Below are 57,671 nucleotides of genomic sequence, written 5' to 3'. Positions count from 1 at the left end.
ACAAAAACCTCTCAATTTATACTTTTAAACAAAGAAAATAACCACTTTACAACGATTTCGGCTACATTAATTTTGTTAATCAATTATGGCAATAAAAGTGAAATTCCTAAAAAATTATTACTAAAAACATTATAAAAAAATCCCAATTAAAGGCACAAAATCACCAAATAACCCCCTGATTTCTTTGTGTAAAAACGACGCACAGCCAGTTATTTTTAACATCAAAAAGGCATTTTATCATCGAATATTCGCCAATATTTATTGCAGAATTTTAAATATTAGGCCGTGCTTACGCAGTTTACAGTTTTCAGTCGCAGATTGCAGTCTCAGTTTTCAGTCTTAGTTTACAAAGCAATCTTGTCATCTCGAGGAACGAGGGATCTCCGTAAGCAGCTCTACAAAGATTGCGTAAACCTTTGTTAAGTTTTAAACCAGGGGTTTAAGGAACTTTTTTGAAAGCCAAATTTTAAAGTTGGTATGCGCATTTTTATCATCATAAATGACAAAGTTGTAACCTAATTTAATTTTTTTCTTCAAACATAGCCCGTGGTTTCAACCATGGGAACACAATACGAGGCGTGATAATATTGCACCCCGTGGTTGAAACCACGGGCTATGTCTGACAAGGTTACAAGTAAAAAAACTTTGTCAAAGTTTAAGAACAAGTACCTTACACGACTGGTTTTAAACTATGTGTAAATTTCTGTGGTTAGACGCACTGCCGTGTGTCTCTACGATAAAGCATCATTCATAGATTTGTCGTTGTTAGACCCGACAGGTTTTAAAAACCTGTCGGGTCTGGTCTATCTTGAACAAAAAAAAGGACGCACAAGCGTGCGTCCCTATATTAAAACCTTTGAACCTTTGTTCCTTTGAGCCTCGAAACCTAAGCTATCCCCCATTTCGAGAACAGAACAAAAGTACTCACCATACCCATCAAAAGTAAAGCGAAATACCAATAACGGTTTTTCCAAGGCGATAATTCGACAGATTCGATTTTGATTTCGGTGTAATGATAATTAGGATAAAACTTAGCAACTACCAACATACATATTGTAGTAAAAATAAATAACAACGCCAGCATATGCAAATAATGCAGCTTGATATCTAGTATATAATTAAAGACAATGTAACTAAAAATGAAGAATATCATTCCGATTTTAGCGGCTTGTGGGGGTACTTTTTTAGAGACAAAACCAACGAGAATAATCGTAAAAATAGGCACGCAAAACATTCCGCCCAATTGTTGCAAATAGGTATAAAATCCTGCTTTGCTAAACATGATAAATGGCGCGGAAAACATGGCCAAAGCCGAAACAATGATTTCGAATTTACGTCCTGTGTAAACCAAATGTTTCTCGGTAATTTCTTTATTTCTTTTCTCTAACCACGGTTTGTAAAGATTAAGCACAAACAAGGTACTACTACTATTTAAACCGGCATTAAAAGTACTAATTGCAGCGCCCAGAACAACAGCAGCTGTAAGACCAATCATAATACCCGGTAAAGTATCTTTTACAACTAGAGGAAAAACCTCAGCGGTATTTTCGAGATTACTATACAAATGTACCCCAACTAATCCCGGAATATTTATAATAAACGGACATAACAATTTTCCTAAACAAGCCAACCCCATCCCTTTCTGGCTGTGCGATAAACTCTTTGCCGAAAGTGCCTGCTGAACAATAAACTGTTCCATTCCCCAATAATACAGGTTCATGATAAACATTCCTGTAAAAATAGTACTTAACGGAATTTCGTCTTTTGGCCCCCCAATAGCGTTTAGATGTTCTGTATGCTGAGACAGCAGGATATGAAATCCTTTAAACCAGTCGCCATTGCCCAGAAATTTAAATCCGAAGTACGGAAAAGCAATCCCGATGGTCAATAAGCCGATACTTAAAATGGTATCACTTATCGATATCGCCCTTAATCCGCCTAAAACCGAATAAGCACAACCTGTTAGCCCTATCACCCAAACCATAATCCAGATGTTTTGCCAATAAGTTAATTGCAAAGGCAATAAAAAATTGAACATTCCGGTAAGAGCGACTGCCCCGCCATATAAAACGGCTGGTAAAAGATTCACGACGTAACTGCACAAAAAGACAATTGAAACTAATCTTTTAGTCGAATTGTCGTAACGTTTTCCCAGATAATCCGGAATTGTCATAGCACCGGTACGAAAATAAATAGGCAAAAAGAATTCCGCCACAAGCAACATCGCCAACACAGAACTTACGCCCCATGCCATAACGCTCATATTGTTGGTGTATATCGATTCGTTTTCGCCTATAAATTGATTTGCACTAATATTACTTAATAATAATGCTCCTCCTACTATAAAAAAGTTGTTGTTATGATCTGCAAAAAAAAGTCCATTTGTAGTTTGGACCTTTTTTTTACGTGTTTTTAAAGCTGAAAATAAGGCGATAAAACCTGTAATAAGCAAAAAACTAATAATAGACATTACACTCATAAACTACAGCGAATTTCTGTCGACCAAAATTGTTGGAATAATCTCCTGAATCTTTTTACGATGAAGGACAAAGTTGGCTGCTTTTTTTCCCATTTCAGAGAAATCTGTAGAGAATGTGGTCACGCCATCAAAGATGATCTCTTTTACGATATCATCATTGTGCGAAATAAAACCAATGTCTGTACCTATTTTAAGTCCTTTGATTTTGGAGTCTTTAAGCATTTCCCAAAGCTCGAGATTGTGAATTGTAAAATATACTTTCCCTTTTTCAAGAGACCCTGATACATACTCTTCTTTTATAACTCCTTTAATATCATGATCCTTCATGAATCTTTTAAAGGAATTTAAAATTTCGTCAGGTTCAGCAGATGAGGGTTTAAAGAAGAAAATAATCTCATCGTATTTTTTAATTTTATCTTTAAGCTGCACAAAAGCATTGTAAGACGAATCTCCAAACTCTTGTGCAACATAATTATAATCTTCATCTGTTTCTATAAAACGGTCTACCAATAAAACTCTGTTGGTAGGCAATTGCTTTAAAACAGCCGGTGTTTTTTTACTCGGAATTGGAGCAATAACAAACATTCCGTATTTTCCTTTTATATTCTGAACAATACTTTCGAACGTATCAAAATTATTGTGATGAAAAAAGATATCCAGCTGAATATTCTTTCCAAGACCTTTTCTGAAGTTCTCATAAAACGTTTCCTGAAAAATATCAAATGCAAATATTAGCAATGCCACTTTTAGTTCTTGCTTTACATCATTGGTCGCAACAAAATAACCCAATCGGTTTTTTGATTCGATAATTCCTCTGTGCACAAGTTCTTTATACGCTTTTGCAATGGTTTCTCTTGCAAAACCCAATTCGCTGATAAAAGTATTTACAGACGGAAGCAAATCTCCTTTTGTAACCACTTTTTCATCGATGGCATTAATTATTCCCTGAACCAATTGTTCATGTTTAGAGAAGGAATTTATAGATTCAAGATTTTTTATCTGCTGAATAATTTGCTTCATAAAACGTTTTAATAGGTATTTATTTAGAAATGATAGTACAAATATATACTAATGTTTGAGATTTAGGTCTTTGTAATTTTTAAAACAACGCTCGTATTAGTAGAATTCACATTCGGGTTGATACCAACCTGCATTAAAAAATCGCCTGAATATGTGGCGGTTTCTACCACTGGCTTTTTATCTGGATACACGTTGATTTCCTCTACTTTGTAGTTTTGTCCTGCTTGTAATCCTTTTAATTTAATTGGTAAATGCGTTCCTGCTTCGTAACGGGAATTAACCGAATAACTAAAAACTACTGCTTCGTTACCGTTTTTGTTTACAAACATTACAGATGCAGCATCATTACCCCAAGGATTTTGCAAACGATATTGGTCTCCCTGCCAGATTGTATTACTCAATGCATTATAATTTTTGATGGATTGTTGAGCAAAAGCCAAATCTTTTTCGTTTAGATCTTTTACTACAATATCAAAACCTAATCTTCCCATCATGGCAACATCTGTACGGTATTTTATAGGTTGTTTCCCCCAATCTGTTACGTGCGCTGCGATTGTCAATGCAGGGTAAAAATACGAGTATTCCCATTGCATATACACTCTTTCTAAAGGATCTGTATTATCACTTGGCCAGAATTCTGTAAAATATTTTAGGGCAGCATAATCTACTCTACCTCCACCACCTGAGCAAAGCATCATTGGTACTTTAGGGTATTTTACACGAATACGTTCCAGAACTTTATACAATCCTGTTACATAATCCGTATAAAAATTAGATTGTTTGTCTTTTAAATTGCTTGAATAGGCATTGTAAATTACTGCATTACAATCCCATTTGATATACGCCAATTCCGGATTTTCTGTAAAAAGATTGTCTACCACTCCATAAACAAAATCCTGAACTTTAGGGTTTGATAAATCTAAAACCAATTGGTTACGGAAATAATGTTCTGCTCTTCCCGGTTGTTTGATGATCCATTCCGGGTGTTTTTTGTATAAATCACTCGCCGGGTTTACCATTTCTGGCTCAATCCAGATTCCGAATTTTACCTGATTGTCTTTGGCTGTTTTTACCAAAGTTCCAATTCCGTTTGGTAATTTCTTTTTGTTTATGTCCCAGTCTCCAAGAGCTGCGTCATCATTGTTACGAGGGAAATTGTTTCCAAACCATCCGTCGTCTAATAAAAACATATCAACGCCTAATTTTTTACTATCTGCGATAAGTACTTTTAGTTTATCTTCATCAAAATTAAAATAAGTCGCTTCCCAGTTATTTAGCAATGTCAAACGGCTTCCTTTTCCGTCTAATATTTTATAAATTCTTGACCAGTCGTGCAAATTACGGCTGGCAGTTCCTTTTCCTTTAGAAGATAAAGTGTACCAAAATTTAGGCGTTGTAAAAACAGTGTTTTTTGCCAATGAATACGCTGCCGCTGCATTATTAATACCCGAAATAACACGAAGATTATTCAACGGATCTAATTCTAAATCTGTACGGAAATTTCCTGACCATTCTAAACCTGCAAATAAAACTTTTCCTTCGTCTTCTGTAGCAGGTTTGTCCAGAGAAACCATAAATACAGATGGTTGAAACAAGTTGGCACGTGAACCTAATTTTGTATCCAAAACCTTAATTCCGTGCGTCAGTTTGGTTTCTTCAGGCTGCATTTCTTTTGCCCAGTCACCATGATATTGATTCAGGTAAAAGTTCTTGTATCCTTTAAGGTATAAATTAGCCGAAGCATATTTGTTTAAAGTAATATTTCCTTTTTCTGCGTGTTTAATAGTTGTCCATTGCTCGATAACATCAGTATCATAATACGACTGAATAAACAAATGAACCTCGATTGGGTAAACATTATCCTTAAGTGTAATTTCTGTTTGAGAAACTCCTGTGCTTACCGTTGTTGTTTTATGGTCTACATATAATAAATCTAGTGAAGTATTTCCGTCAGCGTGCGTTACTGCAATTGCTGGTTCCAGTAAGTTTTTAGAACCAGATGGCGTATAGGCTGCATTGTAAATTCCTGAATAATCTGTTCCTTGTTTGAACTGACCTTGTATTTTTACATAATCAAAATCATTGGCTAATTTTTCTCCTAAGTAAATAGTGTTTACTTCTTTTCCAGGAGTAACTTGCAAAACAAGCGCATTACTTTTTGTTTTTACTGAGATAATTTGTTGCGCCGAAACCGGGCTGCAATAACTCGCCAGCATAAAAAATGCGATCCCAAAAGATTGCCTTAAATTGGTAATGTGTTTTTTCATTTTTATTATATTTTATTTCTATTTCTTTTCTTGTGTAATTCCTGCCCAGACATCTGTTCTAAAAGAAGATGCCGGTAATCCCGATACATTCGTTAAATTTCCGTCAGGATTATCAGCCCAATTGTAGCGAACGGCTACCGGATTTGGAACTTCGTGAGAATATACCTCGACTTTATCGTTGACTACTTTAGCCTCAGCCCAATAAAACTTTTGGTCTGATCCCGCAATGCTAAATCCTTTAAGCGTATCGTCTCTGGCTTTTATGTTTTTATTAAAATCAAAATCTATAGTAACTGTACTTCCTTTGATATCATACGATTTATACAACGGTCCCGAATAATCAATTTTGACATTATACACCTTTGCCAAAGCAATACTGGCCAAACGACCTCCTACATCTTGCTTGTTTTTTGGGTGAATGTCTTCTCCGTTCCCAATATCGGTTGTAACCGCCATTCCGGTGTTGGATAGTTTTAAAGCTTTAAATTGTGCTTCTCTCAACTCTGCCCAATCAGAATCTCCCGGTTGCTGTTTTTGTTGTTTGTAATTGGCTAATTGAACAAAGAAAAAAGGCAAATTTTTATCTTTAAATTTTTCTCTCCAATCGTTTATCAATAATGGAAATAATGTCTGGTATTGATGCGCTCTTTCAGCATTACTTTCTCCCTGATACCAGATTACTCCTTTTATTTTATAATCAATCAAAGGTGCAATCATGGCATTATATATCGCGCTTGGTCTGTTTTGGCCTTGATCCAAATACGGTTTTGCAGGCAAATCTTTGATATCTGCGCCAATATTATATTTCCAGTCTCCGGCTAATGAAATTGATTGTTTTCCTGATTGTAATGAGAAGTTTTCATCTCCATAAACTCCTCCGTTTCCTGCTCCGTCAAAAACTCGTATCGTTATAATGTTCTCTCCTTTTTTGAGAAACTTTGACGGAATTGTATAATGGCGTTCTACATTATATCCTTTGGTTTTGCCAATATAATTTCCGTTTACCCAAATCATATCGTCATCATCTGCCAAATAACTTAGGGTAAATTCTGCATTGTTTGCAGCAATAGTTACTTTTTTTCGAAACCATACTACGCCATCAAAATTGGCTAATCCTTTATTTTCAAAAAATGCCGGCAATGGCATTGTTTTCCATGATGTATCATCAAAATTGGCTGTTGCCCAAATCGCTTTTCCTGCCCCAAATCCTTTATCCGAATCTGTCAGTTTCTTTTCCCATACGGCCATATCGGCATTGTATTTTTTCAGTAAAGCCTCCTGATCAACTTCTGATTTCATCGCCTGAATTTCGGCATCAAAATCATGAATGGTCGATAACGCTCCAGAACTTGTCCAGGCTTCAATTAATGTTCCTCCCCATGAAGAATGAATCAACCCAATTGGAATATTTTTTTCTTTGTAAATCTTTCTGGCAAAAAAATAGGCCGTTGCACTAAAATCAGCTATCGTTTTTGGACTGCAAACATTCCATCCGTCGTGTTGTACTTTTAGTGTGTTTAATGGTAAAGCACTTTCTATATGTTCTGCCTGCAATAATCGTATTTGAGGATAGTTGGCGTTTACTATTTCTTCTTTATAATTGTCAATTTTTCCCCAGCCTTCCAACGGCATTTCCATATTACTTTGTCCAGAACACAACCAAACTTCACCAATTAAAATATTGTTGAGCGTTCTATTCGTTCCGTCATTTATAGTAATCGTGTACGGCCCTCCATAAACGGGAGTTTTAAAAACTACTTTCCATTTGCCATTTTCGACATTGGTTTTGTATGTTTTTTTATCCCATGAAGTGGTAATACTTACTGATTTCGCATCACTTTCTCCCCAAAACGGAACGGCACTTTTTTGTTGCAGTACCATATTATCTGTAAAGAAAGAAGGCAATGATACTGTCGCATTAACTGCATTTGACCAAAGGATTAGTAACGTCAATAGTAGCATCGTTTTCTTAAAAAACTCTTTTTTCATAAGCATTCAGTTAACGATTTACAATTTTAAATAAACGGGCATCTTTAGAACCAATACTTACATTTATACTGTTGTTTTTTACTTCGCTATTTTGAGCAGTAAAAACATCCTGCAATTTATAGCTCCCATTTTTTACGCCTAATCTTTGTAAAGGAAGTGCATAATTTTTAGGCATATTGCTGTAATTTAAAACGGCGATATACCAATTGTTCCCTATTTTTTGTTCGAAAACTTCGGTGGTTAATTTTCCTGTATTTCCTTCCAGCGGGCGAAATGCTAAACCGTTTTCTACAATTTTAAGTAGTTCTTTATTCTGCAACCATTCTTTGGCACGTTTGCTCCAGATTCCGTCTTTGCTGTAATCGTCTCCGGTAATTAAGGTTCCTGTAATTACAGACGAAATTAATCTTGCACGGTTTTCTCCTTCGGTCACATCGGCAAAAACCACGTGATCTGCATCGATATAATCGTATGAATACGTTTGCCACCAACCATAGTTTACACTATTTAAGGTATATTGTGTTTGCTCAATAGTTTTCCAGGCATCGCACGCAATACGACGAACGTGTGCGTAACGGGAAGTGGCCATATTAGGAGAAATCGCAGCATAAATTAGCATTTTTCCGTCAAGCGCATTTACTAAATGTTCCATCCCTACTCTATAAGCCTGCATTCCTGTTGTTACATTTTGATCATAAAACGAAGTAGATTCCGCGGCAGCGTGACCCAAAAAGTCAATTTTGATCATTTTAAAACCGCATTCTTTTAGTTTATTAATCACATAATCAACGCGTTTTAAAGTTCCCGGATGTGTAGGATCGATGGCACGAGCACCATCAAAATCAAAATAAGTATTTCCGGTTTTGGTCCACATTTGTCCAAAAGTATAATCACTTCCTTCCGCTTTACGATCTGGGCCATCTTTCCAGCCCCAATCTGTAAACGGTGCCCAATACGCTCCCGGTTCTAAACCTTTCTTTTTGCAATAATCAGCAAATTCTTTTAGTTTGCTGAAATCTCCTGTAAAACCACCTTTTACCATATTGTCCCAAAACGAATCAAGATCAATATAAGCGGTATTACCAACACGAAATTCCGGAACCGAATTGGCAAAGAAATCAGCTACTTTCGTAGTATTCTCAAAATTGATTTTTTCCATCAAAACTCCCCAGCTGTTCCAGCCTACCGGAGTTGGTTTGTCCCACGCAAAAACATAAGGTTTCTCTACGATACGATTGGTTTTAGCATATTGTTCCATTCCGTTTCTCCAGTCTGAGTAATAACCCACGAAGAATTTTGGAGAAGCTACTTTATCTCCTTTTACAATACCATGTGCAATACTATCGCGTGTATTTTCTTTTTCTGAATATCCTGCCCAGGCAGAAAATGAAGCTTGTTTATTTTGATTGTTTGTTTTTACGGCACTTTTCCAAATGGTATGTTCAAGCGAACCTACAATAAAACCGTTACGGGATGCATTATTGAATATAATTCCAACTTCGGCACTATTGTTATGAGAAATCGTATCTAATTTTTTAGAATTATAACTAATGAATGCATCATTATCATAAGGTACAAAAACGGTATGCAGATTTTCTATTTTATCAAAAGCAATTTTTCCTAAATCTAACGGTGCAATATAATTGGTGGTAATTTGCTGTCCGTTGCCTAAAATTTCTAATTGAGTTATAAAATAGTCCTGATTGTTATAAATGTAAAAACTTTGGATTAGAGTAGGCTTACTTTTTTCTCTATAAGTAAGTGTGTATTTTAGACCTTTTCCTAAATCATCGCTAATAGCTTCTTTTGCAAAAACTGCATCCGGATAATCGTTTGCCGCAATTGTTTTACTATTAACCAAAACCGAAGCTTTTGCTCCGCTAAAAATAGTTTTGCCAGATTGACTTACTTCAATTGTTTTTTCTTTGGCATCATAAGTTATAATACCACTTTTGCCAAAAGTCATTTTAATGCTTTTTTGGGCGAAAGCAGGCGTACAAAGTGCCACCAATAAAACGGAAAAAAACAGGTTTTTTAGTAGGAAAGGATACTGTCTCATTAAACAAATTTTAGGTTATTATACTATTCTATACTACAATGATACAAATTAAAATTAATTTACCAATATTTGAGTGTAAAATTTTTTATCATATAAGTTATATAAGTACATATTAAAGGTCTTTCGCACAATTTTATACTTTGAATAAAAGAGATTTATAAAAAGCATTTCACCATATAAGTTATATAAGTTCATATTAAAGTTGGTGCGTATAATTTTTACTTTGAATAAAAAGGATTTATAAAAAGCATTTCACCATATAAGTTATATAAGTTCATATTAAAGTTGCTTATATGATTTTTACAGTTCAAAAAACACCGAACTTATATTTACTTATATAACTTATATAGTTTAATAAACACACGCAGCGGTACTAAACTTACTTATAAGTTATAAGATAAACGCGTTTTTTACACTTATTCTGAATAATATTTTTTGAAACGATGTTTATTTGAATTTTATTTAGAATTAATATAAATAAACTTTTATATTTGCCGCTTTCTGTGCAAAAAGGTCTTTTTATTAAATTGCCTTTATTGCTTTCTAAAAAAGTGATTTTCTTATAATGAATAATAATACCAGTTTCGAATTACATCTTTTTGAATCTTTCAAAGAAGGAGACGAAACTGCCTTTACTTATTTTTACGATAAATACTTTCGCAGAATCACCGCTTTTAGCGTTCAGTTTATTTATGATAAAGATGAAGCTGAGAATCTGGCTCAGGAAGCTTTCCTGCATTTATGGCAAAACAGGGAAACTGTCGAATCAATAAACGGTATCCAGTCTTTTTTATATACGTATGCCAAATCGAAATGCCTGAACATGATTCGACATAATAAGGTAAAGGATAAATTCAAGAGTGACATATTAAACCAAAAGGAAAGAGAACTGGATATTGAAATCTTAAATTCGGTGCAGTTTGATACTTTAGAATTAACCGAACTTGAACGTTTAATTCAGGAATCGATAAGCGATCTACCGCCTAAAACCCGCGAAGTTTTTATAAAAAAACGTTTCGAAAATAAAAAAAATGCAGAAATCGCCCAAGAAATGCAAGTGACTTTAAAAGCCGTAGAAGCCCATATGACAAAGGCTTTGAAGATTTTAAAAACAAAATTGTCAGATTATCTGTTCTTAATTTTTATCCTTATTTGTAATAATTAAAAATAAAAGGTAGGGTATTTTATTTCTGAAGTGTACTTACTAAAACGAGAAGTTCAAAAACTTAAATATGACATCGGAAATCATTTATAAATACCTTTCGAACGAAGCTTCAGAACAAGAAGTTCAAATGCTTTTTGAATGGATTGATGCTTCGAAAGAAAATAAAAGGCATTTTATAACCTTAAAGAAAACCTGGGCGTTAACGGCACTTTCTGAAGATATTTCTACAGTATCAACTCCGGTAGTCTCAATTCAGCCTAAAAAGAAAGCAATTCAGTTCCTGAAATATGCCGCTGTATTTTTGGTTTTATTTGGTTTAGGAAAATTAGCTTTCGACTTTACCCAGAAAACAAAATCATCAAAAGAGATTGTTTTAGAATTAGCCGATGGCCGCTCTGAATATATTACGAAAGACAACCAAACGAAATTAGTAAACGACAAAGGCGATCTGATTGCGAAGAAATTGCCAAACCAAATCATTTATTTTGGTAAAGTTCAGGATCAGGAAGTGGTTTACAATACGCTAAAAGTTCCTTACGGAAAAAAGTTTAAACTTACACTTTCTGACGGAACGGTGGTCAATTTAAATTCAGGAACAACTTTAAAATATCCGGAGCAATTTGGCATCAACGGAAAAAGAAATGTGTACTTAGCCGGTGAAGCTTTTTTTGAAGTTGCCAAAGACAAAGAACATCCTTTTATTGTCAACGCTAATAAGGTCGATATTGAAGTTTTGGGAACCAGGTTCAACGTAAGTGCTTATCCTGAAAATCCAAGTGTAAATGGTACTTTGGTTGAAGGAAGCATTCAGATGTATGAAGCCGAAAACAAACTAAATGCTGTTTTACTTCAACCCAATCAAATGGCAACCTGGAACAATAACTCCAAAAAAATTATAACAAAAGAAGTTGACCCTAGCTTTTATTCGGCATGGACAAAAGGTGAACTTGCTTTTAAAGATACCCCATTCTCCACCATCGCTAAAATAATTCAGCGTACCTACGACGTCGAAATTATTAACGAAAATACTGTTTTGGCCAGGCAGAATTTTACGGGAACTATTAAAATTAGCGAATCCAGTGTAGAAAACATTTTAGAACTTCTAAAACGTGACACGCCATTTAATTATTCCGTTAAAGGAAATACGATAACCATTACCAATCTTCCATAACTAAATAAATATGACTTTTACGATACACGATTTAAGGAAAATTCTATTTTTCCTAGCCCTATTCATATCCTGTTTTAAAGGTTTTTCTCAGAATAAAGGCGTTACATTACAGCTCAAAAACAAACCTATCAGTCTGATTATTAAAGCTATTGAAGAACAAACCGATTTTAGGATTATTTATAACGCCCGAAAAATTGATGCGGATCAACTGGCCGATCTTAATGTTCAGAATGTAAGTTTAGAAACTGCTTTAACGCAATTATTTGCCGGCAAAAATATTTCGTTTTATATCCAGAAAAAACAGGTTTTATTAACGAACGCTGCTCCTGCTCTAACATCTAATATATCTTCTGATGAAAAAGAGCGATTCATTAGCGGAACGGTTTATAATGCCAATGACAAACAGCCACTTCCCGGCGCAACAATTCGTGTAAAAGGAACCGGAATGGGCGCTATAACTGATTTTAGCGGAAAGTTTGTTTACCAGCTAAAAGGAAACAACATTAACGATATGGTGCTTGAAGTTGGCTTTTTAGGAATGATTTCTCAAACTGTAAAAGCAGATAATAAAAAAGAATTTACTTTTTATCTTGAAGAATTTACAGACGAGTTAAATCCGGTTGTGATTACGTCTTCTTATGGTACTACAAAACTAAAAGAAGAGATTGTAGGTAGTATTTCGACTTTAAATGCAAAAGATATAGCTGTAGAACAAGCTTCAGAAAGTATCGATAAAATGATTACGGGGCAAATTGCAGGTGTTATGGTCGAAAATACTTCTGGTGTTGGCGGTCCGGTAAAAATCAATATTCGTGGACAAGGAACATTATCTTCTTTAACCGGAGCAAAAACCGGAACTTCTACGCAGCCGTTAATTATTATTGATGGTGTTGTAATGAGTGAAGAATATGCGATTGACGCTATCTCTTTTAACGGGAGTGGTGATACTTCCGAAGATTTAGCCAACCCGCTAATGAAAATTGCACCTGAAAATATTGAGACGATATCCGTTTTAAAAGATGGTGCCGCAGTGGGGATTTATGGTGCTGATGGTGCAAATGGCGTAATTTTAATTACGACCAAAAAAGGAAAAAAAGGAAAAACACAATTTGGTTTCTCTAACCAATTGGGAATTTCTTCTGCTATTAACAGAATTAAATATCTAAGTGGAGAACAATTTACTGAACTTAGAAATGATTACATGAAAAATACCACAACAGGCTATACTCCTGTCGCTTATAATGGTATAAATACAGATTGGTTCGAGGTTTTAAACAGAAGCGGAATTTATAATAAATATAATTTCAATGTTTCGGGATCAACTTCAAAATTCTCCTATCGTACGAACGTAAGCTATTTAAAAATTAATGAACCTCAACTAGGCAATGATACCAAACAATTAAACGCAGGAATTAATTTAGGATTCAATTCAGGAAAATGGAGTGCTAACTTAATGCTGAATCCAAGTTACGTACAAAAAGATGCTCCAAATATCTTTTCTAGTTTTGCTTATTTGCCAACGCTAGCAGTTTACAATGCAGATGGTTCTTATGCAGATTTGGGAGTAAGCGGTATCACAAGAGGAAATCCGCTGGCTGCTATTGAACAAAATAAAAATCAGTCGCAGACATTTGGTCTTCTTGGAAGTTTAAATTTATCGTATCAGCTTAGTAAGGCTATAAAATTTTCGACGCTTTTCGGGATGGACTATACAGATAAAGAGCAGGATCGTTATTTTTCTGCTGCAAATGAAAGTGGTCAGTTTAATGGATCTTTTACACTTAACGGAATTTTGTATCCTGCATGGGGAAGACGAATTTTAAATCAACGAAATTCGACAAAATGGAACTGGCAGGGACAAGTTTTATTTAATAAACAATTAAACGAAAATCATGAAATTGATGGTGTCGCAGGTTTTGAATTATCTGAAGATAAAACAGATTTTAATTTTAAATCCGGAGTAGGATTTGTCAATCCGTATCAAATTAATAAAATCAGTGATGCTGTCAGAGATGATAATCCTGCAACTGCTTTGGTTGATGAATCTAAAGTCGGTCAGAGTTCCAGAGGTGAAATTAGCTATAATTCGAGAGTTTCATTTCTATCTCAGGTGAATTATAACTATAAAAAACGTTATTATGTTTTAGCGAATTTAAGACGCGACGAAAGCTCTGTTTTTGGAGATGATACAAACGTTGCTCTTAATGGCGGCGCAGGTTTGAGTTGGATTACAAGCAATGAAAATTTCTTACAGTCAAATACATGGATTGATTTTCTAAAATTTAAAGTGAGTTACGGTTCTACAGGAAATTCAAGAATTGGTTCTTATAGAGCAAAAGGTTTATATAATATTACTCAAAACGACTATAACGGGTACATCGGAGCAACGACCGGTGCTGCTCCAAACGGGAATTTAAGCTGGGAAAAAAACACAAAATTTAATGTTGGTTTTGATTTTAATATTTTTAAACGAATCGAATTGACTTTAGAATATTATTATGACAACAAAACCGATTTAATTACGACAAGAGATATCCCAACAGAAACCGGATATAATTCTGTTCAGTTAAACGCGTCGAGCATGTATAATAAAGGTTTTGAATTGACTACCAGAATTAAATGGATAAAAAGTAATGCTTTTAAATGGACTACAACATTCAATATTTCTACTGTTGAAAGTAAAGTAACTGATCTAAAAGGTTTAGGAAGTGACTATGCTTTAGGAAATCTTGCCTTAGCACAAAAAATAGGCTACAGCACAACTACTTTATGGGGAATAAAATGGATTGGAGTGGATCCCGCTACAGGTAGAGATCTCGTAGAAAAAGATGGAAAAATATACGATACGAAAACGTATAATGATTCTCATACTGTTGCAGACTGGGTACCAATTGGCGATACCCAGGCAGATGCCTACGGAGGTTTTTATAACAGTTTTACATTTTATAACAATCTAACCTTATCTGTAAGAGGTGATTTTCAACTAGGAGGCGATGTCTTTGTGGGTGATGTTTATATCGACAAGTATTCTAATACTTTAAATAGAAATCTTTCTGTAAATGCGTACGATTACTGGAGAAATCCAGGTGATAATGTTTCACAGTCAGCAGTAACATCTTCACCTATTATTCCTAATTTAAGTAAGTACATATATGACGGTACTTATGTACGAATCAGCAATATTAATTTAAGTTATAATGTACCCCTAAAAAATACTTTTCTGGATGCTCTGTCTGTTTTTGCAGATGCTTCGAATGTGGCGTATTGGTATAAGGAAAAAAGTCCGAAAGGAATGAACGGAATACGAGAATACAGTTTTATATATCCTCAGGCCAGAACAATCTCGCTGGGAGTTAATGCTAAATTTTAAAGAAATGAAATATTCAAAATACATCACACTTTTTTTCCTGATATTCTCACTACAAAGCTGCAGTGATTTCTTAGAACAGGAACCCGGAACTCAAACCTCTATCGATGAGCTTTTGCAAAACAAGCAAGGAGTAGTAACTGCTTTAACCGGACTTTATACAGAGCTTGAAGCCAATGTAAAAAATGACCGTTTTGCTGTTTATGCTGATTTGCAAGGAGGAAATTTAAAATTTACCCCAACGGCTTCCGGAAGCAGCAGAGGGCAAATTTCTCCATCAGGGAATATTGAGCAGGTTTATTCTTTTGATGATCTGGCGCTTACCAGTAATTACAAATCATTTTATGACGGAAGTTATGATATCATCAATCAGGCTAACTTAATTTTAGAATATACTCCCGCCCTAACCGATGCGACTGACGAAGAAAAGAAACAAATTAAAGCAGAAGCATTGACCATAAGAGCTTATGCACATTTTCTTTTATCGCAGGTTTACAGCCAAAATTACAGTTATACCTCAGATGCTTCTCATTTAGGGATTGTTTACAACACAAAATCAATAAAAGCAGGAATAGAATATCCCGAAAGAGAAACTGTAGCCAATACGTATAATTTAATTATAACCGATCTAAAAACAGCAATTGATAATTACTCTGTTTTGGTACTTTCAGGTCCCGTTTACTCTTATTTCAACGTTAATAGTGCAAAAGCACTGCTTGCCAGAGTTTATCTGCAAAAAAATGACTGGACAAATGCTTACGAAACTGCAAATGATGTCATCATAAATTCCGGGGTTAGGTTAACAGAGAAAGAAAATTACCTTGCAGAATGGGCAAAAACAGATCTTCCGGTTTCTGAAATTTTATTAGAATTTTCGATTCCAAGAGATTCAGAAGGTATTGCCGGCAATTCTATGTCAAGTTATTTTGGATATACTTCGGCAACCAGTTACAATAAATATGTTGCTTCTGATGATTTGGTTACTCTTTATGAAAATACAGATTTAAGAAAACAACTATTTCTTACACAATCACTTCAAACATTAGTAAATGGCGTTCTTACGCCTATGAATTACAACTTTACTAAAAAATTCCAAAATAATGCCGGTTATGTAGCTTTTAGATTAAGCGAAATGTATTTAATCCGTGCCGAAGCAGCTTTGGAAACCAATAAAGCAAGTGAAGCAATGGCAGATATTAATACTATTCGTGCCCGTGCAAATGCGACCTTGCTAACCAATACAGCTAATCTTAAAGAGAATATTCTTTTAGAAAGAAGAAAAGAACTTTGTTTTGAAGGTCATTTGTTCTTTGATCTCGTGCGCAATCATAAAAATATTTCCAGAAATGACGGTTGTATTTCTACTAGCTGCAGTATGACATATCCTTCTTTAAAATTTGTTCTGCCAATACCAACATTCAACACTAATCTTAACCCTAACTTACAACAAAATGACTCGTATTAAGATATTTAGCATATTGTTTATAACCTTACTAATAACTTCTTGCTCAAAAGACGATTATAAATTAGGTTCTGAGATAGATCCTTTTGTCAGATTTAATTTTTTAACAAAGGATAACGTACCCTTAGAATATCCTGCTGTAAACGGAAGTCTGGCACCTCAATCTACTTATCTAAACAGTTCCGTAAAAACGTTGAAAATACCGGTTGCTTTAACTACCCGTTATTTAAAAAGTGCTGTAACGGTCAATTTTAGTGCTGTTTCATCAACAAATGATAATGAAAGTTTTACCGTAAATCCGGTGAATCAGTTAGTATTTGAAGGAAGTAAATTAACGGATACTGTTTTTGTTTCATTCGATAAAAGATGGGCAGCAAATCAAAGTATTTCTTTAAAATTGGAAACGGTATCTGATCCTGAAATTCATATTGGAAACCTGAATACTGAATATCCAAATGATACTTTTACCATTACCCTGGGCGAAATAAGTACAGCTTATACATTTCCTGTGGGCCAATATTTGATTAAAGGAGAAGTGGGCGAAAAAATCGATTTTAAAGTAAATTTTCCTAACGGATTTATTCCGTCTGAAATCGAAAATGCCAGTATCTTTAAATTTCTTGATGGCTTTGATTACTCGTTAACGCATGATGATTTTGGAGATAACAGAAGCTCCATCAACTATCATTTAACTCTATTAGAAGATATCCAAAATCCGGATGTGCGTTATGAAACCAAATTAACATTAACCAATACGCCCAATTATGTTGCTACAGGAAATACGGTATTGCAGATCATAAAACCTACACGATCACCCAGAGATGTTAATGCAAATCCGGCATCTAAATTTTACGATTTATCCAGTCAGTTTTACCTGACTTATGGCGAAACCTGGTTTGATAGAAGCGGTACTTGTGCGTGGCAGGCTTATAATGCCTTTACGTTTCCTGTTGTAGTAACAAAAGACAATGAAAATGCCATTTTATATAGCGATAAAGAAACGGCCAATCCTAATGATGATGTTTATCATGATGCATTCAAAATTGGATTTAATGTTGTAACAGGTACCTCAACAACCAATTCCTTTAATTTAAAAAGATGGTTTAGTAATGAAGCAGTAGCTGCAGCAAGCTCTCCAGGATTCAATATTACCTCAGCATTAGAATTTTTCCCAGAGAACGGAAACAGTAAAACTCAGGGGAAAGTATTGGTGATTCCGCAATATATTACCATTGCAGGAACCAATAAAAACAGTCATAATATCGAAATCGCCGGAGAAGGTACTTACCAAGAAATCAGTGCAGGTTTATTTGAAATTTCTTTCGAACTGAAACTTACAAACGAAGCACTTTTTGGAGGAACTGTTTCGACACAATACAGAATGTACAATAACAAAACATATCCAAAACCGGCTGCTTTAAGCATTGAATGTCCTAAGGAAGTTGCGCTTTAGATTTTAGTCGCAGTCGCAGTAACTTTGTCAAAGTTTACAACTTTGACAAAGTTTTCTGAAAAACGAACTGAAACTGAAAACTGAAACCTAAAACCTGAAACAAATCATACAAAAACAAAAGAATTGAAAAAACTAATCGTCCCTATCCTATTCCTCGTGAGTTTAACGGCCTACAAAAGCGTTGAACAGCCTGATTACATTGACATTCAGGAATTGCGAAAACTGTATTCCGGCGGAGATGCTACGAAATGGCCGGCGGCGGAATTACACAAAAATGTCGATAAATCTCAATTTCAGGATATTGGTGTGCTCCCTGCTGTTCCCTATCCTTCTTATAATCCGTATTCTAAGGAAAAAGAAAGTCTGGGTAAAATACTGTTTTTTGATCCCAGATTATCTACAAGCGGACAAATTGCATGCGCTTCCTGCCATAATCCTGAATTGGGGTGGACAGATAATTTAACGCGTTCTTTTGGCCATGATCGTCAAACCGGAAAACGTAATTCGATGACGATTCTTAACTCGGCGTATGCTACTTCTTTATTTTGGGACGGTCGTGCTTCAAGTCTTGAAGATCAGGCGCAATTCCCGATTGGAGATCCTCTCGAGATGAATGAAAAACTGACAATTGCAGTTGATAAAATTGCCAAAATAAAAGGGTATAAACCGCTTTTTGAAGCTGCTTTTGGAGACAAAAAGGTTTCATTGCAAAGAATACAATATGCAATTGCTACTTTCGAAAGATCTATTAATAGTCCAAAAAGTAAATTTGATCAGTTTGTAAGCGGAAAATCTGATGCTTATACCGATTCGCAGGTAAAAGGTCTACATTTGTTCAGAACCAAAGCGCAATGCATCAATTGTCATAATACACCTTATTTTAGCGACAATCAGTTTCATAATGACGGTCAGACTTTATTCGGAACAAAAAATGAAGATTTCGGGAGATATAATGTGACCAAAGATGTAAAAGACATTGGTAAATTCAGAACGCCAACATTGCGTGAAGTGGCCAATACAAAACCCTGGATGCATCACGGGCATTTTCCTTCTTTGCTGGATGTTGTCGAATTGTACAATTTAGGAAATCCATCGCCAGTTCAGAAAAAATATCTGGGAACTGCAAGAGATTCATTAATTCCAAAAGTAGATCCAATGCTTCGAAAATTAGATTTAAATAAAGAAGAAATCAACGATCTTTTGGCATTTATAGAAACATTAAGCACGCCAACACGAAGAATTATGGTACCGGAAATGCCAAAATAAATTACATTAAACGATTTGTAAATTGCCCCAAATTTTTCAAATCCGGAAAGCCTATTTCATAATTGAAATGGGCTTTTCTATTTTACACACATAGAAACATAGGTTTTAGATGTTTAAAAGGATATAAAAAAAAGAAACTAGTTTCTTCACACATAGTCCCGATAGCTATCGGGATTAGTTAATGTGAGTGAAACGCCTTTTATAATTTTACAAAATCTATGATCCTATGTGTTTAAAAAATTACGTATTATAATAGGAGAAACTCTTATCATAATTTACTATTCTTTCATCGAAGTATAAAATAGTCTGCTGATCGTAATACTTCTATCTTTTCTTAAATTTGTTTGAAACGAAAGGAAGCTTTTCCTTCTTGAAAAAATACCACCATGAAGTTAGCACACATTCAAATTCAATCCAACAATATAGAACAAACTGCCACTTTTTATAAAAACATTCTTGATCTTCCTATTATAGAAAAAACCAAAGACTTTGTGAGTATTCAGGCAGGTAATTCGGTTTTGGAATTCGTTGAAAATCCAGAGTTTAAATCTATCTATCATTTTGCTTTTAATATCCCGGAAAACAAATTAGACGAAGCTATCGAATGGTGTAAAAGTAAAGTAGATCTAATTTTTATTGAAGATCAAAAAGTCATTACCAATTTCGAAAACTGGAATGCCAATGCTGTTTATTTCTATGATAATAATGGCAATTTATTAGAATTCATTGCCCGACATGATCTTGATAATGCACAAACAGAAGCATTCAGTTCTAAAGCTATTCTAAATATAAGCGAAATAGGAATTGTGAATGAAAATCCTTTAGAATTAGGAAAACAACTAATTGCAGAACACGGTTTAGCATTCTTTTCTAAAAATGCCAATAGTGAACTTTTTGCTGCCGTTGGTAATGATGAAGGTTTGTTGATTATGGTTAAACCGAATAGAAACTGGTATCCTACGCAAACACCTTCTGAAAGTAATATTACCAAAGTTAAAATTGAAAATAAAGGAACTAAAATTGAATTAAAATTTTAATCCGATTCTTATTTTTCATCGCTTACAATTCCTTATTTTTATAAAAATTTAAATAAAAACAAAATGCCATTCGTTAGAATCAGCCTTCCTAAAAAGCTTTCATTAGAAACAAAAAATACTATTTCAGAATCGATTCATCAATCTTTGATAACAGAATTTAATATCCCAAAGGACGATTATTTTCATGTCATTGAAGAATTGGAACCACATCAGATAAAATATCCTGAAAGTTATCTTGGTATTTCACATTCTGAAGATATTGTTTATGTGCAAATCACGGCCGGACAAGGAAGAACATTAGAACAAAAGAAAAAATTATACCATCAAATTGCTTCGAGAATTTCAACTTCAACCGAAATTTTGATCAATAATGTGATCATTGTTTTATTAGAAAATAATGGTTTAGAGAATTGGTCTTTCGGTAATGGAGAAATTCAGGAACAAAAACATTTGAAGAAGTAATTGTAAACCCTTGGATCCTTTTTTTAAAACACATAGAACCATAGATTATGTAAAATTATAAAAGGCGTTTCACTCACATTAACTAATCCCGCTAGCTATCGGGACTATGTGTGAAGAAACTAGTTTCTTTTTTTCGCACTCTTTAAACATCTAAAACCTATGTTTCTATGTTTTTATTTTTTTTTTTGAATTACAACCAACAGTTTAATTGTAATAAATAGAAAATCCCAATTCAAACGAATGAATTGGGATTTTTTTATTTAAGTGAAATTATTAAACTTCATTTTCTGAATTCTCACGGCATTTAATATCGCTAACAAAGCCACTCCAACATCAGCAAAAACAGCTTCCCACATCGTGGCAAGTCCGCCCGCACCCAGAATTAATACAAAAGCTTTTACTACAAAAGCCAAAGTAATATTCTGCCAAACGATTTTTTTGGTTTGTTTCCCAATATTGATCGCCATTGCAATCTTGCTTGGTCTATCGTCCTGAATCACCACATCGGCAGTTTCGATCGTGGCATCGCTTCCTAAACCTCCCATTGCAATTCCTACGGTGCTTAAGGCTATTACAGGTGCATCATTTACACCATCGCCCACAAAAGCTACCGTTTCGTTTTTGGCTTTAATCTCGTTGAGTTTATTCACTTTATCTTCCGGAAGTAAATCTCCAAAAGCATTTGCGATTCCTAATTTATCAGCAACAAATTGTACCACATTTGTTTTATCACCACTCAGCATGGTTACCTTAACGCCTAATGCTTTTAGTTTGCTTACTGCTTCCTGAGCATCTTCTTTTATTTCATCGGCAATAGTCAAATATCCTGCGAATTTATTATCGTAGGCAATGGCAATCGTAGTATACACCACTGAATTTGGATCGATATCATATTGAATCTTGAATTTATCCATCAGTTTGAAATTCCCAACATGCAATTCTTTTCCGTTGATTTCGGCTTTTAAACCATGTCCGGAAATTTCTTCTACATTTTTCAATTCAATTGAAGCATCAATCTGTCCCACATGATTGTGAATGGCCGTTGCCACAGGATGCGTACTTTGGCTTTCCAGAACATTAACGAGTTTCAGAATCTCAGCTTTATCAAAACCTTCCTGAATAATAACTTCCTGAACTTTAAAAACACCTTCGGTCATGGTTCCGGTTTTATCCATCACCACATTCTGAATGGTTGAAATGCTATCCAAAAAATTACTTCCTTTAAACAGGATTCCGTTTTTACTTGCAGCGCCAATTCCGCCAAAATATCCTAACGGAATACTAATTACCAATGCACAAGGACATGAAATTACAAGGAATACCAAAGCTCTGTACAGCCAGTCACTAAAGACATAATTGTCTACAAAAAGCCATGGCAATACACAAATCGCAATTGCCAGATACACCACGATTGGCGTATAAATCTTAGCAAATTTTCTGATAAATAATTCGGCTGGAGCTTTTTTGGTCGTGGCATTTTGTACCATTTCCAAGATCTTAGAAAGCTTGCTGTCTTTATAAGCCGTTGTTACTTTTACTAAAGCAATCGTGTTTCCGTTGATCATTCCGGCCAGAACAGTTTCTCCTTTTACCTTGGTATCCGGTTTGCTTTCACCCGTTAATGCTGCGGTATTAAACGAAGCAGAATCTGATAGTAATTCGCCATCCAGACCTAATTTTTCTCCTGCTTTAAGCTGAATTACAGATCCTATCGTAACATCTGCCGCTTTTACTTTTGTAGCAACGTTATTTTCTAAAACATTTACTTCGTCAGGGCGCTGATCCAACAGGCTTTTTATATTCGATTTTGCACGGCTTACGGCCAATCCCTGAAAGTTTTCTCCAATGGTGTAAAACAGCATTACAGCAACACCTTCGGGATATTCGCCAATGGCAAAAGCACCAATTGTCGCAATACACATCAGGAAAAACTCTGAGAAAACATCACCTTTCATGATGCTTTCGTAAGCTTCTCTCAAAACCGGAAGTCCAACAGGCAAATAAGCCACGATATACCAGGCAATTCTAACATAACCCGTAAACCAGGTTTGCGGAAAATAATTATCCAGACCAATCCCAATAAGCAGTAATACCAATGAGATTATCGCCGGTAAAAATATTTTAAACAAACCGCCCTCAGCGTTGTGTTCATGATCGTGACCGTCTCCATCTCCGTGATCGTGTCCGTCATTATTAGAATGAACGGGTTCGTCATGTGAACAACAGCAGGTAGATTGTTTTGGTTTCTTTTTTGTTATTTTTTCTTCTGTATGTATATGTTCCATAAAATGAGTCTCAAATGTTATTTGTTTAAAGTTTAAACTTTGTTTAAATATGTTCTAAATTTACGGATTTTGAGCGAATTGTCTATAGGCAGCGTTTTATTTAATCTCGCAAAGTCGCAGAGCCGCAAAGTTTTTTAAGTTTCTTTGATTTTCTCTCATAAAACTTAAAAACATAATACAAGAAAAAATTTGCGGCTCTGCGACTTTGCGAGCAAATTCTACACCAGCTAAAAAACTTAGCATCTTAGTAACTCAGCAACTTAGCAACTAAAAAAAATTAGTGACTATGCTCCCCTCCGCCTTTCATTGCCGAAAGCAAATAAAAAGCGCCTTTTGTTACAATTTTTGCATTGGCAGGAATTTCATCTACAAACTTTATTTCTGTAAAACCTAAGTCTGTTGTTCCGGGAATCACTTCGATGGCTTTAAAATGAATTTCTTTTTCATGAGGCGTTTCTGTTTCACCTTTATTTTCTTCGTGTTTCTCATGTTCTTCGTGTTCGTCTTCCTGAATATAGACAAAATACTTATCTGCATTTCGAACCACAGCATCTTTTGGTACAGCAGGAACAGTCGCATTGGTAATGTTGATATTCGCCGAAACGTACATTCCCGGAATCAGTCCTTTTGCGTCATCTGATTCGATTTTGGCATGAACGGCAACGGTTTTACTTTCGTTAGAAAAAGATTTATTGATCCCGAAGATTTTTCCTTTTATCGATTTGTTCGACTGATTGGTCAATACAAAATCAATTATCTGTCCGATCGAAATAGAGCCTAAATCTTTCTCATACACATTTAAGTCTAAGTGCATTTGAGTATTATCAACAACTTCAAACAATGTTACTCCGGTTTGTGCGTAGGCTCCTTTTGCAATTTTTATATTCCCAACATAACCGCTTATTGGCGCTACAATTGGCACTAACGAAGTACTGCCTTTTGTACTCACGTGCAAGGCATCTAATTTATTTTTTGCTGCCTGTGCTCTGGCTCTTTCTGCTGCCAGTTTTGATTTTACTTCCTGAAAAACTTTCCTTGGGTTTACATTTTCATCGCTTAAGGTTTTCTGACGGTTGTATTCTAATTGCAAGTATTCGATATTGGCTGTAGCCGAATGATAATCTTCCTGCATTTCAATCACTTCCAGATTCTGAATCGTTGCCAAAACCTTTCCTTTGTTGACATAAGTACCTTCCAAAACAAAAATATCCTTCACGGTTCCTCCTATCAAAGTCGAAACTTCGGCAGAATTTTGTGGCGGAACTGTAGTATAACCGTTGGCTTTTATGACTTTGTTCAGGTTTCTGTTTTCTACAAATCCTGTTTCGATGCCGACGGTTTTGTATTGCGATTCATTTAGAGCTACTTCTGTTTGCGATTTTTCTTCTTCTTGTGGCTCTTCTGCTTTCTTTTCATTACAAGATGCGAAAGATATAACCGCAATGCACCCAAAGAAAAAGCGCGAAGCACGTAAGGAAATTAAACTTTGCGACCTTTGCGATACAACCTTAGCGTTCTTTGCGGTTAGATAATTAAATATATTTTTCATTTTAATTGTTTTTGATGGTTGGAAATTGAAACTCGATGGCACTTTGATTAAAATTATGAGTCGCCTCTGTATATTGTTTTTTAATATCAATTGCCTGATTCAAAAAACTGATGTACGCCCAATAACTCATATCGCCATTGGCATAACTTTTTTGCGCAGTAGTGATAATCTGATCTGCATATTGCAATCCTTCTTTCTGGAAATAATCTAATGCTTTTTGCTGTTTTGCATAATTGTTTTGTAACTCTTGTCTTTGCAGATTCAGCGTTAGTTTATTTTTATCTAAAGCCAATTTCGATTGCGAAATACTAATCGCCGAAGCCTGTGCTCTGGCTGTATTCACGCCTCCAAACAACGGAATTTGCAATCCGGCAGTAAATCCCTGATACAATGATTTGGTGTCGATTGTTTGCGCAAAATAACCTATTCCTATTTTCGGAATTCGCATGGCTTTATACGTATTGGCTTCTTTTTGAGAAACCGAAATTTGCTGCTGGTAATAATCGCTCATTAAGTTTTCTGCTTTCGAATTTCCTTCTTCTTTTATAATAGTATATTGTAATGCTGTTTTATCATCGGGAACAATATTTTCATCAGTCTGAACAAAAAACTGCAATTGCTTTTGGTAAATTGCCAAATCAAATTCTAATTGTGCTTTTTGCGTTTCGATCTCTTTTACTTTCGCTTTAGCACTAATAACTTCAATGTTTCCGCTTTCTCCGGTTTGAAAACGGAGTTCTGCATTCTTTAAGAATTTGGTATAAATATCATTGAGTTCCGAGTTTAATTTCTGAATCGAAACACCATACAAATATTGATAATAGGCCAAGGTTACGGCTTTTTCGATTTCATAAGAAGATAAGGCTTTACGTTTTTCGGCCAGTTTTACCAATTCCTCCTGCAATTGACGATTGGCTTTGGTGATGCTTCCCAGTGGAAAAAACTGCTGCACCGAAACGTTGTGGTCATAATCCACACTATTGAATTGTCCGCCCTGATATTGCACTTGTAGCGGTTCCGGCTGAAATGCGGTCTTTTTCAGAACGGTTTGTCTTTCTATTTCCTTATCGGCAATTTTTAAATCGATGTTGTTTGATTTGGCAAGTTCTATGGCTTTTTCAAGAGTGATTTTTTCTTGTGCCGATGATACTGTACTTATCAATAGGAACGTACCTAACCGCAAAGTTCGCAAAAGGTTTTTCGCAAAGTTCGCAAAGGTGTTTGTGTTTATATTATATTTTATACTTTTCATTTTTCTCTTGTAATTTTTGTTTCACGCAGATTTTTAAAAAATTTAAGCTGATATGCGCAGATTATTTTTTATAATATTTTAATTTAAATCTGCTTCAATCTGCATAATCTGCGTGAAACATTTTTTCCTATTTTTAAATTTCATTGCGTTCTTCGCGTAAATCCTCGCGCTCTTTGCGGTTAAACCTACTTTCCAACAGCAAATACAAAATCGGTAAAACAATCAGCGTCAATAATGTGGCTGAGAATAAACCGCCAATTACTACGGTTGCTAAAGGTTTTTGCACCTCTGCTCCTCCACTCGTTGACAATGCCATTGGTAAAAATCCTAAAGAGGCTACGGCAGCCGTCATTAAAACAGGGCGTAATCTCGTTTTGGTTCCTATTAAAACTCTTTGCAGCGGATCTGATATTCCTTCGGTTTTTAGTTGATTGAAATACGAGATCAATACGATTCCGTTTAGAACCGCGATTCCGAAGAGGGCTATAAAACCAATTCCTGCCGAAATACTAAACGGCATTCCACGCATCCAGAGCGCAAAAACACCACCGATGGCTGATAACGGAATTGCAGTAAAAATTAGTCCTGCTTGTTTGAAACTTTTAAAAGTGAAATAAAGCAATACTAATATTAATCCTAAAGCGATTGGCAAAGCGATCGAAAGTCGTTTGGTGGCTTCGATTAAATTCTCGAACTGACCGCCATAGGTCACGTAATAACCCGCAGGAAGTTTAAAGTTTTTATCCAGTTTTTGCTGAATTTCCTCTACTACACTTTTTATGTCGCGGCCGCGAACGTTTAATCCAACGGTGATTCTGCGTTTTCCGTCTTCACGAACTACTTGTACAGGGCCTTGCTCATAATCAACCGTTGCAACTTGCGAAAGTGGTACTTGCTGCCCGTTTGGTAACGGAATAAACAAATTACTCACATCGGTAATATCAGCGCGATTGCCTTCGTTCATTCTCACTACAACATCAAATCTTTTGCTTTCGTCGTAGATTTTTCCGGCGCTTTCTCCAGCAAATGATGAACGGATAATTCTATTGATATCTGAAATATTCAAACCGTATAAAGCGATTTTATTGTAATCATATTTGATGGTAATTTGAGGTAAACCCGTTACTTTATCCGCTTTTAAATCTCCAATTCCTTCGATGCTTTTTATCTTCGAAATTAACTCGGCTGCTTTGGCATCCAGAATTTCCAGATCATCACCAAAAATTTTGATGGCGATATCGCTTCGGCTTCCGGTCATTAATTCATTGAAACGCATTTGTATAGGCTGTGAAATCTCAATATTGGCTCCCGGAATGACTTCCATTTCTTCTTTCATGGCATTAGCCAGTTCTTCCCAATTGTGATATTTTCGTCCCCATTCTTTTTTGTCCTTTAGAACAATAATCAAATCGCCACTTTCAATAGGCATAGGATCTGTGGGGATTTCCCCACTTCCTATTTTGGTTACTATTGTTTTTATCTCCGGAAATTTTGCTTTTAATATTTGCTCGTATTTCGTGGTGGTTTCTACCATCTGCGTAAGTGAACTGCCGGTCATAATAGTGGCGTTTATGGCTAAATCTCCTTCTTCGATAGTCGGGATAAATTCTCCTCCCATACTATTAAAAACAATTAATCCCAAGGCAAATAGACCCAATGCAATTCCTAAAACAATCTTTTTAAATTGCAGTGCTTTTTCTAATAATGGAGTATAAAATGCCTCTAAACAAGCCATCATTCTGTCGCTGAAATTTTCTTTGTGTTCTGTCTTTTTAGATAAGAATAAAGCGCTCATCATAGGCACATAAGTCAACGAAAGGATAAATGCTCCGGCAACAGCAAAACCAACAGTCATTGCCATGGGTTTGAACATTTTACCTTCGGTTCCTACCAAAGCCAGGATAGGCAGATAAACAATCAAAATGATGATTTCTCCAAAGGCTGCACTGTTTCTGATTTTCGAAGCCGAATTGTAAACTTCAACATCCATTTCGCCTTGCGATAATTCTTTTTTCCGTTTCAATTGCTGCAAATGATGCATTGTGGCTTCGACAATAATTACAGCTCCGTCGACAATGATTCCAAAATCGATTGCTCCCAGACTCATTAGGTTTCCGCTTACACCAAAGGCATTCATTAATATAATAGCAAAAAGCATCGCTAACGGAATTACCGAGGCAACGATTAAACCCGCACGAAGATTACCAAGGAATAAGATCAGGACAAAAATCACGATCAAAGCTCCTTCTAATAAGTTTTTTGTAACAGTTCCGATCGCGTTATCGACTAGTTTTCCTCTGTCTATAAAAGCTTCGGCAACAACACCTTCGGGTAAACTTTTATTGATCTGAATCATTCTTTCTTTGATTCTGTCTACAACGGCGCTGGAGTTTTCACCTTTTAACATCAAAACCATTCCGGAAACAATTTCTCCTTTTCCGTCTTTGGTTGATGCTCCGTAACGCAGGGCAACGCCTTCACGAACTTCGGCAACATCACGGACTAAAACGGGCGAACCGTTTCGGTTTTTTACCACGACATTTCCAAGGTCTTTTGTTCCTTTTGCCATTCCGACACCGCGAATAAAATAGGCTAATTGATCCTTTTCGATATAAGCGCCTCCGGTATTTTGGTTGTTTTTTTCTAAAGCATCAAAAATTTCAGTAATTGTAACGCCTAAACTATTTAGGGTATTGGGGTTCACAGCAATTTCGTATTGTTTTAATTTCCCGCCCCAGGTACTTACATCTGCAACGCCTTTGACGCCCTGCAATTGCGGAATAATAATCCAGTCCTGAATGGTTCTAAGTTTTACTGCATCGTATTTGTTTTCGTAGCCTTTTTTGGCATATACATCATATTGGTAAATTTCTCCTAAACCTGTCGAAATAGGTGCTAATTCAGGAGTTCCTGCATAATCGGGAATATTTTCTTCGGCTTGTTTTAGGCGTTGAAATATTTGTTCCCTTGCCCAATAAATATCGACATCGTCTTCGAAAACAACGGTAACAACTGATAATCCGAAACGCGAAATACTACGGAGTTCTATAATATCCGGAACCGTTTTTACGGCTTGCTCCAGCGGATAGGTTATTAATTGCTCAACTTCCTGACTGGCCAAAGTGGGTGCTGTCGTGATAATTTGTACCTGATTATTGGTAATATCCGGCAAAGCATCCAGTGGTAAGTGTTTGAGCGAATAGCTTCCCCAAGCTATTAATATAAGGGTAAATAGTAGTATAACAAACTTATTCTTTATACTAAACTGTATAATTTTATCTAACATTTTAAGGGTATAATGACATGAGAAATTAGACAAAGTTTTGCCTATTACTTCTGTGGAAAATCCACAACTCTCTAACCCGAACTTAATCAGGCAATCATTATGCTATTTGAGGGGGTTGCCAAATACTTCCGTAGAAATTGGAAGCAGCAACTGAGGTATAATTGGGTAATGGAATTGAAATAATGGAATATGCTACAGGAAATTCAAAACTTACAGCAGTCTGATAACTTAAAACCTGAGCACCACAGCAATTACAAGCGCAAAACGGAGAACACAAATCATTGTCTTTATCATGAGTATGATTGGCTTCTGATGAAAACTGGGCCGTTTTATGAGCAGCACTATTTACTTCCATATCTGCACAGGGCATACTGGAAAGTGCCATTAAATAAATCGACAATATGATGTTTATCCATTTCACAACACAAAAGTAACATTTATTTCTATTATAAAAATCTAAATGTTTGAAAATGATATTCGTAAAAAAAAGATAAAAGTGTTTTAATTTCTTTAATTTTTGGGGATAAATTAAATTCTCCTTTTTTGGAGTTTGGGCTCGAAGGCGGCGCGAATTTCTCTGACGTTTCGGGTCTTGAATCTTCGGGAACGAATGTTGGGTTTAATCTTAGTTTTTATTTTGACATTCGATCTAAATAAAATCCTGCCTGGATGATCAATACGGGGTAATAGTAAAATCGCCTATGGGTGGCACACGGAATTCCGGTTTATTCTTTAAACGATGCGAATCTGGATAATACTTTTGCTGGCGGAAGTGTGAATCGCGAATTCAGGTATTTTAATGTGCCTATTTTAATTAAATATCAGTTTAAAAATAGAATATATCTTAAAACAGGGCCTCAGTTTGGTTTATTAGCCAAAACTTTTGATGAATTTAAACAAGAATACGGTAAAGACGATGTGATTTATAAAAAGAATATCCGCGATCAGATACGGGTTATTGATGCGGGTGTGGCACTTGGTGCGGGTTATCATATGAATGTGGGTAACGGTTTAAACGTAACAGTTCAATATTATTATGGTCTGGTTCCGGTAATGAAAGGCGACAGGCCAAATGTATACAACAGATCTTTGTATTTAACGGCTGGAATACCTATAGGTAAAGGTAAAGCGGCACAAAGAAGGGCTGAAAAAGAGGTTGTATTGAATAAGGTTGTCCTTCCGGAAGATGAAGCGCCTAAACCTAAAAAATAGTATTAAAAGTCTACAATTCGTGCCGTCAGGCACAAAATCTTGGTAGAAAATCAGATGTAGGAACAGATTTAGCGTGCCGTAGGTACACCATATCAATCGCTTTATTGCGTACCTACGGCACGCCAGCATATCATAAACTAAATTTCTACCATATGTAGCCTAACTGCACATCCAACTCTTTATTTGGATTATTAAGTATTAATAGCACTGATAAACTCTAATATTTCCTGATTGTTTAAAACAAAATCGGGACTGGTGTTTAAAATAGCATTATGAGGCATAAAAGGCATCTCTGCTACGGTTGGGTTTTGTACGACAATGGTTCCTCCTGCGGCTTTAATGGCTTTTAAACCATAAGTCCCATCGGTATTAGAACCTGACAATAAAATTCCAATTAAAGCTTCTCTGTAAATCTCTGATGCTGATTCAAACGAAACATCGATACTTGGACGGCTATAATTAATTTTCTCTGATATATCTAACGAAAGGGTATCGTTTCTTTCGAATAATAAATGATAATTAGATGGCGCGACATAGATGTATCCTGGCACAAGGGGCACTTTATCCTCGACTATTTTTACGGTAATACTTGATTTCAGGGCAATTAATTCCTCTAAAGTCTGATCATCTGTGCTTTTTCTGTGTAAAACAATTACGATGGCAAAACCATTTAATTGTGATAGATCAGGCAAAATTTGCATTAAAGCGTTTAAACTTCCTGCAGATCCGCCTATTATTACTACTTTACAGCCTGATATTATTTTATTTTCCTCCATATTTTTTCTTTATCCAACTGTTTGTATTTATTCATAGGAATAGAATATTTTATAGTTTCTTTGGTTCCAAGTGCCAGGAAACCTAAAACAGACAGACTTTCATCGAATAAATTAATGACTCTTTTTTGAAGATCATTATCAAAATAAATTAAAACATTACGGCATAAAATAAGGTCAAACTCATTAAATGAAGTATCTGAAACTAAATTATGCTGTGAGAAGACCATTTTTTCGGCCAGTTCTTCATTAAACTTGGCAATACCATAATTGGCAATATAATAATTCGAAAAATCTTCCTGTCCGCCTGCATCGCGATAGTTTTCTGAGTATTCTTTCATCATCCTTAAAGGGAAGATTCCTTTTTTGGCTGTTTCTAAAACCGTTGCATTAATGTCTGTTGCATAAATTAAGGATTTATGCAGCAAACCGGCTTCTTTTAGCATAATAGCCATCGAGTAGACTTCTTCTCCCGTAGAACATCCTGCGTGCCATAATCTAATAAAAGGTTTAGTACCTAATAAGGGTAATATTTGATTTCGAACTACGGCATAAAAGGAAGGATCACGAAACATCTCGGTAACATTGACCGTGATTTCGTCGATCATTCGTTTATAATATTCAGGATCATAACGAACCCTGGAAAGAAATTCATGAAAATGCCTAAATCCGTCAAGATGAATTAGTCTGTTTACACGTCTTTTTAGAGAAGCGCGTGAATAACTACTAAAGTCAAAACCATAATATTCATATATCTCATTAATGAGCGTTTCTAACTCAATATCCTCAATCATATTCCATTAAATTTTGCCTAAAATAAGCAGTAATTTATCTACATCTACCGGTTTAGATATATACGCATCTGCCCCAGCCTCTAAACATTTTTCTTTATCTCCTACCATCGCCTGCGCCGTTACCGCTACAACAAACGTCGATCTCCTGTTAGGCAATGCTTTTATTAACGGAATAGCATCATAACCATCCATTTCGGGCATCATCATATCGATCAGGACAGCATCGATGTGTTCATCAGTACTCAATAATTTTAATGCTTCTTCAGCACTTAAACAAGACAAGCAATCAAATGATTTCGCACGTAAAGTGTGTTCTAAAGCAAAAATATTTCTAGAGTCATCATCAATAATTAAAAGTCTTTTTTTATTCATTTCGCCCACTTTTTATTTGGTTTGTTTTTTTGTAACGAATTATTTTTTTTTAAAGTTTTTAATTTCAAAGATTAAAACTTTTTTGTTTCACGCAGATTTAAAAAGATTAAAGCAGATTTAATTTTAGATTTTTATTAAATAATCTGTGCACATCTGCTTTAATCTTTTTAAATCTGCGTGAAATTAGCATCAAATAATCTGCCTGAGTTATTTTAATCTCTGGCTAACTTTTTCTTTGTAATCTATTTATATCTTATCATACAGCCACACTCGCAATAACGAAAGCAGCTGATCAATATCGACCGGTTTGGTAATATAATCTGATGCTCCTGCTTTGATACATTTTTCTCTGTCGCCTGTCATTGCTTTGGCTGTAACGGCTATTAAAGGTAAATTTAAAAACTTAGGCATGCTACGAATTTTTTCGGCTGTTTCATAACCGTCCATATTAGGCATCATCATATCCAGTAAAACAATATCAGTATCGTCGTGTTCTTCCAGGATTTTGATGGCTTCTTTACCATCAAAAGCGGTAATAACATTCATTTTAAAAACTTCTAAGGCTTTTGTCAACGAATAAATATTACGAACATCGTCATCTACAATTAATACCTTTTTATCGTGCAGGATATTATTTAGTAAATTTAGCTTTTTATAGCTTTCTTTATTGTCTTTTCCTTCTTTTTTATCTTCGACCAAATGCAGAAATAGGGAAACTTCGTCTAACATTCTTTGGTACGAATGCGCTGTTTTTACAATAATCGAATCGGCGTATTTTTTAATTTTTACTTCTTCTTTCATCGATAAACTTTTTCCTGTAAAGACAATTACCGGCAAGTTTTCTAATCCCGGAGATTTCTTTACACCATCAAGAATTTGATAAGCGTGTTTGTCCGGAATTCCCATATCAAGAATAACACAATCTACTTCTGTCTTATTCAAGGCTTCTAATCCTTGCGAAACTTCGCTTTTTATTTCTGAATTAATATTATAAGTTTCTAAGAAATAAGCCAGCGCTTTAGCATGTTTTGGATTATCCTCGATGATTAAAACTTTTTGTGCTTCTTTATTAATGATATGCTCGATTCGTAAAAATACATCCGGAATTTTCTCGAAAGCGACCGGTTTGTCTAAGAAATCTACTGCTCCTTTTAGTAAACTTTCCTGTTTTAATTTGTGCGATGACATAATATGAACCGGAATATGTTTGGTTGCTGAGTGATTTTTTAATTCTTCTAAAACTTCCCAACCGCTTTTTATTGGTAATTCTATATCTAATAAAACACCAACCGGATTGTAAAGCAATGCAAAATTTAAAGCATAATCGCCTCGCACTGAAACAACTCCTTTATAGCCTTTTTTTCTGGTGAAGGTTAGAAGCGATTTGGCAAAATTAATATCGTCCTCTACAATCATAATTACCTTATCGCTAGGTAAAATTGAATCTCTGTCGTCTTCAATTTCGGCAGGAATAGTTTCGCTTATGTATTTTTTCTTTGGCGGCGCTTTTTCATCCGGTTCTACTTCTGTAAATTCTGTTGGCGGAATCTTCTCTACATTAATTTTATGAACAGCAGATCCAAAAACAGGCAGACATAAAGTAAACGAACTACCTTCGTTCTCCTTACTATGCAATATAATTTCTCCACGAAGCAGTTTTGCCAATTCACGGCTAATCGACAATCCTAAACCGGTTCCGCCATATTTACGTTTGGTAGAACCATCGGCTTGTTGAAACGCTTCGAAAATTAAAGGCTGTTTCTCTAACGGGATTCCGATTCCGGTATCTTTTACAATAAAGCAAATGATTTTATCATCGTCGGTATTGATTTTAATTTCTACACTAACCGTTCCTTTTTCGGTAAATTTAATCGCATTCGAAATCAGGTTTTTCAAAATTTGCTCTAAACGCATTTTGTCTGTCTTGATAACAATTGGTGCATCTTTAGAGATAATTTCAAACTTAATTCCTTTTTCTTTTGCCACCTGATTAAACAAGTTCCATAAAGTATCTGTGATTTCTTTGGTCGAAACGTCCAGGAATTCAAGCTCCATTTTACCGGCTTCAATTTTAGACAAATCAAGAATTTCATCAATCAGTCCTAACAAACTATTTCCAGAACTCTGGATTACTTTGGCAAACTCAATTTCTTCTTCGACCATGCTTTTGTTGTTATTTTCTGACAACAAACGGCTTAAAAGTAAAATCGAGTTTAAAGGTGTTCTCAATTCGTGCGACATATTCGCCAAAAACTCTGATTTATAACGAGTTGTAAGTTCTAAAGCTTCAGATTTTTTCTGAATTTCATTGTTTTTTTCTTCTAATAAAACACTTCTTTCAGACAATTCTTCGTTGGTCTGCTCTAACTCTTCCTGTTGTACACGTAACTCTTCTTCAGAAGCCTGAAGTTTCTCTGTTTGCGCTTCTAACTCGGCATTAATAGCTTCTAATTCGCTATGCTGTACCTGAAGTTCCTCAGACTGAGATTTGGTTTCTTCCAGCAATTCCATCACTCGTTTTCTGTTTTGAGTCGATTTAATGGCAATTCCTATGTTGTTTGCAACGCTTTTCAAAAATTCTAAATGCAGGTCCGAAAATCCGTAAATACTCGCCAACTCTATAGCACCTTCAACTCTCGTATCTAATAACGGAACTGCTACAATATGTGTTGGTTTTATTTGTCCCAAAGCATAATTAATCTGGATATCATCTGGAGATAAAGATTTTAATTCCAGAATTTTTCCTGAAACAATGGCCTGACCAATTAAACCTTCTCCTTTTTGAATGCGTTCACGATTTTTGCCTGGTATATAACTGTAACCTCCTGAAACAAAAAGTTCATTATCTTCTAAAATATATAAAACTCCCGCACTGCTATTGGTATATTGGCACACAAATTCGATCACATCTTTTGATAATTTCTGCATCGTTTTATCACCCAGCATTACATTATTAAGATTTGCAATTCCGGTTTGAAGCCATTCTTTTTGAGATAATAAATCGAAAGAATTTTTTAAAGAAACTCCCATACTATTTAGAGATTCTCCCACATTTCCTAAAGCATCAGCCTTGTTATCGTCTACCCTGATATCATAGTTTCCGTTCGAAATATTACTGGCAATAGAACTTATGGCTTCGATTCTTTGCGCTGTTTCGCGGTCTTTTTTCTCTAATTCATTCTGAAGTAAAGCACGCTCGTTGAAATCTTTCAAAATTCGGATCAAAAAGACAATCGAAATAACAAAAGCAATTATAAAAGCGACAATAATCAGGACAATGCTATAAGTACCGTAACGTTCTGAGTTTTCGTTGCGTACTTTTAAAAGGTTTTGTTCTGTATTTTCAACAGTTTTTATTTGTGCACGCAAATCACTCATCATATTTCGACCTTCGGCAAGATCAAATGTAGCAGAGTTTTTTCCGAGACGTTTCTTTACAATTTGATTGTTTAAGTATTTAAAAAAGTTTTCACGTTGCACTTTTAGCTCCTTTAACTGCATTTGTTGCGACGGATTATCAACCGTAAGTTCAGTTACCTTATCAAAGAAAACTTTCGATTTTGCTTCGGCATCATTGTATCGGTCTACAAATTGTTCGTCGCCCGTAATCAAATAGCCTCGCATACTGGTTTGTGCCTCAGTAATTATAGCCGAACCTTCGTTCAGGTTATAAATAACTTCCTGAGTATGGTTTACCCACGAATTACTGTCTAATAAGCTTTTTATACTAAGAAATGAAGCTGTGGAACTGATCATTAGTACCAACAATGAGACTAACGAACTGATTAACAAATTTCTTTTAAAATTACTCTTCATGTTTTTTGGTTATAATTATTGGTATTTTAAAGGGAAAATATACTTTTGTTTACTCGTATTTTAGAGGCAGGATAATAATAAAGCTTGCGCCATGTCCTACCTGACTTTTTGCTGTAATTAATCCATTGTGTTTTTCGATGATTTTTTTTGCAATTGCCAATCCAATTCCGGTTCCTTCGTAGGACTGGCGATCGTTTAGACTCTGGAAAATAATAAATATCCTGTCGAGATAAATTTCATCAAAACCAATTCCGTTATCCTTTACTGTAATTCTGCAAAATTTCCCTTCCGGGGAAGTTGGACTCTCAAACGATTTATCAGAAATGATTTCCGAAGTAATTTCGATTAAGGGATGTTGAGAGTTTCCGGAGAATTTTAAGGCATTCCCGATCAAATTCTGGAAAACTTGTCGCAACTGACTCGGGATACTATCTATCGTAGGAAGTTCATTCGATTTTATAGTGGCGTTTTTTCTTTCGATCAAATAATCAAAATCAGATAAAACTTCCTGCAGCACCACATTCAAATCTGTTACTTCGGGTTTTACCTGAGATGATAATCTCGAATACGCCAATAAATCGGTAATTAAAGTCTGCATTCTTTCTGCCGATTTTATGGTACGATTTACATAATCAACTGCTTTTGCATCATCGGCCAGATAAAGCTCTTTGATGATTTTTATAAAGATCTGAATCTTTCGTATAGGTTCATTTAAATCGTGCGAAACTACCCAGGAAAATTGTTGGAGTTCGTGATTTTTCATCTCTAATTCTTCGTTTTTCAAAACCAGTTCCCTGGTTCTTTCGGCGATCTTAATTTCGAGATTATCCTGAGCTTCTTTTCTAATGATGATTTCTTTAGAAAGAAGTTCTTTCATTCCTTTTAATTCTCTTTGCTGTTCGTATAGTTTTAAAAAGGTTTTTACTTTTAAAATCAGCAAATCACTATCAACAGGTTTGGTAATATATTCGACAGCACCGGTTTCATATCCTTTAAAAATATACTTTTTTTCGATGTTAAGCGCTGATAGAAAAATAACAGGAATGTCTTTGGTTCGTTTATTACCCGAGAGAATTTTTACAACTTCAAAACCGTCAAGTCCAGGCATCTGAACATCCATGATAATCAGGCAATAATCTGTCTTTAAAATCTTTTTCAGGGCTTCTTCACCAGACTCGGCAGTATCCACATCAATGTCATGTAGCTCTAATGTTTTCTTCAAGGCAATAATATTTGCCTTTATATCGTCAACGATTAATACCATACTGGTTGGGGAGTAAAGTTCTATGAATTAAAATTTGTTTTTAGTTTGAAAATCACTTTGAAAAATGTCATAAAAAATAGCTGATCCTATTTTAGATAACGTTAGTCAAACCTTCAAATTTATAAAAAAAAAGAAGACAGCACTTTTATTGAAAATTTAATTCGTTACATAATTCCCATGTTGAACATTAAAAATATGTAAGGCTTTTTTATTGCGATAATCTTAAATTTCTTTCGGTTAATGCATTGAATTATCATTAACTATTTTAGAGTCAGATTAATTGCTTTAAAATGACATGTTATGAAAAAGATGAAAACATTTCCAGAACAAAAACAAAACCTTCCAGGCAACGAACACCTAATGCGTCCGGAACCTGAAATTATACGAGAAAACTACACAGGAAGCGGAAAACTTTTAGGAAAAGTAGCTTTTATAACCGGTGGAGACAGTGGTATTGGCCGAAGTGTTGCCGTACATTTTGCCAGAGAAGGAGCTGATATTGCTATTGTTTACCTCAAAGAAGATAAAGATGCTAAAGATACACAAGCCTTAATTGAAAAAGAAGGCCGACAATGTTTGATTATTAGCGGAGATTTGAAGGAGGAGAAATTTTGCAAAAATGCCGTAAAAAAATGCCATACTCATTTTAAAAAAATAAATATTGTGGTGAATAATGCTGCAGTACAGTTCCCTCAAACCGAATTGGAAGATATAACCGCAGCGCAGCTTCATAAAACATTCGAAACCAATATTTATCCGTACTTTTATATTACAAAGGCTGCTCTATCATTGCTAAAAGAAGGTGATACCATAATTAATACAAGTTCAGTCACGGCGTATCGCGGCAGCGAACATCTTGCAGATTACGCCAGTACAAAAGGTGCCATCGTAAGTTTTACCAGATCATTATCTACCATGCTTGCCAAGAAAAAAATCCGTGTAAACGGAGTCGCTCCAGGCCCAATATGGACTCCGCTTATAGTAGCGAGTTTCGATACATTATCTGATTTTGGAAAAGACAATCCAATGGAACGAGCCGGTCAACCCTCAGAAGTTGCTCCCGCATACGTATTCCTGGCCGGCGAAGACAGCAGTTATATCACCGGACAATTTATACATATTAATGGCGGTGAAATGATTGGAGGATAGTTTTTTTTTAAGATGCTAAGTTGGTAAGTCTCTAAGTTACTAAGCTTTATTCTTAAATAAATTAATGCACTTAAAAAACAACTTTGCTCCCCATAGCTATTGGGATTGCGAGAGCAAAAAACTCAGCCACTTAGAGACTTAGCAACTCAGTAACTTAAAAAAATGCGCCTTTGCGCCTTCGCGAGATTAAAAAAATCAGCCACTTAGTAACTCAGTAACTTTAAAAAAAATGAACTTAATAGATATTGTTGGACTCTTCGCCGGAACCTGTGTTACAATATCAGTGATTCCGCAGATTATAAAAGTCTGGAAAACTAAAAAAGTGAAACAAATATCACTTAAAACCTTTAGCATCCTCACTTTCGGAATTTTGGTTTGGATTATTTACGGCATTTTAAAAAATGATCTGCCTATAATAATTACCAACAGCGTCTCGTTATGCCTGAATTTGATTATGGTGTATTTTATTATTTATTATGAGAAGGAGAGTTAGTACTGAATTGCTAAGTTGCTGAGTTTTTTAATCTCGCAAAGACGTAAAGGCGCAAATTTTTTTTTAAGTTTATTATAGAAATCCGCGAAAATCTGCGCTTTCGCTAAGCGAATCAGTATCATCCGCGGGCAATCTTAGCCATAAAGACACAAGCTTTTTTTTGCCACGAAGGCACTAAGGCACTAAGCTTTTTAAGTTTCATCATAAAAACCTGCGTTTTCGCGAAGCGAATCAGTATCATCCGAGGACTATCTTAAGCGCAATGCTTAACGACATCCCATAAAAAAACAGCTCGTAGAAAAGCTGTTTTTTCGTAAAGAAGTAGTATATATAATGCTTATTAGCTAGCTAATTTTTGATTGAATGGCTTATATGATAAATGATATTTTTCTTTAAAAATACGTGGCAAATAGTGTCGGCTGGCTAATCCTGCAGCATTTATAACTTCAGAAATATTCATGTGTGAAATTCTTTTAATCTCGTTAATTTGTCTTGCTGCCAGATTTACGATAGGATCAAACGTACTCATGTAATTGTAACTATGTTGGGCTATCTCCATCTCGATAATCTCTTTTAGTATCAGTTTTTTAATCAGGTTTCTAACAATTCCTTGTTGCGGAAGTGTTTTTAACTCCTGCCATTTCTGAATTACTTTTAAGCTCTCTGATCCTGTATAAATATAATTTCCCGATTCGTTCATGAATCTTTTCTTTAATTGGGTAATCATTTCAAAATTCTGATCCCCTTCTCCCCCCGTTGTTGGCATTCCGATTAAAGAGAACTGAATGTGCTTATGACTTTCAAAATACAAAACACTATTGATAACCGATGTATTGCTTAAAACTCCGGTTTGATTTTTTTTAATGCTTTTTTTCTCGCCATTAGCACCAAAACTATGGGATAAGTTTCCGTTTTCGCAATACGCAAAAAGTATCGGAGCAGATTTAAAAGCTTCTACACTTAAGGTAATATCCTCATTAAATACAAGGTCAAAATGCATATGAGACATTTTATTTTCAAAACAAACGCCGCTAATAGTTCCTTTTGCCCATTTCGATTTAATAATCAAATTGTATTCGTTATTATTGGTAATCAATTCGGCGTTAAAACTATCTTTAAGGTTATTAAAAATAGCATTAAATCCTCCTGTATTTAAGTATAGTTTTTTCATAATGTTCTGGTTTTTATAAAATGGTTCGTACTTATTTACGTACAAAACCCAACTTTGGTTTTTTATCTTATTTTGATAATTCAAATTTCAGAAATATTGTTAATCAAACCTTTATACAATTTCAATCAGATATTTCATAATTATTACAAGGGTTGTTTTTACTACTAAGACAGTTTGTTTTTTTTTGCCGCGAAGACACTAAGACACAAAGTTTTTTGAACAGGATTATTAAAATTTCACGCAAAGACGCAGAGTCGCAAAGATTTAATCTCTTTTCTTTGCGACTCTGCGTCTTTGCGCGATTATCTATTAAACATTAATTAAATTCTTTATGCCTTAGTGGTAAGAAAAAAAACTTAGAACCTTAGCAGCTTAACAACTCAGAAAATCAGAAACTTATAAAAAAACAAAAGCAGCTGCCCCGGATAAATCCGGAACAACTGCTCCCCAGCAAAATAAAAAAATACTAATCTATTTTCTTTTCTTATGTAAGTTCATTGATATCGGCGTTTTTCGAATAGTTTGCCTTTGGGATATCTTTAAAAAATTCGGCTTCTTCAAGGTCTGCTGTTGGGCCATAACCTATTAAATGTGTTCCTTTTATCTGGTCTTTTGTTTCGATTATATACAAAATAGACATATCATCAGGATCACTCATTCCTTCATAACGGTGATGCGCTACGATAAAAATTTCATTGGGCTGATAAGCATATTTCGTTTCAGAGTCCAATAAAGTTCCCGCTTCGAATAAAAAATTAGAAGTATATCCTTCGTCCTGATATTTTTTGATATAATCGGTTTCGTGTTTTTGCTCTTTTTTCATGACTTCATTGTATTAAGATTTTTTCAAATCTATTGTTAATTCAAATTTCATCATTGATTACAAATAAAATTAACTCAATAGATTTAAAAATTACCTCATTCAAAAAATCAAAAAACAAATCAATAATTAATTTACTAATTTTAACAATTCTATAAAAAGACCAACTTTAGAAATTATAACTTTTTTACCAATACTTTCTTGTTTTAACCAGAAACAAAAATGACTTTAATGAGTACTAAGAATCATGATTTTCTTGCCAAAGGAGGCGAAATGGGCGCGCTTACACGTGCTAAAGACTGGAGCAAATCTTCTATAGGTCCTGTTGAATCATGGCCGCAGAGTTTACGTACTACTTTAGGAATACTTTTGAACTCAAAGTTTCCCATGTTCTTATTTTGGGGACCGGATCATATTTGTTTTTATAATGACGCTTATCGTCCCAGCCTCGGGAATGACGGAAAACATCCTGCTATATTAGGACAAAAAGGCGCCGAATACTGGCCTGAAATCTGGGATTTTATTAAACCTCTAATCGATCAGGTTCTTACTGAGGGCGAGGCAACCTGGCACGAAGACCAACTTTTACCCATATACAGAAACGGAAAAATGGAAGACGTTTACTGGACCTTTAGTTATAGTCCAGTAAATAATGATGAGGGAAAAATAAATGGTGTTCTTGTTATTTGCGATGAAACGACCAACAAAGTCAATATTCGTAAAAATCTGGAAAACAGTAACGAACGTTATCGTAATAATATATTGCAAACTCCTAATGCCATGTGCATTTTTAGGGGAAAAGATTATGTTGTAGAAATTGCAAACGAACTGATGCTCGAAATTTGGGACCGAAAAATAGAAGAAGTCATCAACAGACCTGTTTTTGAAGCGCTGCCGGAAGTTGCCGGTCAGGGTTTAGAAGGTGTTTTACTTAACGTTTATGCTACAGGAGAACGATTTACTGCTTATGAACTTCCCGTAAAATTAACCCGAAAAGGTAAGATTGTAAACACGTTTATTAATGTCGTTTACGAAGCACTAAAAGAATCAGATGGGTCTATTTCAGGGATTGTTGCCATTGCTAATGATGTTACAATACAGGTAATTGCCAGAACGGCTGTTGAAGAAAGCGAAAAGCGATTTAGAAATACCGTAAAGCAGCTTCCACTTGGGATTGCCATTCTTAAAGGCGCTGATCTGATTGTCGAAATGGCCAATGCTACGTATCTTCAGATTATCGATAAAACAGAAGACGATATTCTGGATAAACCCGTTTTTGCTACTGTTCCCGAAACTAAGGATACAGTTTATCCGTTGCTTTCAAAAGTGTATGAAGATGGAATTTCTTATTATTCAAATGAATTGGAGGTTACTTTAAATCGTTACGGCAAACAGGAAGTTTGTTATTTTAATCTTGTTTTTCATCCTTTAAAAGAAGAAAACAATACTGTGGGTGTTATTATAGTAACCCACGAAGTTACTGAAGCCGTAAAAGCGCGTTATTTATTGACACAAAGCGAAAAAGCTTTTAGAAATTTAGTAATGGACTCTCCTATTGCAATGGCTATTTTTAGAGGGAAAGACCATATTATCGAAATGGCGAATAATACCATGATGAAAACCATCTGGCAGAAAAAGAAAAAAGAAACTATTGGAAAACCTATCATTGAGGTCTTCCCTGAATTATTAGAACAAAAATATCCGGAATTACTGGATAAGGTTATACTGAACAAGAAAATTGTTCGCGAAAACGAAGCGCTTGCTTATGTAAATGTGAAGGGAAAACTCAAGAAATTTTATCTTGATTATCAGTATACTCCGTTACTCGAAAAAGAAGGAGAAGCTTCGGGCGTTATGGTTAACGTAAATGATGTAACCTCAAAAGTAGAAGCGCGTAAAAAGGTTGAAGATGCCGAAGAACGCGCAAGATTAGCTGTTGAAATTGCCGAAATTGCTACCTGGGACGTCAATCTTATCACTCAGGATTTAATATATTCAGAAAACCTTGCTACTATTTTTGGGCATGATAAAACAGTAAAAATAACACGCCCTGAAATTCGAAATCAAATTCATCCTGACGATCAGCCTGTTTTGGAAGAAGCTTATAAAGTGGCACTTAGAACCAGTATTTACAAATATGAAGCCCGCGTTATTAAACCCGATCATTCCATAAGCTGGATAAAAGCACATGGTAAGATCTTTTTTGACGAAGATAAAAATCCTGTAAAAATGCTGGGTACCATAATGGATATTACAGACGAAAAAAACAGCCAGCAAACTTTAATCAAAAGCGAAGAAAAATTCAGACTCCTTGCCGACTCTATGCCTCAGCATATCTGGACAAGTGATGCACTGGGGAATTTGAATTATTTTAATGAATCTGTTTATACGTATTCCGGAATACCAGTTGATGAAATTGAGAAAAAAGGCTGGCTGCAGATTGTACATCCTGAAGATCGGGAAGCCAATGTAAATACCTGGATGGAAGCCATAAAAACCGGAAATAACTTTTTATTAGAGCATCGTTTTCGTCGTTATGATGGCGAATACAGGTGGCAATTAAGCAGGGCAATTGCCCAGAAAGACGAACAGGGAAAAATTCAAATGTGGGTTGGTACCAGTACTGATATTCAGGATCAAAAAGATTTTACCTCTAAACTTGAAAAAGAGGTTCAGGAACGTACGGCACAACTGGAACTTAAAAATAAGGACCTGATTAATATGAATATCGAACTGCAGTCTTTCGCTTATATCTCAAGCCATGACTTGCAGGAACCGCTACGAAAAATTCAGACTTTTGCCAGTCGATTGTCTGATTTAGATGAGCAGAATATTTCGGCGAAAGCCAAAATTTATTTAAGCCGAATTGAAGTTTCAGCCAAAAGAATGCAAACCTTAATTCAGGATCTTTTAGAATATTCAAGAACCAACTCTGCTGAAAGAATCTTTGTGAAAACGAATTTAGATGATATTGCAGAGGAAATATTAAGTGATTTCTCAGACCGAATTGAAGAAAAGAATGCTTTTGTTAATTTCCATCCTTTGGGTGAAGCCACTATTATCCCGTTTCAGTTTAGGCAATTGCTGCATAATCTGGTCGGAAATGCATTAAAATTCTCTAAAAAGAATCTTACTCCTGTAATTGAGATTAGTGCGGAAAGAATTAAAGGAAAAAGCATTAATCATGAGCTAAATTATCCTGAAAAGATCTATTATCATCTTAAAATTTCGGATAACGGAATTGGTTTTGAAGCCGAATACAAGGAGCGTATTTTTGAGGTTTTTAAACGTCTGAATACGGAAAATGAATTTGCAGGAACCGGAATTGGTCTTGCAATTGTAAAAAAGATTGTAGAAAACCACAAAGGAATTATCACGGCAAGTGGCGAAAAAGGTCAAGGCGCCACTTTTGATATTTACATTCCTGAATTATAATAGTTTCACTAAGATTTATAAACAAAGTTTTTATCGGTTGGATTGAATTTTTTCCAATCGATTTCCAGTGCGTGTTCGATAGATTTTATAATATCTTTCATCAAAACAGGCTTTGTAATGAAGTAATTAGCTCCCAAGTTACGACATCTTTCGATTATACTTGGCTCGTTTGAAGTCGAGAAAATAATTACCGGAATATCATTTTGCAGTTTAGAATTTCTAAGTTCCGTAAGAACATCAAATCCGTTTTTACCCGGCATATTCAAATCCAGAAAAACTACATGTGGTACTGGCGGCGGGTTGTAGATCGCATTCAATAATTTTTCGCCTCCAGAATATGTCTGAAGCTGTATTTTTTTTGGTAATGATTCTACTGCATCGGTAAAAATGCTCAAATCGTCTTCATCATCATCAGTATAAAATATAGTAAAATCAGTCATATGGTATTTTGTAAAATTGGGTATTTTTCTTCTTCAAAGATAACCAAATTTATAGATAAATCAATGTCTTTTAGATTATCATCCGGATAATTAGTAATTGAAATCTCATAATTTTTAAATCTAATTGTGTAAGCTCAAAAGTCATAAAATCAGCAACTTTACTATAATGAAGTTTTAAATTAAAAAATATCATAGTACTCAGTTAATGAGAACTTTAATCAAAAAATCATTTAATAAATTATAAAAAATAAAGTCATGGGAGATCATAAAGACCTTACGAACGAATTTGCTGTAGATAAAATAAAAGATCTTGCAGAAAACATTAAAACATGTATGTTTTGTACTTATAATGAATACAGACTACAATCGCGACCAATGTCTGTGCAAAAAATTGATGATTTAGGCCAGCTTTGGTTTTTATCAGACCGAAACAGCAGCCACAATGCAGAGATTAGCCTTAACCCTCAGGTTGAGTTATTTTTCTCTGAACCACATGATAAATTTCTAACCTTACACGGAACCGCAAGTATCTCGTACGACAGGGAAACGATAAAAGAATTATGGGATCCTATTGTAAAAATATGGATGCCGGAAGGCGAAGATGACCCAAATTTAAGCGTCATAAAAGTAGTTCCCGAAGATGGTTATTACTGGAATAACAAAAACGGAAAAATGGTCGCAATTGCTAAAATGGCCACTGCTTTTGTAACAGGAAAAACAATGGATGACGGAATTGAAGGTAACTTGAAATTGTAGTTTTATAAGGATAATTTAACCGCTAAGAGCACTAAGATTTACGCAAAGCCCGCTAGGAATTATTTCTTTGCGGGCTTTTTTTGGGCCGCAAAGTTAGCAACAAGTTAAAAATAAACCACAGATTAAAATGATTATATAGATTTTAAAAATCCTTTTAATCTTTTTAATCTGTGGCTAAAAAACTTTGCGGACTTTTGCGTAAATCCTTGCGCTCATTGCGGTTAAACCTTAAAAACCTTATTCCAACATATGTTTTAACTCTAAAGCATTCAAAATCCCTGCTTCGCTTGCAGTGTTATTAAAATACACAAATGCTGACTTTGAAACAATTACATCTTTTATATAAAGTAATTCTTCAGGTGAATAACTCGAGTAAAACATCTTGGGTGTTCCGTGAAGCCTTATGAAAATCAGGGTCGAATCTGTAAAAATAGTATTGGGTAATTGCGGATGGCTTACACTGCAAAAGATAATATTGTTATCCTTGAAGGCATTCCAGACTTCCTGATTCCACCAACTTTCGTGGCGAAATTCGATGACGTTTTTAAACTTTAAATCTAAACTTCCTATGATTTGGTGCAATCTGTCAGCGCTAAAATGATAACTAGGCGGAAACTGGAATAAAATACAGCCTAATTTGTCTTTCAGGCCTGCCTGGCATATCATATAAAATTGATTTATTAGATATTCACAATCCACAAATTTCTTAATATGGGTGATTTCTTTTGGTGCTTTTACAGAAAAAACAAAATGTTCCGGCGTTTTATTGTACCAATTCTCAAATATTTTTACCGTTGGAAACCTATAAAAGCTTCCATTGAACTCATAGGTGCTAAAATACTGGCAATAAAAGGAAAACCATCTCGAAACTGACAGGTTGTCAGGATAGAAAATTCCCTTCCAGAAGCGATTATTAAAGCTTGAACAACCTATTAAAACCTGTTTTTTCATATGTGTAGTTTTTGACAATTGGTACAAAAGAAACTTCTTCGCTTTCCCTTCCCTGTTTGCTTTTTATGAATGGGAAGATTACATCGCTTACATTCTTTTTTGGTGTAAGCCAGCCAATGTTTTTTTAGTTCATAATTTTTCTTCCAGTTGAGAAATTCAAAACTATAAATCGAACATTCGTTGATGATATTTTTTAAATCTTTTGACGGAATTTTCCCCACCACAGATTCGGGGTGAATTTTACATAGGTACAAAACTTCGTTCTTGATAATGTTCCCTACTCCTGAAAAAATGTTCTGATCGAGAATTGCATCGCAAATCATTTCGTCCGGTTTTTTATCCAGACTTTGTTTTGCTTTTTTCGGATCCCATTTTTTATTCATTACATCCTCCCTCCAATCGTAATATTGATTAATATCACCTTCTAGAATTTTGACAGAGCAAGTATAAAAGTTGAGTTCTCCGTTTGAAAAAATCATGCTTAATCTTGGTTTGGTTTCTTTGCGTTCGTTTATTCGATACGTTCCAAACATGAGCAAATGAATTTTTACCGTAAAATCATCAAAACAAATTAAAAAGTGTTTCCCCCAGGTTTTAAAATCCAGAATGGTTTTGCCCTCGAGGCGTTCAATATCAATCGCACTATTTCCAGAGACTTCATTTATTTTTTGTCCTGAAAATTGCTGCACTTCTTCTTTTAAAATCATTATCGACGGACCTTCTGGCATAATCTTTAATTTTTAAATTATAAACTAAAAAAAGTGCAACCCGAAAGCTGCACTTTTTAAAATTTTCTCTTTAAAATTAATCTGCTTCTGCAGCTTCAAGATTTACAGCATTTACTGCAACCTCTGTTAATTTTTTATCGGCTCCTTTTTCTTCGTCTAATGTCAGCTCCAGAATACTGGCTGCTTCGGTTAAACCTAGAGTCTCGGCAAATTGACGTAAAGTACCGTAAGTGGCAATTTCGTAATGCTCTATTTTTTGCGCTGCTGCGATAATACCTGCATCACGTACAACTCCAACTTCAGTTTCTTCAATAATCCCTTTTCCTTCTTCGATTAAGCCTGCCATTGCATCGCATTTTTTTGCCGAAGCTTTTTGACCAATTAGTTTAAAAACCTGCTCTAATCTACTTACATGTTCTTCGGTTTCGGTCAAGTGGCTGTTTAAAGCCTCTATTAAGTCCGCTGACGTCGCATTTTTTGTCATGGTAGGTATTGCCTTAGTTAAAGCTTTTTCGGCCCAGTAAATGTCTTTTAATCCGTCTTCGAATAATTCAGTCAATCCGGATGCTGCATCTGATTTTGCTTTTGTCACTCCTTTTTTTGCTTCTGGTTTAGAAGCCGTCTCTTTTTTACTATCTGTACTTTTCATGGTAATAATTTTTGTTAATTAATATTTGATAAAATTAGTATCTTGATTATCAGTCAGGTTATATGATTTTTTATTAAAGTTGTATTCTAAACACCTGCATATTATACAACGAGATTTTAGAATTCTGTAAGATATTTTTTTGGTTTGAGAGATAGATTTGTAACTGGACAATTTTAAAAAAACACATTATAATGGAAACACATATAGACCATACGTATCAGGAAGCCGAACTTTATTTTCAACAAAAATATCAAAGAGGACATTTAGATATCGACACTGCAATTTTGATTGATAATGCAATTGATCAACTTCTTAAAAAAGATAATATCACTAGAAACGAAAATATCCCTAACGAAGAGCAGGTTGTTAATGAAGATGATTATATCAGTAATAATCCGGATAAGGAATTCGAAATCATTGATGCCGAGGATCTTGACGAAGAAGAGCATATCGAAGACGAAGATCACTTTGATGATGACGATTTAGAAAGAAACGATAATTAATGATTTGAAAATCTGAAAAGCGAAATACAAAAGACTATTACTGGGTAATGGTCTTTTTTTTTGCCTAAAACTCAAACCTCAACATAACCATCTGTTAATTATACAATTACACGTTATAATTCTATAATGCAATTGTTTCTCTTCCTGATTAGATTTGTATATAGTAATATTAAAAACGAAATGTCATGAATACTACAGATCAAAAAAACAGCATGATAAAAGGGAATAGAGTTCCCGGAAATCAGAATCCAAATACAGCCGATAGAAATAATCTTACAAACGAAGAATTATACTATATTGACGATATGAAAGAAAGCGATACTGATAATCGCGAAATAGCCGAGCGTGGTTACACCGTTAGAAACGGTCATAATCCTGACACTCCTAATCCGGATGAACTTACAGATGATGAAGACGATCTAACCGATGATTTTCATAGCGAAAATGACCTCAACTCTAACACAGATGATTTGTATGAAGAAGAACTGGATCAAAACGGGAACAATATCGACGACGTAAACGACGAATTAGACAATCCGTCTGATGCTTCACTGGAAAGAGAAGAAGAAGATTTCAATGAAACCGAAGATGTTCTCGAAGATATCGATGACGAAGAAGAGGAAGAGGAAAGTGAATACATCGAAGATGATGTTCAGGAAGAAGAAAATGTAGAATATCCTGATAATGACCCAAGAAAATTCTAAAGAAAGGAACAAAGGTTCAAAGTTTAAAAAAAGTAACAAAGGTTCAGAGTTGCAGGTTCAGAGTTTAATTACTTTGTCGTTTGCATTCTTTGAACCTTGTCACTTTATATCGATGAACCTAAAAAACCTTTGTTCCTTTGCAACTTTGTCCCTCAAAAAAAAAACCTCTGTCCCTTTGAACCTTTGCAACTTTGAACCTTAAAAGAAACTAATCTCCAATAATTTCCAAAACCGGAATATCATCCATTTTTTCCAGGCGTTCGGCTAGTCCTGCCCTTGCCTCTTTTAGTTCTTCTTCGGCTTTGATGAGCTCTTCAAGCAATTTCTCTTTTCCTATGGTGACTTTATCAATTTTACGCATGATTTCGTAGATTTCGCCTTCGGCTTCCATTACTTTCAATCTTTTGTAATACGTCAGACTTTCGGTCATGTGCGCCAATGCAATCATCGCGGTCAAAAACGGATGATTATTGGTTACATTCACATCTTTTATTTTTCCATGCTCGAGTTCCACTTTCAACGCAAAAGCAAATTCTTCCATATTAAAAGCCTCGTATTTGCTTTTTGGATCTAAATAAGCCTTAATCGACTCCACATTGTTCATCGTAGACAAATCGACGTCTGTTTCTTTTTGATCATTTAAATCGTTAAAAACAACATTTCCTATTGCTCTTGCTTCGGCAACTGTGGGATCATTGTCAGGATTTTCGAAATCGCGTGTCGACCAATCCCAATTTTCAGGATGTACAGGTTTTATATATTTTTCACAGAAATCTGTCACATCGTTTTTTAAGCTTACCATCTCATCTTCTCTTTTGATGTAGACATCCTGGTAAGCACCGCTTTTAGTTCCCATAATTCTTTTTTTTATGTTTTTTTTGAAAATGCAAACGACACATTTACCGAGATATATGTGTCGTTTTTTAATTGTTATTTATTTGCTGACTAAATACTTTTTCTTCCGCTAATTAGAGATATAACGAATAAGACTAAAAATATGAAGAATAAAACTTTAGCGATACTTGCAGCTCCGGCGGCAATTCCACCAAAACCAAATATTCCGGCTATAATAGCAAGAATGACAAAAATGACTGTATAACGTAACATAAGCTTGTGATTTTAGTTAATAATGATTTTGTTTGTTACTCAAATTTCATACTTTTTAAAGAGATGTATTAACTCTGAAAAATATTTTCTTAGCCCTATCAAACCTGATTTACAATAAATTAATCTGATAGTTTTGTATTAATTCTGAAAAAGCAATTTCGCTATGCGAAAAGTGCTCTCTGTTGCTTCGACATTTTTTGGCCCTTTCAAAATATTGTTCAATCGAACCGTCTTCGTAAGTCGAAACCAGCAAAGGGTGAACATAATAATTCTTGCATACATTTCTCGTATTTCCCAAAGCTTCAGCCGTTGTGTCAAAAGCGGTCAGGATATTCTTTTTGATTTCTTTTTCCTCGCTTGTCGTTCCAATTTCCATTAAGGTTTCAAAAAACACGATTGATGCGGCCCAGGTTCTAAAATCTTTGGCACTAAAATATTCTCCTGAAATTTCATGCAAATATTCATTGACCATATGACTGTCCAAAACCTTTCTTTCGCCGTTTTTATCATAATACTTAAAAACTTCCCAACCCGGAATTTCCTCACAGCGCCTTACCAGTTTTATCAATTTTTTATTACGGGTTGTAATTGTATGCTGTACCCCTTTTTTTCCTGTAAATTCAAACCGAAGCGAATTTTTATTGATGTTGATGTGGCGTTTTCTTAAAGTCGAAAGTCCGTACGATTTATTGTCTTTGGCGTATTTTTCATTTCCAATTCTAATATGTGTTTCTTCCATTAACCTGATCACCAGGGCGACCACTTTTTCTTTCGACCATTCTTTCTTTTCCAGATCCTCATCGACTTGTTTTCGAATCAAAGGCAATTTGCTTCCAAATTCGGCTATTTTATAAAACTTGGTTTGGTTGCGAATCAAATTCCATTTTGGGTGATAGCGGTATTGTTTTCGGTTTTTAACATCCAGACCCACCGCTTGCAAATGTCCGTTTGGCAAATCCGAAATCTGAACGTTTACCCATGCCGGCGGAAGCACCAGACTGCTAAAACGTTTCAATTCGCTTTTTTGCTTAATGCAACGACCATTTTTTTTATAAATAAAACCATCCTCTCCTTCGCATCGCTCTATGGGCAGCCTTTGATTATTGATGTAAACTAAATCTAATTTTTCGATCACCAAATGCGGTGTTTTGATCAATTGATTCATTAGTTTTTCGGTTTTTGCAGCTGCATTCATGGTCGTTTCGTTTTTTATATTAGCCACTCCCGATGATTATCGGGATAAGGATGTAAAAAGATTTATTTCCGATATATCATGTTTATCTATCCTCTGTGGCTTTATTATTTTTAATGCTTTTAATTATTTCTTAATGCCTTAACGAGATTCTTTTTATTCATATAAGAACGTCCCGGAATTCCAACTTTTATGGCCTGTTGGTACAATTCGGCTTTTGACCATTCATCATAAGGTTTTGCCCTTCCTCCTTTTTCACATGCATCTGGCGTATTAGCAATTCGAGCTGCCTTTTCTTTGCTATAGCCTATTTCTAAAAGAGCTTGGTATTGTTTTTCGTTTTGAATTCTTGCATCTGGCATGACTGAAAAATTTAAAGATTAATGATTTAGAAATATCTTATATCAAAATTCTTCAAAAAGCAGGAATTCTCTGTTATATAATTCTTCGATTTATTTTCATAATTAACTCTATGAGAGATCGATTATAATAAAAACCATTATATTTTTCAGGAGCTGTTTCCTGCTGTCCGCTGTATTTTTTATGGTGAACCCCACCATAAAAACGATGCCGCTCCCATCAGGGCTAGATACGTTTTCATAAGAAAATTATTAAAAAAAATAAAGATTTTTACTACATTTTCAATTCTTAAATCTTCACATTAAGAATTATTAATTTAACCCTTATGGTATGGTGGCATTATTGGAAAACAATAAACGTTTAAAATAGCAAGCTACTTTATCTACAGGATTTTTATTCAGTAAAATGTTAAGATATGAGTACAAACACCCTTTCGAAAGAAGCCGAAACCAGGATAATGAATTTCTTTAACACCACCATTGATCCAAATGAAATGAAAAAAGCACTAAGGCAGGCCAATTACATACTGGCCTTAGGAATTATCAGAAAAGACGAAACCCTTCAACGGGAAATCATCAAATTAGAAAACAGTTTTTATTGCTCAACGAATTAGCCGAAATTTTAAATCCTTATTTAGATGTAGAGTAACGTTTATAATTAGATTTTAATAACAACAAAAAAGCCTTGATTTTAAAGAATCGAGGCTTTTTTTATTTAAGAATACTTTTTAGAACCATCATAATTAATAAATCTAAAATTATAATCTTCACTTAAAATTCTTCCTCCAAGTTGGATAAAAGTTCCAAATTGACCTCTCCAATCTTCAAAATCATTTTCATTAATTGTATCCCATCGAATTATTCCGCAAAAATCAGGCTGATCGGCTTGTGATACTATCACAAGTCCAAATTCGTTTCCTAGAGAAACCTTCATTCCTGTTATGAATTCTATATTCGGCATCTTTATTTAATTATTTTTAAATCTTAATATATAAAACAACACCTTAAAATTTTAGGTTCAAGCAAAACGCGCCAAAAGATTAATTAATCCTAAAATGTGATGTTCAAACATTATAAAGATTTCTTAATTTTTGCAATTAATTGTTTTTTAATCAAGTCAAATTCAAAATCTCTCTCTGATGTATAAAGGTATAATATTAATCTGGCATTGCTATCTACAAGACTGCTAATATCTGGAAAACTAGTATTAATGAACTGAGTACTTTGCGAACTATAACCATTATACGATCTGTCTATAAATAATTCTTTAGACTTTAAAGTCCAGTCATCAATATTAATCAGATCTATTTCATTTTGATAATCGGCTAAGGCTTTATTTATAATTTTATCAATTTTACCTTTCTCCTTTTTAAAATCTATATTAATCATTCCTGGCTATTTTGGTTATTAAATATTTAGTTTTTTATAAATATATAATATTGAACAAAACTTTTGATAAAATCTCTATAAATTCATTGCCATTAGGCTTTCGCCCTTTCAGGGCTAAAACAACAATTGTCTCTCACTCATAGTGCTTCGCACCATGCTATTGCTAAAGCTCTTTCAGAGCAACAGGTTTTCAATACCTATGTTTGGAAACAATTTGAATTATAAATCTATTGTAGGATTAAGTTTAAATATGTAAAAAATTTTAAGGACGAGACAATGAGGAAGTTGCTTAAAAGCTCAAAAAGGACTGAAGGCCCAAAAGAAGCAGCGTAGTGCAACGCACTGCGAACTGCGTTAAGCGGGATTATCGCCCTGAAAGGGCAAAAGCAAATCTATTGTACATTTATCAAAAAACTGTTTACTTTATTACACAAATAATATAATGAGCTTTTACTTTGCTAATAAGCTTTCGCCTTTTCAGGGCTTAAAAACAAAAATTATATTGGTCATAGTGCTTCGCACCATACTAGTTCCATAGCTCTTTCAGAGCGGGTTCATGAGAATTTCTAATCAACGAATCTGATAAATGAATGCTTCGGAAAACTGTTTTTTATTAAATCCTCTCTATAAAGGCTCTTATATTCTTTTAACTGTTCAGAGGAATTCAATGCAATAAAAGTTAAACATAACAATAAATTTCTTCTCATTTTTATTCTATAAATTAAAAACAAACTTAATCGCATTTTACCTTTTTATAATCTCCCGTTTTATCGTCATATTCCATACAAGTTTGTTTTATTAAAACCATCTTATCGTTTACTACTTTATATTCTGCAGTATTAACGATTCTACCTGCACAACACTGGTTATGCTCAGCAATTCTTTTGGTTTTACTATCAAATTGCAACGAGGTACCACTAAAACTACTTTGGAAATATTTACCAGTCTTTGGATTATACAAAAAATATAATCTTGAAGTATTAGGCCCTGCATAACTCGATTCGAAAACAGAGAAATCTTCAATACCATCAAAATTATAATCTCCGATATTTATATTTTTCAGTCCCCAAAGCTCGCATTTTAAATCAATTTGCTGAATCAGCTTATCTGTCTTTTTCTCCAGAATTTTAACTCCTGTTACTTTCGTAAATCCTCCTTTAGGTCTTGAAATAATCAGTTTAAAGTATTTCCCTTCTAGAGAAACCGGTTGCAAAATTTCTACATTTTCCCATTCTGCTGCATCGCCATATTCAATTTCAAATGTTTTTGACAAAGTTATTTTAAGTTCTTTCTTTGTATTTAAGTCTGTCCATGTTCCCTCTACTTTCTTGCTTTTCAGATTAAAATTTTCAAAAGTCATTTTAGAAGTATTCTTACCTGTTTTATCTTTTTCATAAAAAGTCAGGACTTTATTTTTTAGAGTTCCGCTTATCTCTATAGGAGTATCATAATTAGAATACGCATAAATGGCATTTCCTGAACTATCTGAATCAATATCAGTTAGCAATTCTATAGGATACTTATCTATGAATCCTGTATAAGTTGTTTGTGCCGCTAATTGAATTGAAGCTAAAAAAAGTAATGCTATTAAAATTTTCTGCTGCATTGTAGAGTTGAGATCGATTATATGTTTGTTGTTGTTTTTAAAATTAAAGTACTCTTTAAATTTAATGCTTTTTATTCTACGTTATTTCAAGATCCAATATCATCAATAGAATCTTCTAAAACAGCTTGTGATTTAATTAATTTCAAACCAAATCTTATCATAAATATTATGGCTATAGCGAGAAAAAAAAACTATTACAGCGAAAGCTAATAGATAATTCAAATCTTTATTCGTCGATGCTTTTATATAGTTTATCACTGCTTGCAACAAAGTTCCATATGTCGCAATGAATAATATTCCTCCAATAAAAATAACCAACAGACCTATAATCTTTTTTTAGTACTATCATGAAACCGAAGTGTTATCTATTTTATCAATTATCCATTTTTCATTTACTTTTTTGATATAAATCCTCACGCCAATTCCGCAATGTCTGCCACAAGAAAAACCACCGTCTAAGACTCCAAATTTTCTCTTTTTGTCAAATTGGATTCCTGTAAAATAAACTGCACCCGAAAAAACAAAATCATACTTTTTTCTCCAAAATTCATGTCTGTCTTTTGGAAACTCAGAAATGTCTCTCAGTTCAAATTTCCCTTTAAGTGGGATATTTTTAAAATCTATAGTGTATATAGAATCTCCTTCTATTTTTGGATAAAAAACTTCCGTAACTTTAAAATGCTCTTCTAAATATTCTTTTAAATCCTTATTATTACTTTTTATTTTAGGATTGAATGCTACAATTAATTTTGAAGTATCTTTTTCGATTACTTCTTGATTATGCTCCCACTTAGCCATTCTTTGTTTTTGCTCTTCCATACCCATTGTTGAATCAACTCTTATACGATGACCATTTTCATCATAAGTAAGTAATCCATAAATAGGAAGCGGATTAAGTACCGTTCTGTAATCAATACAAATAGAATCAATCAAATCTGGAAAAATTTCCGTCATTACATTTTTTTCAAATTCCAGATCGCTAATCTTTTTTTGACAACTTATAAATAGAAATATCATAATAAGTAAAGGCACTTGCAATGGTTTTATCATAATCCTTAATAAGTAATGGTTCAAAAAGCGATTTTCTTGTGCTAATATAATACTATTTGTATTACATATTAATCTTTCATAAATCCAAATCCTGTAACATTATCCAAAAATACTGTAAGACATTCTTCACACAATCTGAATAATTTTACATCATAACATTTAAACTTATAAATCATGAAAAAAATATTATTAGCCGGAAAAGTAATTTTAGGAGCAGGATTATTAATCGTTTCCCTGAATTCTTGTAAAAACGAAACAAAACAAGAAGATCCAAAAGAAGTTGCTGAAGATAGTAACGAAGCCAAATTTGACTCAATTGATGATAAAAAAGATGATTCGGAATTTTTAGTAGATATCGCAGAAGTGAATCTTGCTGAAATCGAAATCGGAAAACTGGCTCAAACTAAAAGTACCAATCCTGAGGTTAAGAAATTTGGAAAAATGCTTGTTGATGAGCATACCAAATCGGCTTCTGAAGTAAGTGCTTTGGCTAAAGCTAAAAACTTCACCTTACCTACTTCGCTTACCGAAGATGGTCAGGAGGAATATAAAAAACTGAATGAAAAATCTGGTCTTGACTTTGATAAAAAGTTCGTTGATATGATGATCGATGGACACGAAAAAGCGATTGATAAGTTGCAAAAAGCAACTAAAGATGCAAAAGATGAAGATGTTAAGCTTTGGGCATCAAATAATATAGCACCGCTTACGGCTCATTTGGAGCACGCGAAATTGCTAAAACAAGGACTAGATAAAAAATAATTTAATTGGTTATTATTTATTTTAAAAACCCCTCAAGAGTTGAATTGCTTGAGGGGTTTTTCTTTTTTTTCAGGGACAAAGGTTCAGAGGTGCAAAGGGACAAAGGTTTTAATAACCATGTAGAATGAATTAAAATCCATCCCTACAATATGTTTCGTTCCTCCGGAACTGCTAGATAATTTTCAACACAACGCATTCAACCTTTTTCCCTTTGAACCTTTGCACCTATGAACCTATTGCGCCAGCAATAATTTTTCCTTTATAAAAAACACCTTCTCTTTTAGGTAAACGCGCTACAGCTTCGGCGGAACAGCTTGCTTTTACTAAGATAAAATTGGCTTCGTTATCTACTGCTGGCCAAACACGGGTTCCGGAATCGTTAAGCGGTAATATTTCATCTTTTGTTGCGATGTGTAAAGCTCTGCTTAGATTATATTCATCCGTCCAGCCATACAATTGTGCACATAATTTTGCTTTTTCGAGCATATCGCAAGTCCCGAAAGGCTGCCAGTGATCGACAATACTATCGGTTCCTGTCATTAATTTTACACCATATTTTTTTAAAGTTGGAATTGGCATTATCGTTTTCCCAATCGGAATTCCTGAC

47 protein-coding genes (1 of these 47 cut by a window edge) are annotated in these 57,671 nt (G+C 34.7%); 17 read left to right on the top strand and 30 right to left on the bottom strand.

Features of this window, described 5'->3' with window-relative positions; translation table 11 throughout:
• Positions 1 to 886: 886 nt before the first annotated feature.
• The 5 genes from IRZ78_RS11390 to IRZ78_RS11370 all read right to left on the bottom strand — a co-directional run bounded on the left by IRZ78_RS11390 (position 887) and on the right by IRZ78_RS11370 (position 9,814).
• Positions 887 to 2,479 carry a solute:sodium symporter family transporter gene (locus IRZ78_RS11390; RefSeq protein ID WP_194616661.1) on the bottom strand — a complete coding sequence of 531 codons (1,593 nt, stop codon included), beginning with the start codon at positions 2,477 to 2,479 and terminating at the stop codon, positions 887 to 889.
• Positions 2,480 to 2,482: 3 nt separating this feature from the next.
• Positions 2,483 to 3,499, bottom strand: a complete 1,017-nt coding sequence (locus IRZ78_RS11385; protein ID WP_194616660.1) for a GntR family transcriptional regulator — start codon at positions 3,497 to 3,499, stop codon at positions 2,483 to 2,485.
• Positions 3,500 to 3,561: 62 nt separating this feature from the next.
• Positions 3,562 to 5,766 (bottom strand): alpha-galactosidase, encoded by a 2,205-nt coding sequence (locus IRZ78_RS11380; protein WP_194616659.1) that lies wholly within the window; start codon positions 5,764 to 5,766, stop codon positions 3,562 to 3,564.
• Between the two features lie 18 nt (positions 5,767 to 5,784).
• Entirely contained in the window at positions 5,785 to 7,755 is a 1,971-nt protein-coding gene (locus tag IRZ78_RS11375; protein WP_194616658.1) for a sialate O-acetylesterase, read from the bottom strand.
• Positions 7,756 to 7,765: 10 nt separating this feature from the next.
• Positions 7,766 to 9,814 carry an alpha-galactosidase gene (locus IRZ78_RS11370; RefSeq protein ID WP_194616657.1) on the bottom strand — a complete coding sequence of 683 codons (2,049 nt, stop codon included), beginning with the start codon at positions 9,812 to 9,814 and terminating at the stop codon, positions 7,766 to 7,768.
• A 565-nt stretch (positions 9,815 to 10,379) separates the two neighbouring features.
• Between IRZ78_RS11370 and IRZ78_RS11365 the strand changes: the two genes are divergently transcribed.
• From IRZ78_RS11365 to IRZ78_RS11330, 8 genes are all read left to right on the top strand, one after another.
• On the top strand, positions 10,380 to 10,979 hold the full coding sequence (locus IRZ78_RS11365) for an RNA polymerase sigma-70 factor (protein WP_194616656.1): 600 nt from the start codon (positions 10,380 to 10,382) through the stop codon (positions 10,977 to 10,979).
• Between the two features lie 67 nt (positions 10,980 to 11,046).
• Complete coding sequence (locus IRZ78_RS11360; RefSeq protein ID WP_194616655.1) at positions 11,047 to 12,150, top strand: FecR domain-containing protein; 1,104 nt, start codon at positions 11,047 to 11,049, stop codon at positions 12,148 to 12,150.
• Positions 12,151 to 12,160: 10 nt separating this feature from the next.
• A complete protein-coding gene (locus tag IRZ78_RS11355; protein WP_194616654.1) occupies positions 12,161 to 15,520 on the top strand; it encodes a SusC/RagA family TonB-linked outer membrane protein in 3,360 nt (1,119 codons plus the stop codon).
• 4 nt (positions 15,521 to 15,524) lie between these two features.
• A complete protein-coding gene (locus tag IRZ78_RS11350) occupies positions 15,525 to 16,982 on the top strand; it encodes a RagB/SusD family nutrient uptake outer membrane protein (RefSeq protein ID WP_228520439.1) in 1,458 nt (485 codons plus the stop codon).
• The gene (locus IRZ78_RS11345) at positions 16,969 to 18,432 is read left to right on the top strand and encodes a hypothetical protein (RefSeq protein ID WP_194616652.1); all 1,464 of its coding nucleotides are present in this window, start codon (positions 16,969 to 16,971) and stop codon (positions 18,430 to 18,432) included. The genes IRZ78_RS11350 and IRZ78_RS11345 overlap by 14 nt, the downstream gene beginning before the upstream one ends.
• A gap of 123 nt (positions 18,433 to 18,555) precedes the next feature.
• Positions 18,556 to 19,698 (top strand): cytochrome c peroxidase, encoded by a 1,143-nt coding sequence (locus tag IRZ78_RS11340; protein ID WP_194616651.1) that lies wholly within the window; start codon positions 18,556 to 18,558, stop codon positions 19,696 to 19,698.
• 386 nt (positions 19,699 to 20,084) lie between these two features.
• Positions 20,085 to 20,735 (top strand): VOC family protein, encoded by a 651-nt coding sequence (locus tag IRZ78_RS11335; protein WP_194616650.1) that lies wholly within the window; start codon positions 20,085 to 20,087, stop codon positions 20,733 to 20,735.
• 63 nt (positions 20,736 to 20,798) lie between these two features.
• Complete coding sequence (locus IRZ78_RS11330; protein WP_194616649.1) at positions 20,799 to 21,197, top strand: tautomerase family protein; 399 nt, start codon at positions 20,799 to 20,801, stop codon at positions 21,195 to 21,197.
• Positions 21,198 to 21,457: 260 nt separating this feature from the next.
• Here the strand turns inward: IRZ78_RS11330 and IRZ78_RS11325 are convergent, their stop codons facing one another.
• The 5 genes from IRZ78_RS11325 to IRZ78_RS11305 all read right to left on the bottom strand — a co-directional run bounded on the left by IRZ78_RS11325 (position 21,458) and on the right by IRZ78_RS11305 (position 29,990).
• Complete coding sequence (locus IRZ78_RS11325) at positions 21,458 to 23,482, bottom strand: heavy metal translocating P-type ATPase (protein ID WP_194616648.1); 2,025 nt, start codon at positions 23,480 to 23,482, stop codon at positions 21,458 to 21,460.
• A 277-nt stretch (positions 23,483 to 23,759) separates the two neighbouring features.
• The gene (locus tag IRZ78_RS11320; protein WP_194616647.1) at positions 23,760 to 25,031 is read right to left on the bottom strand and encodes an efflux RND transporter periplasmic adaptor subunit; all 1,272 of its coding nucleotides are present in this window, start codon (positions 25,029 to 25,031) and stop codon (positions 23,760 to 23,762) included.
• 1 nt (position 25,032) lies between these two features.
• Positions 25,033 to 26,283 (bottom strand): TolC family protein, encoded by a 1,251-nt coding sequence (locus IRZ78_RS11315; RefSeq protein ID WP_194616646.1) that lies wholly within the window; start codon positions 26,281 to 26,283, stop codon positions 25,033 to 25,035.
• A 133-nt stretch (positions 26,284 to 26,416) separates the two neighbouring features.
• Positions 26,417 to 29,569, bottom strand: a complete 3,153-nt coding sequence (locus IRZ78_RS11310) for a CusA/CzcA family heavy metal efflux RND transporter (RefSeq protein ID WP_194616645.1) — start codon at positions 29,567 to 29,569, stop codon at positions 26,417 to 26,419.
• Between the two features lie 97 nt (positions 29,570 to 29,666).
• Entirely contained in the window at positions 29,667 to 29,990 is a 324-nt protein-coding gene (locus IRZ78_RS11305) for a DUF6660 family protein (protein ID WP_229029294.1), read from the bottom strand.
• Between the two features lie 284 nt (positions 29,991 to 30,274).
• Here IRZ78_RS11305 and IRZ78_RS11300 point away from each other — a divergent pair, with 284 nt between their 5' ends.
• A complete protein-coding gene (locus IRZ78_RS11300; RefSeq protein ID WP_347349826.1) occupies positions 30,275 to 30,781 on the top strand; it encodes an outer membrane beta-barrel protein in 507 nt (168 codons plus the stop codon).
• A gap of 191 nt (positions 30,782 to 30,972) precedes the next feature.
• On the opposite strand, the gene IRZ78_RS11295 is transcribed toward IRZ78_RS11300, so the two are convergent.
• The 5 genes from IRZ78_RS11295 to IRZ78_RS11275 form a co-directional block, all read right to left on the bottom strand.
• Positions 30,973 to 31,557 (bottom strand): chemotaxis protein CheB, encoded by a 585-nt coding sequence (locus tag IRZ78_RS11295; RefSeq protein ID WP_194616644.1) that lies wholly within the window; start codon positions 31,555 to 31,557, stop codon positions 30,973 to 30,975.
• Positions 31,539 to 32,348, bottom strand: a complete 810-nt coding sequence (locus IRZ78_RS11290; RefSeq protein WP_194616643.1) for a protein-glutamate O-methyltransferase CheR — start codon at positions 32,346 to 32,348, stop codon at positions 31,539 to 31,541. The genes IRZ78_RS11295 and IRZ78_RS11290 overlap by 19 nt, the downstream gene beginning before the upstream one ends.
• Positions 32,349 to 32,354: 6 nt before the next feature.
• Positions 32,355 to 32,720, bottom strand: coding sequence for a response regulator (locus tag IRZ78_RS11285; RefSeq protein ID WP_194616642.1), 366 nt, complete (start codon positions 32,718 to 32,720; stop codon positions 32,355 to 32,357).
• A 246-nt stretch (positions 32,721 to 32,966) separates the two neighbouring features.
• Positions 32,967 to 36,536, bottom strand: a complete 3,570-nt coding sequence (locus IRZ78_RS11280; protein WP_194616641.1) for a response regulator — start codon at positions 36,534 to 36,536, stop codon at positions 32,967 to 32,969.
• Between the two features lie 49 nt (positions 36,537 to 36,585).
• On the bottom strand, positions 36,586 to 37,800 hold the full coding sequence (locus IRZ78_RS11275) for a response regulator (RefSeq protein ID WP_194616640.1): 1,215 nt from the start codon (positions 37,798 to 37,800) through the stop codon (positions 36,586 to 36,588).
• A 300-nt stretch (positions 37,801 to 38,100) separates the two neighbouring features.
• Between IRZ78_RS11275 and IRZ78_RS11270 the strand changes: the two genes are divergently transcribed.
• Positions 38,101 to 38,949 (top strand): SDR family oxidoreductase, encoded by an 849-nt coding sequence (locus tag IRZ78_RS11270; RefSeq protein WP_194616639.1) that lies wholly within the window; start codon positions 38,101 to 38,103, stop codon positions 38,947 to 38,949.
• Between the two features lie 229 nt (positions 38,950 to 39,178).
• Positions 39,179 to 39,442, top strand: a complete 264-nt coding sequence (locus tag IRZ78_RS11265) for a SemiSWEET transporter (protein ID WP_194616638.1) — start codon at positions 39,179 to 39,181, stop codon at positions 39,440 to 39,442.
• Positions 39,443 to 39,782: 340 nt separating this feature from the next.
• Here IRZ78_RS11265 and IRZ78_RS11260 read toward each other — a convergent pair whose 3' ends face one another.
• Positions 39,783 to 40,613 carry a hypothetical protein gene (locus tag IRZ78_RS11260; protein ID WP_194616637.1) on the bottom strand — a complete coding sequence of 277 codons (831 nt, stop codon included), beginning with the start codon at positions 40,611 to 40,613 and terminating at the stop codon, positions 39,783 to 39,785.
• A gap of 484 nt (positions 40,614 to 41,097) precedes the next feature.
• Entirely contained in the window at positions 41,098 to 41,436 is a 339-nt protein-coding gene (locus IRZ78_RS11255; RefSeq protein ID WP_194616636.1) for a hypothetical protein, read from the bottom strand.
• A 228-nt stretch (positions 41,437 to 41,664) separates the two neighbouring features.
• On the opposite strand from IRZ78_RS11255, the gene IRZ78_RS11250 reads away from it, so the two are divergent.
• The gene (locus tag IRZ78_RS11250; protein ID WP_194616635.1) at positions 41,665 to 44,868 is read left to right on the top strand and encodes a PAS domain S-box protein; all 3,204 of its coding nucleotides are present in this window, start codon (positions 41,665 to 41,667) and stop codon (positions 44,866 to 44,868) included.
• 8 nt (positions 44,869 to 44,876) lie between these two features.
• Here the strand turns inward: IRZ78_RS11250 and IRZ78_RS11245 are convergent, their stop codons facing one another.
• Positions 44,877 to 45,308, bottom strand: a complete 432-nt coding sequence (locus IRZ78_RS11245; RefSeq protein WP_194616634.1) for a response regulator — start codon at positions 45,306 to 45,308, stop codon at positions 44,877 to 44,879.
• Positions 45,309 to 45,563: 255 nt separating this feature from the next.
• Here IRZ78_RS11245 and IRZ78_RS11240 point away from each other — a divergent pair, with 255 nt between their 5' ends.
• Positions 45,564 to 46,064, top strand: coding sequence for a pyridoxamine 5'-phosphate oxidase family protein (locus IRZ78_RS11240; protein WP_194616633.1), 501 nt, complete (start codon positions 45,564 to 45,566; stop codon positions 46,062 to 46,064).
• A 237-nt stretch (positions 46,065 to 46,301) separates the two neighbouring features.
• Here the strand turns inward: IRZ78_RS11240 and IRZ78_RS11235 are convergent, their stop codons facing one another.
• The 3 genes from IRZ78_RS11235 to IRZ78_RS11225 all read right to left on the bottom strand — a co-directional run bounded on the left by IRZ78_RS11235 (position 46,302) and on the right by IRZ78_RS11225 (position 48,392).
• On the bottom strand, positions 46,302 to 47,015 hold the full coding sequence (locus tag IRZ78_RS11235) for a DUF72 domain-containing protein (protein ID WP_194616632.1): 714 nt from the start codon (positions 47,013 to 47,015) through the stop codon (positions 46,302 to 46,304).
• Complete coding sequence (locus IRZ78_RS11230) at positions 47,012 to 47,743, bottom strand: DNA-formamidopyrimidine glycosylase family protein (protein WP_194616631.1); 732 nt, start codon at positions 47,741 to 47,743, stop codon at positions 47,012 to 47,014. Before IRZ78_RS11230 ends, IRZ78_RS11235 begins: the two co-directional genes overlap by 4 nt.
• A 76-nt stretch (positions 47,744 to 47,819) precedes the next feature.
• Entirely contained in the window at positions 47,820 to 48,392 is a 573-nt protein-coding gene (locus IRZ78_RS11225) for a ferritin-like domain-containing protein (RefSeq protein WP_194616630.1), read from the bottom strand.
• Positions 48,393 to 48,583: 191 nt separating this feature from the next.
• Here IRZ78_RS11225 and IRZ78_RS11220 point away from each other — a divergent pair, with 191 nt between their 5' ends.
• Together IRZ78_RS11220 and IRZ78_RS11215 are read left to right on the top strand one after the other, a co-directional pair.
• Complete coding sequence (locus tag IRZ78_RS11220; RefSeq protein WP_194616629.1) at positions 48,584 to 48,895, top strand: hypothetical protein; 312 nt, start codon at positions 48,584 to 48,586, stop codon at positions 48,893 to 48,895.
• A 185-nt stretch (positions 48,896 to 49,080) separates the two neighbouring features.
• Complete coding sequence (locus tag IRZ78_RS11215) at positions 49,081 to 49,599, top strand: hypothetical protein (RefSeq protein WP_194616628.1); 519 nt, start codon at positions 49,081 to 49,083, stop codon at positions 49,597 to 49,599.
• 208 nt (positions 49,600 to 49,807) lie between these two features.
• Here the strand turns inward: IRZ78_RS11215 and IRZ78_RS11210 are convergent, their stop codons facing one another.
• From IRZ78_RS11210 to IRZ78_RS11195, 4 genes are all read right to left on the bottom strand, one after another.
• Positions 49,808 to 50,455 carry a DUF5661 family protein gene (locus tag IRZ78_RS11210; RefSeq protein ID WP_194616627.1) on the bottom strand — a complete coding sequence of 216 codons (648 nt, stop codon included), beginning with the start codon at positions 50,453 to 50,455 and terminating at the stop codon, positions 49,808 to 49,810.
• Positions 50,456 to 50,544: 89 nt separating this feature from the next.
• Positions 50,545 to 50,706: a DUF1328 family protein gene (locus tag IRZ78_RS11205; protein WP_194616626.1), complete on the bottom strand. Its 162-nt coding sequence runs from the start codon at positions 50,704 to 50,706 to the stop codon at positions 50,545 to 50,547.
• A gap of 109 nt (positions 50,707 to 50,815) precedes the next feature.
• The gene (locus IRZ78_RS11200) at positions 50,816 to 51,901 is read right to left on the bottom strand and encodes a DNA topoisomerase IB (RefSeq protein ID WP_194616625.1); all 1,086 of its coding nucleotides are present in this window, start codon (positions 51,899 to 51,901) and stop codon (positions 50,816 to 50,818) included.
• Between the two features lie 119 nt (positions 51,902 to 52,020).
• Positions 52,021 to 52,260 (bottom strand): Rho termination factor, encoded by a 240-nt coding sequence (locus IRZ78_RS11195; protein WP_194616624.1) that lies wholly within the window; start codon positions 52,258 to 52,260, stop codon positions 52,021 to 52,023.
• A gap of 413 nt (positions 52,261 to 52,673) precedes the next feature.
• Here IRZ78_RS11195 and IRZ78_RS11190 point away from each other — a divergent pair, with 413 nt between their 5' ends.
• Positions 52,674 to 52,871, top strand: coding sequence for a hypothetical protein (locus IRZ78_RS11190; protein ID WP_347349825.1), 198 nt, complete (start codon positions 52,674 to 52,676; stop codon positions 52,869 to 52,871).
• A gap of 101 nt (positions 52,872 to 52,972) precedes the next feature.
• On the opposite strand, the gene IRZ78_RS11185 is transcribed toward IRZ78_RS11190, so the two are convergent.
• From IRZ78_RS11185 to IRZ78_RS11170, 4 genes are all read right to left on the bottom strand, one after another.
• Positions 52,973 to 53,218 (bottom strand): hypothetical protein, encoded by a 246-nt coding sequence (locus IRZ78_RS11185; RefSeq protein ID WP_194616623.1) that lies wholly within the window; start codon positions 53,216 to 53,218, stop codon positions 52,973 to 52,975.
• Between the two features lie 110 nt (positions 53,219 to 53,328).
• On the bottom strand, positions 53,329 to 53,646 hold the full coding sequence (locus IRZ78_RS11180) for a hypothetical protein (RefSeq protein ID WP_194616622.1): 318 nt from the start codon (positions 53,644 to 53,646) through the stop codon (positions 53,329 to 53,331).
• 733 nt (positions 53,647 to 54,379) lie between these two features.
• On the bottom strand, positions 54,380 to 55,252 hold the full coding sequence (locus IRZ78_RS11175) for a hypothetical protein (protein WP_194616621.1): 873 nt from the start codon (positions 55,250 to 55,252) through the stop codon (positions 54,380 to 54,382).
• Positions 55,253 to 55,597: 345 nt separating this feature from the next.
• Complete coding sequence (locus IRZ78_RS11170) at positions 55,598 to 56,302, bottom strand: hypothetical protein (RefSeq protein ID WP_194616620.1); 705 nt, start codon at positions 56,300 to 56,302, stop codon at positions 55,598 to 55,600.
• A gap of 174 nt (positions 56,303 to 56,476) precedes the next feature.
• On the opposite strand from IRZ78_RS11170, the gene IRZ78_RS11165 reads away from it, so the two are divergent.
• A complete protein-coding gene (locus IRZ78_RS11165) occupies positions 56,477 to 57,064 on the top strand; it encodes a DUF4142 domain-containing protein (RefSeq protein ID WP_194616619.1) in 588 nt (195 codons plus the stop codon).
• 225 nt (positions 57,065 to 57,289) lie between these two features.
• Here IRZ78_RS11165 and IRZ78_RS11160 read toward each other — a convergent pair whose 3' ends face one another.
• A protein-coding gene (locus tag IRZ78_RS11160) for an amidohydrolase (protein ID WP_194616618.1) crosses the window boundary here: on the bottom strand, positions 57,290 to 57,671 show its end. It continues 980 nt past the right edge of the window; 382 of the gene's 1,362 nt are visible here — the last part of the coding sequence; the start codon falls outside the window, past its right edge; it ends in the stop codon at positions 57,290 to 57,292.

The sequence above is a fragment of the Flavobacterium sp. CSZ genome (assembly GCF_015350725.1).
GTDB lineage: Bacteria > Bacteroidota > Bacteroidia > Flavobacteriales > Flavobacteriaceae > Flavobacterium.
The sequence above is the reverse complement of the archived record's forward strand: the minus strand, read 5'-3'. Positions and strand labels throughout refer to the sequence as shown.

Bases quoted from the DNA above. Each gene is read 5' to 3' on its own strand.
- IRZ78_RS11390 (WP_194616661.1), bottom strand. From the start codon at position 2,479: ATGAGTGTAATGTCTATTATTAGTTTTTTGCTTATTACAGGTTTTATC.
- IRZ78_RS11385 (WP_194616660.1), bottom strand. From the start codon at position 3,499: ATGAAGCAAATTATTCAGCAGATAAAAAATCTTGAATCTATAAATTCC.
- IRZ78_RS11380 (WP_194616659.1), bottom strand. From the start codon at position 5,766: ATGAAAAAACACATTACCAATTTAAGGCAATCTTTTGGGATCGCATTT.
- IRZ78_RS11375 (WP_194616658.1), bottom strand. From the start codon at position 7,755: ATGAAAAAAGAGTTTTTTAAGAAAACGATGCTACTATTGACGTTACTA.
- IRZ78_RS11370 (WP_194616657.1), bottom strand. From the start codon at position 9,814: ATGAGACAGTATCCTTTCCTACTAAAAAACCTGTTTTTTTCCGTTTTA.
- IRZ78_RS11365 (WP_194616656.1), top strand. From the start codon at position 10,380: ATGAATAATAATACCAGTTTCGAATTACATCTTTTTGAATCTTTCAAA.
- IRZ78_RS11360 (WP_194616655.1), top strand. From the start codon at position 11,047: ATGACATCGGAAATCATTTATAAATACCTTTCGAACGAAGCTTCAGAA.
- IRZ78_RS11355 (WP_194616654.1), top strand. From the start codon at position 12,161: ATGACTTTTACGATACACGATTTAAGGAAAATTCTATTTTTCCTAGCC.
- IRZ78_RS11350 (WP_228520439.1), top strand. From the start codon at position 15,525: ATGAAATATTCAAAATACATCACACTTTTTTTCCTGATATTCTCACTA.
- IRZ78_RS11345 (WP_194616652.1), top strand. From the start codon at position 16,969: ATGACTCGTATTAAGATATTTAGCATATTGTTTATAACCTTACTAATA.
- IRZ78_RS11335 (WP_194616650.1), top strand. From the start codon at position 20,085: ATGAAGTTAGCACACATTCAAATTCAATCCAACAATATAGAACAAACT.
- IRZ78_RS11330 (WP_194616649.1), top strand. From the start codon at position 20,799: ATGCCATTCGTTAGAATCAGCCTTCCTAAAAAGCTTTCATTAGAAACA.
- IRZ78_RS11325 (WP_194616648.1), bottom strand. From the start codon at position 23,482: ATGGAACATATACATACAGAAGAAAAAATAACAAAAAAGAAACCAAAA.
- IRZ78_RS11320 (WP_194616647.1), bottom strand. From the start codon at position 25,031: ATGAAAAATATATTTAATTATCTAACCGCAAAGAACGCTAAGGTTGTA.
- IRZ78_RS11315 (WP_194616646.1), bottom strand. From the start codon at position 26,283: ATGAAAAGTATAAAATATAATATAAACACAAACACCTTTGCGAACTTT.
- IRZ78_RS11310 (WP_194616645.1), bottom strand. From the start codon at position 29,569: ATGTTAGATAAAATTATACAGTTTAGTATAAAGAATAAGTTTGTTATA.
- IRZ78_RS11295 (WP_194616644.1), bottom strand. From the start codon at position 31,557: ATGGAGGAAAATAAAATAATATCAGGCTGTAAAGTAGTAATAATAGGC.
- IRZ78_RS11290 (WP_194616643.1), bottom strand. From the start codon at position 32,348: ATGATTGAGGATATTGAGTTAGAAACGCTCATTAATGAGATATATGAA.
- IRZ78_RS11285 (WP_194616642.1), bottom strand. From the start codon at position 32,720: ATGAATAAAAAAAGACTTTTAATTATTGATGATGACTCTAGAAATATT.
- IRZ78_RS11280 (WP_194616641.1), bottom strand. From the start codon at position 36,536: ATGAAGAGTAATTTTAAAAGAAATTTGTTAATCAGTTCGTTAGTCTCA.
- IRZ78_RS11275 (WP_194616640.1), bottom strand. From the start codon at position 37,800: ATGGTATTAATCGTTGACGATATAAAGGCAAATATTATTGCCTTGAAG.
- IRZ78_RS11270 (WP_194616639.1), top strand. From the start codon at position 38,101: ATGAAAAAGATGAAAACATTTCCAGAACAAAAACAAAACCTTCCAGGC.
- IRZ78_RS11265 (WP_194616638.1), top strand. From the start codon at position 39,179: ATGAACTTAATAGATATTGTTGGACTCTTCGCCGGAACCTGTGTTACA.
- IRZ78_RS11260 (WP_194616637.1), bottom strand. From the start codon at position 40,613: ATGAAAAAACTATACTTAAATACAGGAGGATTTAATGCTATTTTTAAT.
- IRZ78_RS11255 (WP_194616636.1), bottom strand. From the start codon at position 41,436: ATGAAAAAAGAGCAAAAACACGAAACCGATTATATCAAAAAATATCAG.
- IRZ78_RS11250 (WP_194616635.1), top strand. From the start codon at position 41,665: ATGAGTACTAAGAATCATGATTTTCTTGCCAAAGGAGGCGAAATGGGC.
- IRZ78_RS11245 (WP_194616634.1), bottom strand. From the start codon at position 45,308: ATGACTGATTTTACTATATTTTATACTGATGATGATGAAGACGATTTG.
- IRZ78_RS11240 (WP_194616633.1), top strand. From the start codon at position 45,564: ATGGGAGATCATAAAGACCTTACGAACGAATTTGCTGTAGATAAAATA.
- IRZ78_RS11235 (WP_194616632.1), bottom strand. From the start codon at position 47,015: ATGAAAAAACAGGTTTTAATAGGTTGTTCAAGCTTTAATAATCGCTTC.
- IRZ78_RS11230 (WP_194616631.1), bottom strand. From the start codon at position 47,743: ATGCCAGAAGGTCCGTCGATAATGATTTTAAAAGAAGAAGTGCAGCAA.
- IRZ78_RS11225 (WP_194616630.1), bottom strand. From the start codon at position 48,392: ATGAAAAGTACAGATAGTAAAAAAGAGACGGCTTCTAAACCAGAAGCA.
- IRZ78_RS11220 (WP_194616629.1), top strand. From the start codon at position 48,584: ATGGAAACACATATAGACCATACGTATCAGGAAGCCGAACTTTATTTT.
- IRZ78_RS11215 (WP_194616628.1), top strand. From the start codon at position 49,081: ATGAATACTACAGATCAAAAAAACAGCATGATAAAAGGGAATAGAGTT.
- IRZ78_RS11210 (WP_194616627.1), bottom strand. From the start codon at position 50,455: ATGGGAACTAAAAGCGGTGCTTACCAGGATGTCTACATCAAAAGAGAA.
- IRZ78_RS11205 (WP_194616626.1), bottom strand. From the start codon at position 50,706: ATGTTACGTTATACAGTCATTTTTGTCATTCTTGCTATTATAGCCGGA.
- IRZ78_RS11200 (WP_194616625.1), bottom strand. From the start codon at position 51,901: ATGAATGCAGCTGCAAAAACCGAAAAACTAATGAATCAATTGATCAAA.
- IRZ78_RS11195 (WP_194616624.1), bottom strand. From the start codon at position 52,260: ATGCCAGATGCAAGAATTCAAAACGAAAAACAATACCAAGCTCTTTTA.
- IRZ78_RS11190 (WP_347349825.1), top strand. From the start codon at position 52,674: ATGAGTACAAACACCCTTTCGAAAGAAGCCGAAACCAGGATAATGAAT.
- IRZ78_RS11185 (WP_194616623.1), bottom strand. From the start codon at position 53,218: ATGCCGAATATAGAATTCATAACAGGAATGAAGGTTTCTCTAGGAAAC.
- IRZ78_RS11180 (WP_194616622.1), bottom strand. From the start codon at position 53,646: ATGATTAATATAGATTTTAAAAAGGAGAAAGGTAAAATTGATAAAATT.
- IRZ78_RS11175 (WP_194616621.1), bottom strand. From the start codon at position 55,252: ATGCAGCAGAAAATTTTAATAGCATTACTTTTTTTAGCTTCAATTCAA.
- IRZ78_RS11170 (WP_194616620.1), bottom strand. From the start codon at position 56,302: ATGATAAAACCATTGCAAGTGCCTTTACTTATTATGATATTTCTATTT.
- IRZ78_RS11165 (WP_194616619.1), top strand. From the start codon at position 56,477: ATGAAAAAAATATTATTAGCCGGAAAAGTAATTTTAGGAGCAGGATTA.